The 56,925-nt window shown below is 45.4% G+C and carries 62 protein-coding genes (1 of these 62 only partly in view); 15 read left to right on the top strand and 47 right to left on the bottom strand.

Translation table 11 applies throughout. The features are described 5' to 3' along the window. From D1841_RS06430 to D1841_RS06410, 5 genes are all read left to right on the top strand, one after another. On the top strand, positions 1–75 hold the 3' portion of the coding sequence (locus D1841_RS06430) for a response regulator transcription factor (RefSeq protein ID WP_160641712.1). Its footprint begins 630 nt before the window's first position; the window shows 75 of its 705 coding nt (coding positions 631–705); the start codon falls outside the window, past its left edge; it ends in the stop codon at positions 73–75. Next, positions 65–1,492: a sensor histidine kinase KdpD gene (locus D1841_RS06425; protein WP_160641711.1), complete on the top strand. Its 1,428-nt coding sequence runs from the start codon at positions 65–67 to the stop codon at positions 1,490–1,492. The genes D1841_RS06430 and D1841_RS06425 overlap by 11 nt, the downstream gene beginning before the upstream one ends. A gap of 156 nt (positions 1,493–1,648) precedes the next feature. Then, positions 1,649–2,545, top strand: coding sequence for an ABC transporter ATP-binding protein (locus D1841_RS06420; RefSeq protein WP_160641710.1), 897 nt, complete (start codon positions 1,649–1,651; stop codon positions 2,543–2,545). Continuing rightward, positions 2,535–3,761 (top strand): ABC transporter permease subunit, encoded by a 1,227-nt coding sequence (locus D1841_RS06415; RefSeq protein WP_237076160.1) that lies wholly within the window; start codon positions 2,535–2,537, stop codon positions 3,759–3,761. The genes D1841_RS06420 and D1841_RS06415 overlap by 11 nt, the downstream gene beginning before the upstream one ends. A 9-nt stretch (positions 3,762–3,770) precedes the next feature. Next, the gene (locus tag D1841_RS06410) at positions 3,771–4,145 is read left to right on the top strand and encodes a hypothetical protein (RefSeq protein WP_160641708.1); all 375 of its coding nucleotides are present in this window, start codon (positions 3,771–3,773) and stop codon (positions 4,143–4,145) included. 160 nt (positions 4,146–4,305) lie between these two features. Here D1841_RS06410 and srtB read toward each other — a convergent pair whose 3' ends face one another. Both srtB and D1841_RS06400 read right to left on the bottom strand, forming a co-directional pair. Next, complete coding sequence (gene srtB / locus D1841_RS06405; RefSeq protein WP_160641707.1) at positions 4,306–5,082, bottom strand: class B sortase; 777 nt, start codon at positions 5,080–5,082, stop codon at positions 4,306–4,308. 6 nt (positions 5,083–5,088) lie between these two features. Continuing rightward, complete coding sequence (locus tag D1841_RS06400) at positions 5,089–5,919, bottom strand: tyrosine-type recombinase/integrase (protein WP_160641706.1); 831 nt, start codon at positions 5,917–5,919, stop codon at positions 5,089–5,091. 336 nt (positions 5,920–6,255) lie between these two features. Between D1841_RS06400 and D1841_RS06395 the strand changes: the two genes are divergently transcribed. From D1841_RS06395 to D1841_RS06385, 3 genes are all read left to right on the top strand, one after another. After that, complete coding sequence (locus D1841_RS06395) at positions 6,256–7,233, top strand: helix-turn-helix domain-containing protein (protein WP_160641705.1); 978 nt, start codon at positions 6,256–6,258, stop codon at positions 7,231–7,233. Positions 7,234–7,247: 14 nt separating this feature from the next. Continuing rightward, entirely contained in the window at positions 7,248–8,009 is a 762-nt protein-coding gene (locus tag D1841_RS06390) for a hypothetical protein (RefSeq protein ID WP_160641704.1), read from the top strand. A gap of 137 nt (positions 8,010–8,146) precedes the next feature. Continuing rightward, complete coding sequence (locus D1841_RS06385; protein ID WP_160641703.1) at positions 8,147–8,755, top strand: helix-turn-helix domain-containing protein; 609 nt, start codon at positions 8,147–8,149, stop codon at positions 8,753–8,755. 366 nt (positions 8,756–9,121) lie between these two features. Here D1841_RS06385 and D1841_RS06380 read toward each other — a convergent pair whose 3' ends face one another. The 29 genes from D1841_RS06380 to D1841_RS06245 all read right to left on the bottom strand — a co-directional run bounded on the left by D1841_RS06380 (position 9,122) and on the right by D1841_RS06245 (position 38,942). Next, positions 9,122–11,446 (bottom strand): FtsX-like permease family protein, encoded by a 2,325-nt coding sequence (locus tag D1841_RS06380; protein ID WP_160641702.1) that lies wholly within the window; start codon positions 11,444–11,446, stop codon positions 9,122–9,124. Next, positions 11,443–12,126: an ABC transporter ATP-binding protein gene (locus D1841_RS06375; RefSeq protein WP_160641701.1), complete on the bottom strand. Its 684-nt coding sequence runs from the start codon at positions 12,124–12,126 to the stop codon at positions 11,443–11,445. The genes D1841_RS06380 and D1841_RS06375 overlap by 4 nt, the downstream gene beginning before the upstream one ends. 64 nt (positions 12,127–12,190) lie before the next feature. Further along, on the bottom strand, positions 12,191–13,417 hold the full coding sequence (locus D1841_RS06370) for a sensor histidine kinase KdpD (protein ID WP_237077160.1): 1,227 nt from the start codon (positions 13,415–13,417) through the stop codon (positions 12,191–12,193). Positions 13,418–13,432: 15 nt separating this feature from the next. Next, positions 13,433–14,125, bottom strand: a complete 693-nt coding sequence (locus tag D1841_RS06365) for a response regulator transcription factor (protein WP_160641699.1) — start codon at positions 14,123–14,125, stop codon at positions 13,433–13,435. A 10-nt stretch (positions 14,126–14,135) separates the two neighbouring features. Beyond that, complete coding sequence (locus tag D1841_RS06360) at positions 14,136–15,356, bottom strand: hypothetical protein (RefSeq protein WP_160641698.1); 1,221 nt, start codon at positions 15,354–15,356, stop codon at positions 14,136–14,138. Beyond that, on the bottom strand, positions 15,337–16,044 hold the full coding sequence (locus tag D1841_RS06355) for an ABC transporter ATP-binding protein (RefSeq protein ID WP_160641697.1): 708 nt from the start codon (positions 16,042–16,044) through the stop codon (positions 15,337–15,339). The genes D1841_RS06360 and D1841_RS06355 overlap by 20 nt, the downstream gene beginning before the upstream one ends. A 1-nt stretch (position 16,045) precedes the next feature. Continuing rightward, complete coding sequence (locus D1841_RS06350; protein WP_166554235.1) at positions 16,046–16,222, bottom strand: hypothetical protein; 177 nt, start codon at positions 16,220–16,222, stop codon at positions 16,046–16,048. A 21-nt stretch (positions 16,223–16,243) separates the two neighbouring features. Then, a complete protein-coding gene (locus D1841_RS06345) occupies positions 16,244–17,020 on the bottom strand; it encodes a DUF5301 domain-containing protein (RefSeq protein ID WP_160641696.1) in 777 nt (258 codons plus the stop codon). Between the two features lie 40 nt (positions 17,021–17,060). Next, entirely contained in the window at positions 17,061–17,603 is a 543-nt protein-coding gene (locus D1841_RS06340; RefSeq protein ID WP_160641695.1) for a GrpB family protein, read from the bottom strand. Between the two features lie 50 nt (positions 17,604–17,653). Further along, the gene (locus D1841_RS19040; protein WP_347563958.1) at positions 17,654–17,941 is read right to left on the bottom strand and encodes a GNAT family N-acetyltransferase; all 288 of its coding nucleotides are present in this window, start codon (positions 17,939–17,941) and stop codon (positions 17,654–17,656) included. 9 nt (positions 17,942–17,950) lie between these two features. After that, entirely contained in the window at positions 17,951–18,172 is a 222-nt protein-coding gene (locus tag D1841_RS19035; protein ID WP_237076159.1) for a hypothetical protein, read from the bottom strand. Between the two features lie 3 nt (positions 18,173–18,175). Continuing rightward, on the bottom strand, positions 18,176–18,931 hold the full coding sequence (locus D1841_RS06330; protein ID WP_160641694.1) for an N-acetyltransferase: 756 nt from the start codon (positions 18,929–18,931) through the stop codon (positions 18,176–18,178). Between the two features lie 85 nt (positions 18,932–19,016). Next, positions 19,017–19,475 carry a GNAT family N-acetyltransferase gene (locus D1841_RS06325; protein ID WP_160641693.1) on the bottom strand — a complete coding sequence of 153 codons (459 nt, stop codon included), beginning with the start codon at positions 19,473–19,475 and terminating at the stop codon, positions 19,017–19,019. A gap of 209 nt (positions 19,476–19,684) precedes the next feature. Further along, entirely contained in the window at positions 19,685–20,437 is a 753-nt protein-coding gene (locus tag D1841_RS06320) for a CPBP family intramembrane glutamic endopeptidase (protein WP_237076158.1), read from the bottom strand. A gap of 89 nt (positions 20,438–20,526) precedes the next feature. Beyond that, positions 20,527–21,501: a phosphotransferase gene (locus D1841_RS06315; protein WP_160641692.1), complete on the bottom strand. Its 975-nt coding sequence runs from the start codon at positions 21,499–21,501 to the stop codon at positions 20,527–20,529. A 71-nt stretch (positions 21,502–21,572) separates the two neighbouring features. After that, complete coding sequence (locus D1841_RS06310; protein WP_160641691.1) at positions 21,573–22,421, bottom strand: CPBP family intramembrane glutamic endopeptidase; 849 nt, start codon at positions 22,419–22,421, stop codon at positions 21,573–21,575. 36 nt (positions 22,422–22,457) lie between these two features. Next, positions 22,458–22,718 (bottom strand): DUF6019 family protein, encoded by a 261-nt coding sequence (locus D1841_RS06305; protein WP_237076157.1) that lies wholly within the window; start codon positions 22,716–22,718, stop codon positions 22,458–22,460. A 31-nt stretch (positions 22,719–22,749) separates the two neighbouring features. Further along, on the bottom strand, positions 22,750–23,691 hold the full coding sequence (locus tag D1841_RS06300) for an adenosine deaminase (protein ID WP_160641690.1): 942 nt from the start codon (positions 23,689–23,691) through the stop codon (positions 22,750–22,752). 17 nt (positions 23,692–23,708) lie between these two features. Continuing rightward, positions 23,709–24,194 carry a GNAT family N-acetyltransferase gene (locus tag D1841_RS06295; protein WP_160641689.1) on the bottom strand — a complete coding sequence of 162 codons (486 nt, stop codon included), beginning with the start codon at positions 24,192–24,194 and terminating at the stop codon, positions 23,709–23,711. Between the two features lie 453 nt (positions 24,195–24,647). After that, entirely contained in the window at positions 24,648–25,208 is a 561-nt protein-coding gene (locus tag D1841_RS06290) for a hypothetical protein (RefSeq protein WP_160641688.1), read from the bottom strand. Between the two features lie 90 nt (positions 25,209–25,298). Next, positions 25,299–26,627, bottom strand: coding sequence for a GHKL domain-containing protein (locus tag D1841_RS06285; RefSeq protein WP_160641687.1), 1,329 nt, complete (start codon positions 26,625–26,627; stop codon positions 25,299–25,301). Positions 26,628–26,653: 26 nt separating this feature from the next. Next, on the bottom strand, positions 26,654–27,358 hold the full coding sequence (locus D1841_RS06280) for a LytTR family DNA-binding domain-containing protein (protein ID WP_160641686.1): 705 nt from the start codon (positions 27,356–27,358) through the stop codon (positions 26,654–26,656). 229 nt (positions 27,359–27,587) lie between these two features. Continuing rightward, positions 27,588–29,960, bottom strand: coding sequence for an ABC transporter permease (locus tag D1841_RS06275; RefSeq protein WP_160641685.1), 2,373 nt, complete (start codon positions 29,958–29,960; stop codon positions 27,588–27,590). 12 nt (positions 29,961–29,972) lie between these two features. After that, positions 29,973–32,360, bottom strand: a complete 2,388-nt coding sequence (locus D1841_RS06270; RefSeq protein ID WP_160641684.1) for an ABC transporter permease — start codon at positions 32,358–32,360, stop codon at positions 29,973–29,975. 19 nt (positions 32,361–32,379) lie between these two features. Then, the gene (locus tag D1841_RS06265) at positions 32,380–34,773 is read right to left on the bottom strand and encodes an ABC transporter permease (protein WP_160641683.1); all 2,394 of its coding nucleotides are present in this window, start codon (positions 34,771–34,773) and stop codon (positions 32,380–32,382) included. Between the two features lie 14 nt (positions 34,774–34,787). Further along, positions 34,788–35,453, bottom strand: a complete 666-nt coding sequence (locus D1841_RS06260; protein ID WP_160641682.1) for an ABC transporter ATP-binding protein — start codon at positions 35,451–35,453, stop codon at positions 34,788–34,790. 200 nt (positions 35,454–35,653) lie between these two features. Continuing rightward, positions 35,654–36,685 (bottom strand): sensor histidine kinase KdpD, encoded by a 1,032-nt coding sequence (locus tag D1841_RS06255; RefSeq protein WP_160641681.1) that lies wholly within the window; start codon positions 36,683–36,685, stop codon positions 35,654–35,656. Continuing rightward, positions 36,682–37,371 carry a response regulator transcription factor gene (locus D1841_RS06250; protein WP_160641680.1) on the bottom strand — a complete coding sequence of 230 codons (690 nt, stop codon included), beginning with the start codon at positions 37,369–37,371 and terminating at the stop codon, positions 36,682–36,684. The genes D1841_RS06255 and D1841_RS06250 overlap by 4 nt, the downstream gene beginning before the upstream one ends. A 239-nt stretch (positions 37,372–37,610) precedes the next feature. Beyond that, a complete protein-coding gene (locus D1841_RS06245) occupies positions 37,611–38,942 on the bottom strand; it encodes an MATE family efflux transporter (protein WP_160641679.1) in 1,332 nt (443 codons plus the stop codon). A gap of 150 nt (positions 38,943–39,092) precedes the next feature. Here D1841_RS06245 and D1841_RS06240 point away from each other — a divergent pair, with 150 nt between their 5' ends. Beyond that, positions 39,093–39,917, top strand: a complete 825-nt coding sequence (locus tag D1841_RS06240; RefSeq protein WP_160641678.1) for a MerR family transcriptional regulator — start codon at positions 39,093–39,095, stop codon at positions 39,915–39,917. A gap of 216 nt (positions 39,918–40,133) precedes the next feature. Here the strand turns inward: D1841_RS06240 and D1841_RS06235 are convergent, their stop codons facing one another. Genes D1841_RS06235 through D1841_RS06225 form a run of 3 tightly spaced genes read right to left on the bottom strand, consistent with a single transcriptional unit; the run spans position 40,134 to position 41,991 of the window. After that, positions 40,134–40,763 carry an ABC-2 transporter permease gene (locus D1841_RS06235; protein ID WP_160641677.1) on the bottom strand — a complete coding sequence of 210 codons (630 nt, stop codon included), beginning with the start codon at positions 40,761–40,763 and terminating at the stop codon, positions 40,134–40,136. Further along, positions 40,763–41,614, bottom strand: coding sequence for an ABC transporter ATP-binding protein (locus D1841_RS06230; RefSeq protein ID WP_160641676.1), 852 nt, complete (start codon positions 41,612–41,614; stop codon positions 40,763–40,765). Before D1841_RS06230 ends, D1841_RS06235 begins: the two co-directional genes overlap by 1 nt. A 2-nt stretch (positions 41,615–41,616) precedes the next feature. Continuing rightward, the gene (locus D1841_RS06225; protein ID WP_160641675.1) at positions 41,617–41,991 is read right to left on the bottom strand and encodes a GntR family transcriptional regulator; all 375 of its coding nucleotides are present in this window, start codon (positions 41,989–41,991) and stop codon (positions 41,617–41,619) included. A gap of 394 nt (positions 41,992–42,385) precedes the next feature. On the opposite strand from D1841_RS06225, the gene D1841_RS06220 reads away from it, so the two are divergent. Next, entirely contained in the window at positions 42,386–43,450 is a 1,065-nt protein-coding gene (locus D1841_RS06220; RefSeq protein ID WP_160641674.1) for a helix-turn-helix domain-containing protein, read from the top strand. 147 nt (positions 43,451–43,597) lie between these two features. On the opposite strand, the gene lepB is transcribed toward D1841_RS06220, so the two are convergent. The 12 genes from lepB to D1841_RS06160 form a co-directional block, all read right to left on the bottom strand. Then, positions 43,598–43,990, bottom strand: a complete 393-nt coding sequence (lepB, locus tag D1841_RS06215) for a signal peptidase I (RefSeq protein WP_160641673.1) — start codon at positions 43,988–43,990, stop codon at positions 43,598–43,600. Positions 43,991–44,058: 68 nt separating this feature from the next. Next, positions 44,059–45,975, bottom strand: coding sequence for a sigma-70 family RNA polymerase sigma factor (locus D1841_RS19760; protein WP_160641672.1), 1,917 nt, complete (start codon positions 45,973–45,975; stop codon positions 44,059–44,061). Further along, entirely contained in the window at positions 45,972–46,244 is a 273-nt protein-coding gene (locus tag D1841_RS06205; protein ID WP_160641671.1) for a DUF6462 family protein, read from the bottom strand. The genes D1841_RS19760 and D1841_RS06205 overlap by 4 nt, the downstream gene beginning before the upstream one ends. A gap of 503 nt (positions 46,245–46,747) precedes the next feature. After that, entirely contained in the window at positions 46,748–48,148 is a 1,401-nt protein-coding gene (locus tag D1841_RS06200; RefSeq protein ID WP_160641670.1) for a zinc-ribbon domain-containing protein, read from the bottom strand. A 102-nt stretch (positions 48,149–48,250) separates the two neighbouring features. Then, positions 48,251–49,513 (bottom strand): site-specific integrase, encoded by a 1,263-nt coding sequence (locus D1841_RS06195; protein WP_160641669.1) that lies wholly within the window; start codon positions 49,511–49,513, stop codon positions 48,251–48,253. A gap of 13 nt (positions 49,514–49,526) precedes the next feature. Then, positions 49,527–49,739, bottom strand: coding sequence for an excisionase (locus D1841_RS06190; protein ID WP_160641668.1), 213 nt, complete (start codon positions 49,737–49,739; stop codon positions 49,527–49,529). A gap of 95 nt (positions 49,740–49,834) precedes the next feature. Further along, positions 49,835–50,047 (bottom strand): excisionase, encoded by a 213-nt coding sequence (locus D1841_RS06185; RefSeq protein WP_160641667.1) that lies wholly within the window; start codon positions 50,045–50,047, stop codon positions 49,835–49,837. Continuing rightward, the gene (locus D1841_RS06180; protein WP_201751189.1) at positions 50,037–50,429 is read right to left on the bottom strand and encodes a type II toxin-antitoxin system PemK/MazF family toxin; all 393 of its coding nucleotides are present in this window, start codon (positions 50,427–50,429) and stop codon (positions 50,037–50,039) included. Before D1841_RS06180 ends, D1841_RS06185 begins: the two co-directional genes overlap by 11 nt. Positions 50,430–50,496: 67 nt before the next feature. Then, the gene (locus D1841_RS06175; RefSeq protein ID WP_160641666.1) at positions 50,497–51,063 is read right to left on the bottom strand and encodes a hypothetical protein; all 567 of its coding nucleotides are present in this window, start codon (positions 51,061–51,063) and stop codon (positions 50,497–50,499) included. A 196-nt stretch (positions 51,064–51,259) separates the two neighbouring features. Continuing rightward, positions 51,260–51,496: a hypothetical protein gene (locus D1841_RS06170; protein ID WP_160641665.1), complete on the bottom strand. Its 237-nt coding sequence runs from the start codon at positions 51,494–51,496 to the stop codon at positions 51,260–51,262. Between the two features lies 1 nt (position 51,497). Further along, on the bottom strand, positions 51,498–52,217 hold the full coding sequence (locus tag D1841_RS06165; protein ID WP_160641664.1) for an ImmA/IrrE family metallo-endopeptidase: 720 nt from the start codon (positions 52,215–52,217) through the stop codon (positions 51,498–51,500). 11 nt (positions 52,218–52,228) lie between these two features. Continuing rightward, on the bottom strand, positions 52,229–52,453 hold the full coding sequence (locus D1841_RS06160; RefSeq protein ID WP_237076165.1) for a hypothetical protein: 225 nt from the start codon (positions 52,451–52,453) through the stop codon (positions 52,229–52,231). A gap of 209 nt (positions 52,454–52,662) precedes the next feature. On the opposite strand from D1841_RS06160, the gene D1841_RS06155 reads away from it, so the two are divergent. Genes D1841_RS06155 through D1841_RS06135 form a run of 5 tightly spaced genes read left to right on the top strand, consistent with a single transcriptional unit; the run spans position 52,663 to position 55,827 of the window. After that, positions 52,663–53,070, top strand: coding sequence for a helix-turn-helix domain-containing protein (locus D1841_RS06155; RefSeq protein WP_160641663.1), 408 nt, complete (start codon positions 52,663–52,665; stop codon positions 53,068–53,070). Between the two features lie 59 nt (positions 53,071–53,129). Further along, the gene (locus tag D1841_RS06150; protein ID WP_160641662.1) at positions 53,130–53,654 is read left to right on the top strand and encodes an ImmA/IrrE family metallo-endopeptidase; all 525 of its coding nucleotides are present in this window, start codon (positions 53,130–53,132) and stop codon (positions 53,652–53,654) included. A gap of 12 nt (positions 53,655–53,666) precedes the next feature. After that, the gene (locus D1841_RS06145; RefSeq protein WP_161879927.1) at positions 53,667–53,825 is read left to right on the top strand and encodes a hypothetical protein; all 159 of its coding nucleotides are present in this window, start codon (positions 53,667–53,669) and stop codon (positions 53,823–53,825) included. Positions 53,826–53,855: 30 nt separating this feature from the next. Next, positions 53,856–55,382 carry a DNA methylase gene (locus D1841_RS06140; RefSeq protein WP_160641661.1) on the top strand — a complete coding sequence of 509 codons (1,527 nt, stop codon included), beginning with the start codon at positions 53,856–53,858 and terminating at the stop codon, positions 55,380–55,382. Between the two features lie 4 nt (positions 55,383–55,386). After that, on the top strand, positions 55,387–55,827 hold the full coding sequence (locus D1841_RS06135) for a hypothetical protein (RefSeq protein WP_237076156.1): 441 nt from the start codon (positions 55,387–55,389) through the stop codon (positions 55,825–55,827). Between the two features lie 30 nt (positions 55,828–55,857). Here the strand turns inward: D1841_RS06135 and D1841_RS06130 are convergent, their stop codons facing one another. Further along, complete coding sequence (locus D1841_RS06130; protein ID WP_160641660.1) at positions 55,858–56,805, bottom strand: site-specific integrase; 948 nt, start codon at positions 56,803–56,805, stop codon at positions 55,858–55,860. Between the last annotated feature and the right edge of the window lie 120 nt (positions 56,806–56,925).

Raw genomic sequence — 56,925 nt, 5'->3', positions numbered from 1 at the left:
GACCCTACCACACCGCAATATCTTATCACAATGAAAGGCTTAGGCTATAAGCTGGTAAATCCTTATGAAAAATAAAAAGAATTTCAACCCGTTCTTCCGGATGGTCCTGCTCCTGTCAATGACATTATTGATTGGTGTTATCACGGCAATCGGCCTGTTCTATTATATGTTCTCGATCCCGGAACCGGAAGGGATGAGCCTCGCCCATTGGCCGCAGACTTTTACAGACAATTTTTCTTCCTGGACAAGCTATGAGGGCGGAGAACTCTCCATAGAACAGATCGGACTTGACCGTCTGGACGAATATGGTTTATGGATCCAGTTTGTGGATGAATCCGGGCAGGAAATTTTCTCCCATAACAAACCTGCCGGGTATCCTTTAAAATATTCTGCTTCCGAACTGCTGGCTCTTAGCTCCAGCGACTATCAAAACGGATATACGGTATTTGTAAACAGTCTGGAGGGCTCCGATGAAGTCTGTAGCTATATCATAGGATTTCCTTATGATATAGGAAAGTATATGCTACATTACAACGGCGGCAGAGTTGCAAGGCTCTCCCCCATAGCAAGAATAATTATTCTTGCTGCTTTAAGCTCCCTTATTATTGTCGTGCTTGTTTACGGTTTTTGGCTCTCACGGAAATTGTCAGGCATTACAAAGGGCATCAAAAATATCTCCCTCCGTACCTACCAGCCATTAAAAGAAAACGGAATGTTCAGCGAAATCTACGGTGCCCTGAACAAAATGGACAGGGACATACACCGCGCCGACCAAATAAGCGAAGAAACAGAAACAACGCGCCGGGAATGGATTGCAAATATCACCCATGACCTGAAAACACCCCTGTCCCCGATCAAAGGCTATGCAGAATTGCTGGCCAACGATTCCGATAAGGAGAAACAGGCAATACAGGAATATGCCTCTGTTATCCTAAAGAACATCAACCATACCGAAAACCTGATTAATGATTTAAAACTGACTTATCAGTTGGATTCCGGCTATATACCGTACAATCCTCAAAAAATTCGTATTACGCGCTGTGTCAAAGAATGGGTAATTGATATTATCAATGATCCTGCTTTTTCAGACCGGGATATTGCGTTTGAAAGTAATGTACCGGAATTGTATGCCGATATTGATTCTGCCCTATTTCGGCGCGCCGTTACGAATCTGATTTTGAACGCTCTCACCCATAACCCTGCTGAAACAAAAGTAAGCGTTACACTTGACACGGATAAAAACGGCAGTATTCTGCTATCTGTCCGTGATAACGGAAATGGGCTGAGCGAATCAGAACAATCAAAGCTGTTTGAGCGATATTACCGTGGGACAAATACAAAAGAAAAGCCAGAAGGAAGCGGACTGGGGCTTGCCATAGCGGAGCAAATTGTAACACTTCATGGTGGTGAGATTACAGTCAAAAGCCAGCTGGGTATTGGAACAGAATTTATCATCCATGTTCCATGTAAAAATAGAGTAGCTGCAAATTAAGGTTTCCTTATTCATGTCCATGCTTTTTGGACATAGAGGTATCTTAAGATTAAATTAAGATAGGGAAAAGTCCAGACTAAGATGGGTGGTTTATGCTATTAAGCATAGGCCGCCTTATTTTTATGCCTATGTAAAATATATCAGGAGGATTATTGTATGCAGTTACAATTAAAAAACTTATGTAAGCAGTACGGAACAAAGTGTGCTGTGAATCATGTAAATGCAAGCCTTTCACCCGGAGTATACGGACTGCTGGGAGCAAACGGCGCCGGTAAAACAACACTTATGAGAATGATATGCGGTGTTTTAAAGCCCTCTTCCGGCAGCATCCGCCTAAACGGCAAAAGCATTGAAGAATTAGGCGAAAGGTACTATTCCCATTTAGGGTACATGCCACAGGATTTCGGCTTTTATCCCGATTTTACAGCCCGTGAATTTATGCTGTATATGGCGGCGGTAAAAGGGCTTGACGCCAAAACGGCAAAACAACGGACAGAGCATCTGCTTCATATGGTAAACCTGCAGGATGTGGCAAACAAAAAAGTCAAATCCTATTCCGGCGGAATGAAGCAGCGTTTGGGCATCGCCCAGGCGGAGCTGAACCATCCCTCGATTTTGATACTGGATGAACCCACTGCCGGGCTTGATCCCAAGGAGCGGGTACGTTTCCGCAACCTCATATCCGATTTTGCAAAAGAGAAAATTGTTATCCTGTCCACGCACATCGTATCGGATGTTTCCTATATCGCCGACTACATTTTGATGATGAAAAGCGGACAATTCTTGCTTGGAGAACCCATGGAAACAGTTACAGACCATATCAAAGGGAAGGTCTGGGAAATCTTGATTGACAATCGGGAAGTCCCAAAATACAGCCGGAATTTTTCTGTTGTAAACCTACACCACGAAAACAATATGGTCCGGCTGCGTATTGTGAGCGATACCGCACCGGCGGCAGATGCAGTTACTGTAGAGCCAAGCTTAGAGGATCTGTTCCTTTATCATTTCGGAGAAGACGCACAGAGCGAAAGGAGCGATGATTATGTTGATTAAATATGAATTCTTAAAAATCCTGCGAAAAAAATCCACCATTATCGTCATGGCGGTCAGCCTGTTATTAACGGCATTCCTGTTCGGGCTGCCCATCCTGCAGTACCAGACCTATAACCAGGATGGTGTAATCAAAGGGTCTGAGGGCATTGCTTATACAAAAAGCCAGTATCAGGATATATCCGTACCGATTACTGACGAATATGTAGAAAAAACAATCACAGAATATCAAAAGCTCTTTGAGAATCCCGACAATGTAGGTTATGACGGCAGCGAAAAATTCCTGATTGGCGACGCATACTGGAATTTTGTGGCTCCCAGGGAAAAACAGCTTAGCATAATCGCCTCTGCATATGATTCCCCCGGTGAAAATTCCGGTTTTAATAAACTGCCCGAACTGGATCTGGCAAACGGGGCTAATTTTTATCAGGCAAGGGATGAAAAAGTAGAATCGCTCCTGAACACACCATCCAGGGATCTTTCAACGGAGCAAAAAGAATACTGGAGCAATATGAGCAGCAAGGTGGAGACGCCCCTGCAATATGGATATCACGAAGGCTGGGAAATCATCATGAGCAGCTTTGAACTGCTGATGTTCGCCCTGCTGGCTGTCTGCATTGTGATAGCGCCTGTCTTTTCCGGTGAATATCAGGCTGGCACAGATGCCGTCATCCTGTCCGGCAAATATGGCAAGACCAAACTGGTAACAGCAAAAATTATATCGTCTATACTGTTTGGCGTCCTTGCATTCACGCTGCATGTTATCGTCGCTTTCGGTCTGCCCCTTGCGGCTTTCGGGGCAGATGGATGGAACCTGCCTTTACAGGTTGCAGGACTCACAATCCCATACCCATTTACCTTCCTGCAGGCGACCCTGATCAACTTGGGCGTTATTTATCTGGTACTGCTTGCCATGATCGGACTGACGCTGCTGCTGTCTGCCAAAATGAAAAGCCCTTACCTTGTGCTGGTCGTACTCGTGCCCGTGCTTTTTATCCCGCTGTTCCTCACCCCAAGCGGGGCAACCGGGGCATACAACCTGACTTTGTTCCTGCTGCCTTATCGTTCCGTCATGCCGGAAATTGGTAAATATATTTCCTATCAGATTGGCGGGCTGGTTCTTGACGCCCTTTCCATGAGGGCCATCCTGTATGCCGTCCTGACGGCAATTATGCTGCCACTTGCAAAGCTGGGCTTCAAGAAGCACCAGGTTGCGTGAGGTGCAGATATGAAGAGAAAAAAGACTATCATTTTCGGCGGCATTTTGCTTATAATCGCTGCCTGCGCAATTGGTTTGTTTACGCAGTCTCCAAAATGGTCGCAAAGATCCTTTGAGGCGGTTGTAAAAGAAACCGTCACACAGTCTAACGGTGAAATCCGCCTCATCGTCGAACGTACCACGGAGATTTACGGCGATCCCATCAATTCACTTGGCATCGGCAAGGATACAAAGTTACTTGATTCAGACGGAAAAAGCATCTCCACAAAAGATATTCCTTCTGGCAGTTCTGTCAAAGTCACAGTGGAAGATGCATTTAATGAGGAAAAACCATTTTACTATCCTGTTGTGTATGAAATCAGACTGATTCATTCAGACAAATAGGATTCTAAATGGAAAGAGGCGATAGCAAGAAAAAAGAAATAACTCCTTACAAAATATTTGAACATAAAATTGAATATTTGGCATCCTATTCAGAAAGCATGAATAATGAAAGCCCTGATACTCCACAATTGAATGCGGATATCAGGGCTTTATCTATTTCCTATTCTGTAATTCTTCCAACCAATACAAACCTCGCATTATCGAATTCATAGCTGCAGGTGGATAGCGTCACAATGCGGTCTGTGACTGCGAAAGTAACTTCGCTTTCAAAATACGAGCGTTCTTCTGCTGCCTCCAGCCAGTCTCCAAATTCTTTATCCGAGCCGAGAGCAATTTCCCAAGCTTTGTCACTGACACTCGCCACATAACCGGCAAAGATTTCAATCCGGATGTTCTTTTCCGGCGTCAGGAGCAATACGATCGGGTGTGCATCATAAAACTCCTGCTTCTTATATTCCGTCAGTCCAGAAAACATGGTACCATTTTTCATATGATGCCCATAGATAATGCTGTGTCGGTCTGAGAAATCCGATGTATTCCGGCTGTCCAGAAAGATACATCCGGAGCTGTTCCATTTTCCATTGAATAAATGCTTCAAGTAATATTGGTTATCCGATCCCTGCACAACCGGATAATTGATTTCTGTGCCCTCAATATAAATCCACGCAACAATATCCGGATTGATTCCGGATAGAGCAGTAAAATCTACGGCCGGCCAGCTGACATCAGACTCACTTTCTCCAGACTGACTTTCATTCTCCTGGCCATTGCTATCGTCTTCAGGTTCCTCCTCTATCGAAACATACTGCTCTATATCAGTATAGGAAGAGTCGCCCTCTTCATACTCGCTAAGCTGCCGATAAACCTGGAAGGCGCCTAAAGCAAAAATTCCTGTAAAAAATAAAATGAGTATGGCATATAATCTTTTCTTTTTCATAGTCCTTCACAGCCGGTTGGCTTTATCTTTCATCTCCTTTGCGGTAGGATTACTGTAAATTAAAGTTGTCTGGACATTACTATGTCCTGCCTGGTTGGCAATCTCATGGATGGAATAACCACTCTCCAGCGCGTTGGAACAAAAATAATGCCGCAGCGTCTTTGGCGTAATCACATCCGAATACTGGTTAAATATCTGGTTGATCCGTGAGGGATTCAGTTTCCCGCTCTGGCGGCTGACAAACAGATAGGGACTGTCTGAGTCCCGCACCTTCAGGTATTCCCGGATAGCGTGAACAGTTTTATCATTGAGATAGACTAACCGATGTTTATCGCCCTTGCCGACGATACAAATCTCCTTTGCCGTCAGATCAATCTGGCTTAATTTCAGATTCACACATTCGCTGCGACGGATTCCGGAGTAAGCATAAAGCGTGACTATGCAAAAATCCCGTTTACTGCCACTCTCCAGAAGTCGCTGGCGGAATGCCTCCACATCCTTTTTCTCCACCGTGCAGGGACTGGCATACTGAATCTGGATTTTCATAAAATCACTGTCCAGTACCGCAGTTTCCGTTTGCCTGCCGTTCGTAATCAAATACTCATTCAAACTCCGCAAGGAAGACAGATGATGGTTCACGGTCTTCGGATGATATCCTCTCACATTACGCATATAAGAAATATATTCCAAAACATTAGCCCTGTGCAGCAGCTTAGGCTCATCCCCAAAACTGTCCCTGCACCAAGCCATGAACAATTTTGCGTCCCGCAAATATGCTGTCGCTGTATTTTCTGATTTTCCCAGATCCAATAAATAATCTTTGAACCCATTCAACATAAGCATCGCCTCCTACTTACATTACACGGATGAGAATCTTATATTACAACCCGATTTGATTGTGTTGAACTTAATTTTCATAGACTTGGCACCGATTGTGTTGAACTCAGAACTGATTTTTGGCCAACCACAAACGCTCAGTTAAACATAATTGCTATTATATTTAACTGATAATTTTACTCATTTCCGTGCATACTATGCAGGATGCCTTTGAAAGAAATACTGGTAAAGTCTGTCTTAACTGTTTCATCAATACTTGACAAGTTTCATATATGGTGATATACTTAAAATCGAATGAAACAATCCGTGACCAACGCTTCAGAGAGGAGAACAAATATGCTGGATTTTTTGAAAACAGTATTTGGAGACTGCATTGGCGTTTCCGAATATTCCTTCCCGGATAAAACCCCGGTATATATCAGGGACGGGTACAAACTGCAGCAGCTGATATGGAACAACAATCCATGCGTCCTGTTATCTCCCAGAACTGCATCCTGGCGTCTCCCGACTTTAAAAAAACAATTAAAGAACTTTCAGGAGATCTGCGAGTTTCCATGCGCCCTTTATCTTGAGGGAATGACCGCACCGCAGCGCCGCAACCTCATAGAAAACAACATACCCTTTGTATCTTCCTCCCAGCAGGTATATCTCCCGTTTTGGGGATGCTCTTTCTTTGAAAAGTTTAAAGTAGATGCTCCCGTTGCGGATAAAATGGCGCCGGGAACCCAGCTGGTTTTCCTATATCTTTATTACTTGGAAAACACCGGGAAGGTCAACCTTACGCAAATTGCAAATGACCTTCAGCTTTCCAAAGCAACCTGTAACCGTGCCATCAATGATCTGGCAGCATGTGGGCTGATAGAACAGCACGCGGAAGGCAGGATTAAATGGATTACCCCCGCCTATGAAAAGCCCGAATATCTCAAAAAGGGATTTGCACGCCTGAAATCTCCGGTGGAGAGGTACATCTATATAAAAACCCCTGCAGAACCCGGCTGGCCCAAAAGCGGCTTGTTGGCGCTGGCCGATATATCAATGGTTGGCGCCGACGAGCACGACGGTGCGGCAGCAATATGCAAAAAGGACAGCGCAGGCATTCCGACCAATGCCATTATCTCCAAGCGTGAGTTTGAGGATTTTGGCGGATATGTAACCGAAGTATGGAGCTATGATCCGACACTGTTCGCCGATGGCGGCCGTGTAGATGATATTTCACTACTGCTGAGTCTCAATAACAGCAGTAATGAGCGCATTCAGATGGGGCTTGACGAAATAAGGGAAAAGCATCAATTACCCATCAAAGACGAAGAATAGGGAGTAAGGGATATATGGTAAACGGTATCGACATTTTCAAAAATCATTTCAGCGAATACAAAGAGCAGTATACAGTAATCGGCGGTTTTGCCTGCGACCTGCTTATGTCTGATGCAGGTCTTGACTTCAGACAGACCGTAGATATTGATATGGTACTGATTGTTGAGGCTCTTACAACCGATTTTGCAAAAGCATTCTGGGAATTCATTGATGCCGGTGGATATCAGGCAAGACAGCGCAGCAACGGCATACCTGAGTTTTATCGCTTTGTAGAGCCTGCCAACCCATCTTATCCTAAGATGATCGAATTATTCTCCAGGCCGCAAAGCAATGTGAAGCTGCATGCTGATACCCATCTTATGCCGTTACATATAGATGATGAAGTATCCAGCCTGTCGGCTATCCTGCTTAATGATGATTATTATAATTTCCTGCTGGCCGGCAGAGCCGAGGCAAATGGCGTTTCTATCCTGGATGCCGAGCATATCATTCCTCTGAAAATGAAAGCCTGGCTGGATCTCAAAGATAAAAAAGCGCAGGGAATGCATGTCAATTCCCGTGACATCAGAAAGCATCGCCTGGATGTCTTCCGGTTATTCCCGCTTGTGAGAGAAGATATTAAAATCACTGTTCCTGCTGCCGTTGGCGAAGATATACAATCATTTATTGAGCAAATGAGTGAAACGGAAATGCGTTTAGAAGACATCGGCATTTCCCGCAGCAAAGATTCAATCCTTGATATTTATAGAAATATGTATACAGCAGAGAATGTTTAAACCATGACAGGGTGGCTGAGAAAGTGATTGAGAGGGTGACTGAGAACCGAACCGCAATTTCTCATGCCATTTCTAATGTCCTCAATCAACAAAAACTGCTGTCTCAATTTGCATACTTCTGAATAGGAGGCAAACGAATGCCAAAGCAATTTAAAACAGCAAGACAAATTAACAAATTAAAAATCACAGAGGCCGCTGAAAAGCTTAATATTTCCCAGCCGACCCTTAGTGCCTGGGAAGGCGAACGGAAATCTCCCTCCATAGATAAGCTTGAGAATATGGCTGACCTTTACGGTGTCACAACCGATTTCCTGTTGGGACGCTCCGAAACCCAGAACCAGGACCCCAAACAGCCAATTTCACCAAAGGCCTTGCCGGCTTTTCATGGCAGGCCGGTATGGTCCGCTGCATACGGATGGCTGCTGGTAAATGCTGCAGACCGGTTGCTGACTTTCCCGGATGGCCACAGTCTGCCATTTTCAGATATTATCGGGGAGTTATTCATCTCCTCCCCTCCGTTTTCTGAATCTGACCTGCCAAAAGAGCCGCCACTCTCCCACTCTGAAGTTCACAGGCAAAAAGAAATCTGGGTGGAGCCAATCTCTCCAGACTCAGTTCTAAGAAAGGAATTGCAGGGATGGTACCAGGTAAAAGGCCGCTTTGTTGAAAATGAGTATGGCAACCGGTTTTATATGGATACTTATGGTTCCAAGTGGCTGGCATTCCTTTCTGTAACCGAATCATAAAAACAACTCCGACGCTCAGTATGATACCGGGCGCCGGAGTTGTTGATTATTCATGTTTTCTGAACAGGCTGCCAATTATTCAGTTGTAGGGAACTGCATATTGGTGAATGTCCAGATATGCAATAAGGAGAAGAAGATTTCTAATTTCCCTCTATACGCATCCCTCCATCTTATACATGAGGGCTTTTCTTAGCACTCTATTGCCAGATGGTTATGCCTCAAATCCTCATGCCATTCTTTATGGTAAGGACATTGTAAAACGCAAATGTCACAGAAATGTCCGAGCCTTTCATCCTATCAGCTTAAAAAAGGCCTGAATTGTTACAAAGCTCGGACATTTCCAAATTTTTAGTCAGTATCCATGTGTCACTGCTGTAGTTTTATGGTATCCACAATGGACAGTTTTCCGATTTTTTTGATTGGCCGTCTGATCGCCAGCGCCGCAGAGCCGAAACATAAAACGACGATCAGCAGCAGGGATACAGCCGGAAGCTGCCAGCTGGTCCCCCATTTACCGGCAATCAGGAACTGGAACATCATTTTATTTAATGGAAGCCCCAGGACACATCCGGTGACACATCCCAATACCGCATAGGTGACTGCTTCTGCAGCAATCATCTTATAGAGCTGCCCGGCTCCCATACCAATAGAACGCATCACGCCATACTGCCGTGTTCTTGCCGCCACACTGGCATTCATACTGTTAAAGATATTGAACACGGTGATCAGCGCAATGATGAGCAGGAACCCGTAAATGAACACTGCTCCTGTATAATAGGAACTCTGGGATTCCGAATTTGACAGACGTTTATCTGCAATGGAGCTATCTGGTGGAAAGAGGTTTCGTATCGCTGATACTGTCTCGTCACTGCCGCTGCCTGCAAGCTGTATATCCACAGCTGTATAGCCTGCCATACCAATGCTCTCTGTAAACAGCTGTTCTGAGCATATGATGTATCCAAGGCTTCCGGCCTCACTTGACGCATTTGTGGACGAAAGGATTCCCGCAATCCTCACCTGTCTCTCCCCCAAAGGTGTTTGGAGCGTCACAGTGTCCCCGGCTTTCCATTGCATGCCGTCCCGGTAGGTGACTAAGATATCCCCGGCCCCTCCCTGCACAGACTCGGTATTCCCCTCGTTCAGTTCCTCTTCTGCCCATTTGAACTGGTTTTCTTCATAAGAAACCAGCGTGGCCGTTCCGCTCTCGGTATCGGAAGAAACGGATAGCCCGCTGTATTCCATTCTCCCGAAAGCACGTTTCACACCTTCCATTCCCGCGATTTCTTTTATTACAGAAGGCTCCAGTCCTGCAGCAGCTGTCACAGATACATCTCCTGCCCAGGGAGCTAACGCAGGCATGCCCTGATCCAGAAAGACAACCATTACCTGGAAAGACAGGAAAAGCATGATGCTGATGGCAAAGGAACAGGTCATCAGGAATAAATTCTTTTTCCCGGACAAAGCATGGAACACGCCCATGCCTGTCTCCACATGAAACAGCTTCGTATTCGCCGCACGTTTATTCTCTGTCAGCTGGGAGCTTCCGCTGATTGCCGTGACAGGCGAAACCCTGGAGGCCTTTTTCGCCGGGGAAAGGGAAGCAAGGAGGACGATCAGAAAGCCCACCACGACCCCTGCCAGTATGCCGACGATACTGAATTCAAATAGCGGGACCTCTGAAAAACGGTCCCCGCTGATGGACCTCAGCAGCAGACAGGCAGCCCATGTCACAATCTGGCCTGCCAGCAGACCGATGGGGACCCCCTTCGCGCTCTGTCTTAGCCCCTGCAGGATTACAAAATGCTTTACCTGTTTCCTGGATGCCCCAAGGCAGCGCAGCAGCCCATAAAACTGTGTCCTCTCCAATACATTGGTGTTAAAGCTTGCAGAGATCATCACCGTCCCCGCAATCAGGACAAGGAAAACAAGGATTGCCGCAATCAGATAGAGAGCCTGCATGATATTGCTCTCGCTTTGTCCCATCAGGCCTAATAAAGCGGTATTTTCTGAAATCTGGCCGTCAGAAAGGCCAAACTGAGCCTTGATTTCCTTTATGGCCTCCTGGATATGGGCGCCATCCTTAAACTGGATACGGTAGGTGGTTCCGTCTGCTGCATTTTCATCTGCAATGGCAAGGAAGCCATCCTCACTCAGCGCCATCCCGCAGATATCCGCTTTCAGTATGGAACCCATATCCGCAAGGGTCCCGGTAATCCGGTATTGTTTTTGTGAGCCGTCCGGAACCGTGACCGTCATGTTATCGCCAATTGACAGGCCCAACTGCTCCATGGCGCTTTCATTCAGCAATGCCTCGTCCGGCAGGGAAGGGTATACCCCGTCCGTCATATCCATTTCAGTCAGGGATTCCATTGTTTTTTCATCTGCCCCTACAAAGCTGACGGTCTTGCCGGATAACATCCCCGTGCTGCCCTGGTAGACCCATCCTGATAAAGCCACGTCAACCCTTGCCGATACCAGTTGTGCCGTCTCCTCATCCACATCACGGAGCGCTGCATGGTATTCGCCATTGGTCTTGATAAAATAATTTTTCTGGGAGCGCATCGCCATATCCGCCATACTGAAAATCGCCATCACAAGGCATACGGAAAGCATAATGCACAATATGGATATCCGGTTGTTTTTGCGGTGTACCCTTTCATACTGGGGTATCAGCCCAAGATAACTTTTCATCTCGCTGCCACCCCCAAATCCCTTAGCCTGCCGTCCGTCATGCGCAGCACCCGGTCTGTTGCATCCGCATGGTTCTCATTGTGGGTGATCATAAGGATTGTCTGTCTGTATTTCGCCGACATGGATTTTAAAAGGGTGATGACCTCCTGGCTGTTTTTAGAGTCCAGGTTTCCAGTTGGCTCGTCCGCCATGATGATTGCAGGGCGGGCAGCCAGCGCCCTCCCGATTGCCACCCTCTGCTGCTGGCCTCCGCTTAGCTCACTGGGCAGGTGCTTCCTGCGCTCCTTTAATCCCAGAATCTCCAGCAGCTCCTCCACATACTTCTGGTCCGGCTTCTGGTAGTCCAGAAGCAAAGGGAATGTAATGTTCTGCTCTACATTCAATTCCGGGATCAGGTTAAAGGACTGGAAGATAAACCCGATATTCTGGCGGCGGAACACCGTAAGCTTCTTTTCGGGCATGGAAAAAATGTCCTTCCCATCAATCAGCACTTTCCCGGAGGTCGGGTTATCCAAGGCTCCCACCACATTTAAAAGTGTGCTTTTTCCGGAACCGGATTCGCCTACGATTGCGATAAATTCCCCTTTGCCCACGGAGAAGGAAACATTGTCAAGTGCCCGGACTTCCGCTTCCCCTTTTCCATAGGTCTTGCATAGATTTTGTACTTCAAGAATATTCATATTCATTACCTGCCTTTCGGGCATTATCATACCCGATGGGTCTTACTTTCACATGAATTCCATCTTACTCTTTTGTAAGATGGAAAAAGCTTAAGATAAATCTGCTGCCTTTGCCGACCCTGCTGGTTACGGAAACCGTCCCCTGATGGGCTTCCACAATGGATTTTGCAAGCGGGAGCCCCAGGCCGATTCCATGGGTATCCTGGGAAAAACGGCTCCGGTAAAACCGTTTGAAGATATTATGGATATCCTCCTGGTGGATTCCTGTTCCGTTATCTTCCACCACAATATTTGTAAGAAGGGGCGTCCTCTCCCAGCTGATTACTACTTTCCCACCTCTGCCGGTATGCTCCAGCGCATTTTTTACCACATTCCCCAAAGCTTCCGACATCCAAAGGGCATCGCAGTAAAGGAAAACATCGCTGCTCCCGGATAACACAATTTCTTTCGCTTCCTGAGTGGCAAATGTCTCAAAGCGTTCCGTCACATCCTTAAGGAGCATTTCCATGTTTTCCTCCTCCTTTTCCATCCTGACCGTGCCTGCGTCCAGCCTGGCTATTTTTAAGAGCGTATAAACCACATCCTCCACCCGGCGTATTTCCCGCAGGGATTTCTGGCTGAATGCAAGGATGGCCTCCCTGTCCGTTCCCTCCTGCGCCATAATCTCATCATACATCTTTAGCGCTGCCAGGGGCGTCTTTAACTGGTGGGAAACATCTGAGATCATATCCTGCAGAAATTCGCGCGTCTGTTTTTCATGTTCTGCCTGGGCAGAGAGGATAGCGGCAAGCTCATTGATCCTGTGGAACAGGCTGTACCAGTCCCCGGTTTCCTCGCTGTCGATCCTCTGTCCCGTATCCCCTGAAAGGAACCGGGTGATTACAGCATCTGCCTTTGCTATTGCTTTGTTTTGTTTCCGGATGTAAATCCAGACTGTCAGAAAAACGGCCAAAAAAACGCAAAAAAACATACCTCCGAACCAGGCGGCAGTATGCTTTCGGTAAGCATATACGGCAGGAATCAGTCTGGGATCTGCATTTCCATGGTAGCCCGCTTCCTTAAGGATCCGCCTTCCGGCCTCCAGGTCAGAGTCCGTTTTCTCTTTCGTAAACACGGCTGCCACATTTGTGTCCGGATGGTTGACCAGATACCCTGCCGTCCCATAATCATGCTCCACCATTGTTTTCTGGTAATCATTCGTCATATAGGATAAAAGGACCGTGAAACCTGCTGCCGCAGCCAGCCAGATAGCAAGCAGGCAGCACAGCATCCTCCTTATTTCTTTTCCCATTGTTTTCATCTTCCATCACTCCCCGGCCCATTTATAGCCAAACCCAATTTCCGTCAGAAGCTTTGTGGGGGAATTCGGGTCATCTTCAATCTTCCTCCTCAGCCTGCGTATATAGACGGAAAGGGTATTGTCATCCACATAGCTGCCGTTCCCATCCCAAAGGCGGTCTAAGATCAGTTCCCTTGGCAGGATGCGGCCTGGATTCTTCAAAAACAGGCAGAGCAGCTTATATTCCACCAATGTTAAAGGGATCTCCGTTTCCCCTTTCCAGCAGATCCGCTCAGACAGGTCAATCTGGATCCCATCGGATTCCAGAATCGTATCACTCTTATGAAATTGCTGCCCCGAACGGCGCAGCAATGCGTTGATCCTTGAAAGGACCTCCCCCAATTTAAAGGGTTTGGTAATGTAATCATCCCCGCCCATGTCCAGCCCTTTTACAATGCTGATTTCTTCATCCGAAGCTGTCAGGAATATAATCGGGACAGCAGAGGTCTTTCTTACTTCCTTACAGATATCAAAGCCTGTCCCGTCCGGCAACGTGACATCCAGCAACAAAAGGTCATACCGGCCTGCCCGGAAGAATTGATATGCTTCCATTACAGTACGGGCATTATCTACCAGAAAACCATTTTTCTCAAGTGTATATTTCAGGCCTTCAATCAGGCTTAAATCATCTTCTACATATAATATCTTTTTTTCATTCATTTTTTATCCATCACTCAGGATGCCTCCGACATATAAAAAGTAAAATTGCAATTTCCACAGCCAACAGAGCCAGCAGGACATACAGCAGTACCGGCCAGGCCGAGGCAGCTCCTGCAAGCAGCAGCATTACCACCGGAACCACATATTTCCGGGGATGATGCCACAGGTCGCTTTCAATCTTCCAGCCACGGATGGGATAAAACCATTCCATGAGCACAGACGGCACTGCACTCTGCAGGGCAAAGAAAACAGCCCCGGCAATCATGGGAACAGTGACACCGCCGTTTTGTATCTGCCAGCTACAGAGGAATATCACATCTGCAGCCATATTACAGGAAAAGATAAACAGACAGTATGGGATGCAAAAGTGTCGTTTCTGTCCAGGCAGGAAACGGACTGCCTGCTCCAGGTCACGGTCGCAGGACAGCAGGATACAAATAGGGGTATTTAAGGATAGAATCGCAAACCCCACCGGGACAACAAACAGCCCAGCCATTTCTCTTAAAAAATACGGCATTACAATGGCTACGCACCACATCACAGCGGTATTGACCAGATAATTCCTGTGGCAGCTCAGATACCGGAAAAAGTACCGCCACAGGGAAGCTTTCCTCCTCTGCCGGATCGCATGGTGTTTCTCACTCTCCCCCTGATAAAAAGCGTAGACCTCTGCCTTCCATAAAATCAGAATAGCAATGAAACTATTCGCAAGCAGCAACAGTCCAAACCATGTCCTACTTCCGCAAAATATAATTACGGATACTATGGCAGCAGCCCAGAGCCCGCCCACATACCAGTATTTTCTCTGGGAATAGGCTGCGGCGGCCATAAGGACCGCATGAAGCATACTGATGACCATTCCTATCATCTCTATGGGTTTCCATGCAGAAACGGCCAACAGAACCGCCAGAAGCAGCCCTGTCTTTGTAAGAACCGTATAGCATCCCAACGCCGCCACATAGGGGAAGACAAACTTTTGGGGCTGATGCGGCAGCATCAGCATATGTTTCAGTTCCACAGCGTTATCTTTGGAAAAAAGGGCCTGCCACATTACGCCGGCTGTAAAGGCGCTTATCATCAGGATTCGTACAGATGCCGCAATCTGCACCTGAAAGCCTGCGATATACAGCCCCCAAAATATGATCACATCAATCAAAAGCGTCCGTGAGAGCCGTTCATATTTTGCCCCAAACAGTTTTTTGGCAAAGGCTTTACCTGTCATTTTCATCATGCAGTGCCTCCCGGATATCTGCGGCATTGATCTGCCCGCCTTCAAAAGTCTGCCGGATCTTACCATCTTCTAGGACAAAAACCCGGTCAGAGGTCAGCGTAATGCTCTCCAGGATATGGGAAGAAAACAGCACAGTCCCATACTCTTTATAGCCCAAAATCTGCTGGTACAGATATTCCGTGCTCTGGAAATCCAGACCGTTGACCGGCTCATCCAGGAAGAGCAGTCTGGGTTTCAGGGCAAAAGCCGTAATCAGAAATGCTTTTTTCCGGTTCCCGGTTGACAGCTCCCGTAACAGGGTATCTGTATATTCTTCAAAGTGAAAGCCCTGTACCAGCTCCGACACATCCGGAACCTCTTTCCCATAGACGGCACATACATAGGCCAGGTATTCCCGGAAAGTAAAATACGAAAAAGAATTGTCCTCGGCAAACACCGTATAGCGGCAAAGCTTAAAATCCTGCTTCCGGAAATCCACAGGAGCGCCGCCAAAGCAGATACCGTCTGAACGGAACGTAGGGAGCAGGCCGGAAATCACTTTCAGAAATGTGGTTTTCCCGGCCCCGTTCAGCCCGATCAGGCCTGCCACTTCATGCTCCGCCAGCGAAAAAGAAAACCCTGAAAGTATCCTTTTCTCTTCACTGTACCACGCACTTAAATTTTGAACCGTCAGGAGCGTTTCTCCCATCTTACCTCCCCCCTTTGCCATCCTTCTCTTTTTTCCATGTCGCATAGGCGGAGTACAGGAATACACCTGCCAATACCAGATAAATCACCATCATTGGGAAGTTGCCAGATACCCCGCATACAATGGCTGCAATCAGCCAGATTAAACCAATGATTCCACGAATATAAATATGCCGCATTGTTTTTCCCTCCTTCATTGCTTACGGTTCGTAATTTATATAGGAAATATATTTATCTATCAAATCATAATCCTCTTTTGAGATCGTATATACTCCATTGTTCGTCTGCTCAATAAAATATTTCCCCTCATCTTCATATAGAAATAGTCTGCCTATCATATTTCCTTCACTGGTAAAGTCTACATTGATAATGTTTTCCACATGGACGGGTGTACCTATTTCGCCGCTCTTTGTAGTAGGTTTTGTATCTTCTAAAATACCCAGAATCCCTGCCATATCATCTTTGCCGTTTATCACGATGGGCATGTCAGAATTTTTTTTGAGAGTGAGGCTGTCTACTGCCCCTGCGTCTGGCAACTCAAGTTCATATGTATTTAATTCTTTAGCCTCTATAAAATCGGGGATGACTGGTTTCCCTTTTCCCTCGAATTTCACATTATAAAACTTGTCTGTTTTTTCATCGTAAAGCAATGCATACTCAAAATTACAGATTGGCAGATCCTGTTCTTCTGCTGTTAATGTCTCATCCATTTGACCGGGCCGGACAGTATACGCATCGGAAGAAACCCCAAAAACCGTATATTCAGGCGCATATGTCGTCATCAGCATTTGTACGTCCGAAATTTTCAAAGAATATGCCTCATCATCTTTTATGTTCATATCCGTATAATGGGATACTGCTTCGTTTAAGCGATCCACAGGCATTTGCTCCGCAGGCTTATTTTTTGCCAAAAGCCAAATACATACGGTTCCAATCAATACGATACTTGTTATAATTAAGAACAATTTCTTTTTCATAAGCAGTTCTCCTTAAATTTATTGACATCTCTTTGCTTCTCTATATATACTGCCGCTGTCTCCATACATATGCTTCTTTCAGCAGGCATTCTATGCATTCCTGCTTGCCTTCCGTATAGCTTCTTCGGTCATCTGGAAATTGTAATGCCAGTTTTTTCTTACAGGCATCGTATTGCATGGCCTTATCAGGATGGAAATTCAGGTAATCCCGAAAATTGATATAGTTCTTCCATTCTGGCCCATTCCATTTGACTGCATGGATATGATGTGTGCGCGTATCTTTTTCAAAATCACCCATTACAAATAGTATTTGCCCGGCAACATCTTCTCCGCGAAAAACAAAACCGTGTTCTTCCAACAGTTTCCTATAAGGTGAAATATCATTCAGATTACGGAGGCCAATCACAATGTCAATAATTGGTTTTGCATAAATGGAAGCAATCGCAGTGCTTCCGACATGCTGGATATCAACAGCAGCATTTCCGAAAAGCTGCTTCAATTCCATAATTACGTTTTCAGCATTTTTACCCCATTCCTCTTGATGGGATAAAAGCTCCACGCTTCCTCTTTTTAATCCTATCATTCTTCCCCCAGGCAGCTTGCAGCTCTGCCGTATCCGTTGTACCAGTATGGCTATTCCGACAGGGCGATCCTGTAAATATCCGCCTGTTCTCCATCAATTTCAAAGCTGCGCTCATAGACTCCGCCATTCCGGATGATTGTTTTAACCGAAGGTTCATTCTTCCTTTCCACAGAAAGATACAGTTCGTTCATCCCCACCTTTTTGGCAACCTCTAATAATTGCCGCAGCATTTCCGTAGCAAAACCTTTTCGTCTCTCTGACGGACGGACACTGTAACCGCAATGGCCGAGGTCCTTTAGGAAATCGTTCAGTTCATGCCTCAAATCAATGATTCCCACAATTCTATCCTAGTCATCAATGGCAAAGAATGTGTCTGTTATGACCCAATTCGGATTCACCGTTTCCTCTTTCGTGTTTGCGTCTATGGATCTGCACCATTCTATATAATCCTCTGTTTTATCAAATAATTCACTTCCGTTAATGACGGATTCTCCATGCTCAAAAAATTCCTGTCTGAATTTGATTGCCTGTTCTTTCCGTTCTTCTGATGGTCTGACTAATTGAATCATTTTTCACACTCCTTTATCTGCTAAGATTTTATCAAATTTCTTTTCCGACAGGATTTCATGGGTCACAAGCTGCCCGTCATAGAAAAGGGAAAAGGTTGTAAAGGGCGAAGGGGCATTCTGCGCATCCTCTCTGGTCTGGATATGTACGGACCGAAACACTGCATTCCTGGCCTTTGCCATCTCCTCCAGTATCGGTACATACTTTGCCGTAAAAGGGCATTGGTTTGTGTAATACAGCACAAATCCCCCCGTCATATCTTCATGCCTGCCCACGCTGTCCCGGAAACGGGGAAGGGAAGAGTCCTCCTCAAAGGGCAGATACATCAGCCCAAAATAAGGCTCCGCCGTATCCGCTGTCTGAAATCCCTTATATTCCATATACTTTGGGTCAGAGAGGAATCCCATTTTCTTTTTGGAGGATAGGACCACAAGACCCTTTTTCCCTTTCGCCTTACTGTCGCGAGTACACGCATCCAGCAGGAGGTTCGAGTATCCATGCCCCTTGAACTGCCCGGATACCCACAGACAGTCAATGTACATGTAACCCTCCGCCTCGACGGGTGCCCATGCGTATTCCGCAGGGATATACTCAATGAAGCATTTCCCCCGGACATTACCTTTCAAGAATACAAGCCCTTCGTCCAGCCTGTCTTTCAACCAGTTCTTTTTGGACATGACCTGAATATCCTTGTTATTGGAGATCGCACAGCAGATGTGCTCCTGATCAATATTTTCATGTGTCAGTTTTACAAGTTCCATATTCTATTGCCTCCTTCTTAGCTTTATTAAATTTCCCAAAAAATCCTGATTTCTTTTTATATGTGACTTCTCGACAAATGAGAATTTAACGCACTCTCTCAGTATTTGTAATATTAAATCCGACTTTTTCGTATAGTTTTAAAGCTTTTTCATTCCATTTAGCAACATGTAACAAAATAGGCCCATTGCTAATTTGGCGAATATGGTTCATTCCCCATAATAAAAGCTGTTTTCCATATCCTTTATTTTGATATTTCTTATTAACTATCAAATCGTCTATCTCACTTCCATAACATGCGACAGAACCAATAATTTCTTCCCCGCTTACAAGTAAAAAAATATCTTTACTTTTTTCACGGACTTGTTCATAATCACTCAAAAAATTGTATGGCTTAATATCAAGTGATTTTCGCATTTCATAAAAGCATGCATTATATATTTTCATGTATTGTTGAAAGGACTTTTGCTCAAAAGGAATACACGAAATACTATTTTCCCCGATACCGTCTTTTACATATTTCATTTCATATACCATTATTTCCATACTGCAATCTTCCCCACAAATCCCGATTTCTCCACGAGTGCGTTTTATTTGCTATTTTTAACCCATGTGCCGACTTCCGATGATTTTATCATGCCAAGATGTTTGTAGAAATCCTGATCCAAAAGCACGATTGCCCTTTTTGCACCTTATACAGCCCTCCAATCAGCACCATTCTCTTTTTCATATGCAGCTCCCTGACAAGTAGGAAGTTACCAAGTGAAAAATTTTTCGCCTGATTTTTTATACAATAAAGTACCAACAAAAATTATGGTCGCTAATACAACAATGTTATATTGTATTGGCGCTAAATAACAGATATTAAAAGCTGCGTGCATAATGGCAATCAGCAATATATTTCTGCATTGATAATAGGTTATTCCCAAAACAACGGAAACAAGTAATGTCCATATACAAAAACAAACAATATGTTCCATGCCCAATGAATTTCTGATTATCCACATTGGTATATGCCACACTGCCCAAACGGCGCCAACAAAAAGAACACTTTTGATTTTCTTAAAAGGAAGTTGTTCCAGCAGAAATCCTCTCCATGCTATTTCTTCAACAAACGCTGTTATCAGCAGGTATATACAGCTTGTTAACAGGGATATTACTGTCGAATATGTATTTTTAAATACGTCAGTTTTCACGATGAACGAATAGCAATAAGAACCAAATATACCTACCGCCATACTTATAATCCCTGTTAAAATATATTTGATTGTTATTTTCCCTGAAAACATTTGCGTAAAGTACACCTTGATGTTCTTCTCGCAAATCAGCAGAAAAATAGCCGCCATAGCAGGAATACACACATATAAGTATTTTAAGTACAATAATCCATTGGGAATGATAATTCCGTTTTGTTCCAGCAATGTAGGTACATAGCATATAAACGATAAAACATATACGGCAGAAACCCATAACGTGAGTTTCAACTTATTTGTGTATCTCGCCATCATAATTTCTCCTTGCAGTGCGAAAATCTTGCAGAAATTCCAGTTTCTCGTTCTCGGCAAATTCTCCATAAACTGGAAGTTGTCTATCTTATTCAATCAGCATTTATATAGCAATGTTCAATTATCTGCTCCTTCATCTCTGAATAATAGATGATGTGTTGAATAGTTTCCTCCATCTGTTCTATTCCAATTTCTTTTTCATCATCTCCGCAATCCATACCTAACACACGCTTAATATTATATTCCAACCATTCCAATCTGCCGTTATTACAATCATATAGTGTTTCCCAATCTATGGGCAAATCTCCGCCTGCATTTTTATATCCCTGCAAAAAAGCCTGAAACAGTCTAAAATCAATTTGGCAATCCTCATATCCAGACCAACATAATGCCAGTTCTAACAATTCCATAAACGGATTGTTGTAAGATAAGCATTCCAAATCAATAATACGATAATCATTCCCATTCCAGAGAACATTTTTGCAATCCATATCGTTATGGCAGACAGATACAATTTGAGGCAGTTTCTTTCTTGCCAGATTGCCTTTATTTTGGCTATCTTTGATTACCAGCAAACTATCTTTCAGCATTGCAGACAACCTCACATTGACTTTTTCCATTTTGGCAAGATAGAATTCCCAATCAATGGACATTTCAGGAAAGTTTTTGCTCTCAAATTTCTTGTATATACTATGGATTTTAGCAAGTACCTTTCCTATTTCTCCGCAATGATATTCTGTTATCTCATTGCTTCTCAAAGATTTTCCTGGAAAATAATCAAAGAGGTAGAAATATTCGCCATCTATTTCCTGCATTTTTCTTCCGTCAAAAGATAATGCAGGAAGAATAGGAATATCCTGTTGCTCCAATAAAACTTCTATCTGCTCAGCCTTAGCATAATTTTCCATAGCCGTTTCTCTTTGCATAACAAATGGATTCAGCAGTTTAAGTGCATAAACGCCTTGCTCTGTGTCAACCTTATACATCTTGTGTATAAAACCGCCATTCAGACGGGTTGGTTCGCCTTTCAATTTCCAATTAAATTTTTTTGCTATCTTGATAAACATGGCAATTTCTCCAAATACCGATTTTTCTTTATATCTTTTCAGAAATTACTTTGTTGTCATGCTCCTCAAAATCACGTCTGGTCAGACTTCATTCGAATCACAGCGCCACAGACAAATAAATATCCGATAATTGAAATTATGGATGCTTCTACTCCAAATCCCGCCCCAGTCACCAACACATTATCAGAGGAAATAATAATCGAAAAAACAGGCTCTCCATAAACGCCTTGTACGGTTGTGATATGCATGATATCCGTTACCAAAATAAAATTCCATATTGCATGAAGCAAGCTGCTGTTACTTATGGAATTTCCTTTCCATGTAACAAGTGAAAACATGAGGCCTACCAGTGTTCCGCTGATCATAAGCAGCAGGATGCCTGCAACGCTGAATTCGTCCATGGAAGGAAGGTGCAACAGGCTGAACAGGAAGGACGGAACTAAAAACGCAACAGGCTTTCCCCACTTTGTCTCAAGCAGTTTCAGAATGTATCCACGAAACAGCATTTCTTCTAAAACGCCTGCTTTCAATGCCGCAATGATGGAGTATGTGACAGCTATCACGATTTCAGCTGGATTTGATGTTGTCACTATCGGACTACCAATAATCACATAACAGATCACGACAAAAGAAGGAAGAATTGCAGCATATAAAACAGCCCATTTCCTGATAGAGCAGGTAATTCTAAAATCCTTCATTTTGAGGTGAAGTATCTTTGTCGTATACAGCCAAAACAATACATACGTAACAATGAAGCATCCTAATATCCGTAAAATAGAATAAAGTCCCCTTATCGGTAATTCAATCATTGAAAATAGTAGATCAAACGCCAGACTGCTGAGCAGATCACCTGCAAAATACAGCAGAACATAGACAATAATATGTACTATTGTTTTCCCTTTTAAAAATTGCATTTCCATCTTGAGATTTCTCCGTACTCCAATTCCAATTTCTCTTTATATTTCTTCAGAAATCTTCCTGTTTTTATCTTCGTCCTCAACCTTTGAATCACTGGCCACTTTATCTGCTTTTAAATTATTCTGCATCCTTTTTTCTTCCATCTTCTTATAAGCTTCCATCATTCCATTTTTGACCGCCCATTTGATCACGAAGTATAAGGCAATCAAAACAACAATGGCCGTTCCAGCGCTGATCCCCAGCTCCTGCCACATCTCGGCAAGTCCCTCTCTCACTCCGAATTTTTCCCACAAATCCATTTCCCATTCCTTCCTTCCTCCTATCTTCCGATTATCTGACTGTCAGCCCGTTTTGACGGATACTGTCCAATTCTTCTGCCGATAAACATCCCGATTCATACAGCCGTAAATATTCTTTGGATACATCCGAGTCAAAAATCAGAATATCATCCGAATTGATTGTAACATCCACGCCGCTGCGGTAAAGCCTGCCGATTGGATGGTCTGACATACCAGGAATCCTGCCAAGCAATATGTTGCTGCTTGGGGTGATATTAAGACGGATATGATGATCAGCCAAAAAGCGCACAACACTTTCATCATGTATTGCGGAAATGCCATGCTGGACTTCATGTAGCTCCAATTCTTCTACCGCCCTTCTCACATCTTCCGCAGATCCCCACTCGCCGACATGTGCTTTTAAACGAAGCCCCTCTTTTTTTGCCCTGCGGTAAATTGACTTGAAATTTTCTATGGGCTGCACCAATTCATCTCCGTACAAATCAATGGAATAAAAAGCCCTGTTTCCCCAAAAATGTGAAAGACACTCTTCCAGATATCCAATAGGACAATGCCTTGACAGGCCAATCTGCAGCCGCAATTCCATATCCGGTGCAATTTCTCTCTGTGCCGTGGTAAACGCTTCAATCAATTCGTCAATATCATTATGAAAATATTCTGAAAGCCCCCAGACATCTTCTCCAATCTCCAGCACGGTAACGCCGTCTTCCCTGGCCTGATGGAGGGTGGCCCGAATCAGAAGCTTTCTCATTTCTGATGTCTCGAATCTTTTTCCAAGGTTTTCCCGGTTCCATGCATGCATTTCATCCATGGACAATATGGGAGTTTTCACAGGCTCTATCTTTATGCCTGTCATTTTGTGCAGATACTGCCGGCTTCCGCCCAGTATAAAATGGTTATGCAGGTCAGATTTGGGAAACGCCCTGATTTTCTCTAAATTCCCTTGTTTCAATGCATCGGTGAAACTTTCCATTATAAAGACAGCTCGTTTTATTCATCAATCTCAATCATCCGTTTATATACACCCGAAGATTTTTCACCAATCAGAATTGCGTTTACGCATTTTTTATAAAAATCAACAGCGGATTTTGTGGGCCATCCAATAATGGCATACGCATAGCCAAGCTCCCGCATGGATTCCAGCGCCTTTAACAGTAAGGCTTTCCCCACACCTTTTTTTCTTTCACTTTCCAGCACAGCCATAGGGCCGAAAAAATTCCTGGCTGTCGCCTCATAACATGCGAAACCGATGATTTCCTTTTCCCTTGTTGCAATATAACAGGTAATGGGATTATTAGAAAAAGCGGCCTTAACCTCATCTAAATAATCATCTTTTGCACATGTCCTGGAGAAAGCAATGATCCTGCTCCTGTCAGGCGCTAATGCTTTTTTGATTCTGATGCCACTTTTCAATAAATTTTTTTCTATATCATGTGAATGGGGTATATTATATAGTTTAACAAGCATATCCGCCATATGATTACCTCCTGATACTATTGCGCCATATACGCATAAAGTGTGATCCATTTATTCTCTTCGCCAACTTTTCCTGCTTTAAACGCTGGTACACTTTTTGATGCTGTTAATATGTTGCTCGCTCCATAACGGCTGTATCGCCTCTCCGCTCTGCGTCTTTATAGACGCGGAAGGGCGTATTCAGTAACTTCATATTCATACTTGCCCCTGCAAGGCCTTCCATTGTTTTCGTATGCATAATTGTCCCTCCTTTGCATTTTCCTGATATAATCCTTTTAAGAAACCCATACAATAGAATCTACGCTTCGCGAGTCTTCTACAATAAAATCTAAAAGAAGATTTTATTGTAATGTATTGTCATGAATGATGCTGCCATTTCAAAAATACCGGAAAACAGTGCGCATTTGCCACCATCTCCCGGTATTGATACCACACTAAAAATCCAAATCTCTTTTATTCTGATACAGAAGCATTCTGCCGCCTGTAGGTGTCATTGTCTTTCTGGCTTAACTCGTTTTCTATCTGCGCCAGCTTTTTCTCCAGTTCCCGGATTTTCTTTTCATCTCCGGAAGCTGACTGGATCTGCTGTTCCAACTGTTGCTTTTTCTCTTTCAGCTTCTTGATTTCCCTGTCAACCTTATCGGTATTCGTGACGCATTTCTCCGCCGGCTTTCCCTGATTGTCTCCGCTTACCTTCGGCCCTTTTCCATCTTCGCCTTCCCCGGAACGGTCATCCTTTCCATCTGCATGGTCAGCTTTCGGGTCATCAAAAAAGATTTTCCGGTTGCCGTTCTCGTCCTGGCCTACCCGGTACAGTCCCGTAGGCTTTTTTCCCGACTTTTCACTGCTGATGTATTCGTCCTGTGGTTCGGACAGCCTGCCGGATTTTTTCTCCTCTGTAGCCTTCTCGGCTTCCTTTGCTTCCTTCGCCCTCTCGGCGGCCTGTTTTTCCTTCACCCTTTCTGCGTAGTCGGTTCTGGAATGTTCATAGTTTCCATTCACCTGCATTGCCATAAGCATGTTCCTCCTTCAATTTGATATTGTCAGGCAGGCGCCCTTACAGACAGCTTCCTTTTTCTTTTTTCGGCTGTAGAAAGTAACGCGTTAATCCATTTGCTGCGGGATACCTTCTGGGTGCTGTGAAATGATCAGTAGCACATGGAGGACAAATTTATTCTCCTGTGTCTCTATACTCATGGCGCCGCCATATTTTTCAGCCACCTTCTTTACGTTTGACAGGCCTGTCCCTTTTTTGAACGCGCCTTTCCCATGGAAGCTGTTTTCAATTTCCATCATAAGGAAATCTCCCTGGATACGCCCGGACACATGGATATATTTTTCCATACCGGCATCCAACCTTTTTACTGCCTGAATCGCATTGTCCAGTGCATTTGACAGGATAATGCAGATATCAATGTCCTTAAGGCTGCAGGGATATGGCAGAAGGAGGGAACAGTCCACATCGATCCCCATGCTTTTGGCAATCCCCAGCTTGTTTCCCACCAAAATATCCACTACCGGGTTATTGGTACTGCAGGGGAATGACATTTTTTCCGCCATATCGTCCATATCTTCCATATAGCTTACCGCTTCTTCCAGTTTCCCGCTCTGCAGAAGATTTTTCACCACTGCGATGTGGTTCCTGATGTCATGGCGGAAGGACTTTGTTTCATCGTAACGTGTCTTCGCTTCCTCCACATACTGGTTCAGGGAATGTTCTTCCTGTTCCAGCAACGAAATTTCAGTGCTGAGGCGGAAATTTTGCTGCAGCTTCCTATAAAAAAACAGAATGCAGAACAGGCTTAAAAGTCCCAAAAGATGCATTACAAGCAGCTGCCAGTGACTGAACAGATACTCGAAAGATCCGTCCTCCTCTAATAATATATACTGGCAATCAAATGAAATCATATTAATGTACTCACTCATAATAAAGATCATCAGGATCGGAATGAAAACCAGAAACATTTGCTGCATTTCCGATGCGGTATAGTCGGAAAAATAGCGATACACCATATAATAGCAAACCCCTGTCAGCAAAAGTGACGCAGCCTCACTGGCCAGCATGGCCGCAATACCGGCCGTATCATAGAAAAAATTTGGCAGCCATGCGTATAACAGACCTATCAGAGATTTCACAATCCCATAGCAGAGCAGCATGATTTCAGTTGTCAGGGCCGCATACAGAAGGGAAGACTTAAAATCCGCATGGCAGACCAGGATCCCACATACCGTAAGAAGAAATACCATCGCCACGAAGCCGGTCACCGTGCCAACTGAAAGAAAGCGGGTGACAATCACCGCACATACTCCAAACAGGAAATAAAACGGGGGCAAAAGTTTCTTTTTCAGGATTTTTGCCAAAAAATAAAACTGAAAGGTCCCCTCAATGAGGCCTATCACATATATATTGAAAAAGTCTAAATACTCAGCCATGTTACCAGCCCCCATATCTAAAATTCTCAAATGTTCTTCATATACTGCAGAACAACGCCGGAGAACTCCTTGCTCCGCAGCCGTGATACGGGAATCTCTTTGCCATTATCCATACAGGCCGTCCCGTTTTTATAGCCTTTTAAATGTTTCAGATTGATCAGATAGCTCCTGTGGCACCGGTAAAAACGGTTATCCAGCTTTGTTTCCAGATTTTCAATCCGTTCATAATAATCAACAACCTCGCCGGAATCCAGGTTCAGATATATTTTCCGGTCTATGATCTCACAGAAGACAATCTCATCCTTTGGGATGATGCGCCCCTCATATCCCTTTTGCACCAGCAGGCTGTCTTCGCTGGCGTTCTGCATGGAAGCGTAGAGGCGGTCCATTGTCTTTTCAAACTGTTTTTTATCCACCGGCTTGACCAGATAATCGTAGGCCTGCACCTCAAAAGACTGGAATACCATCTCTTTCAGTACCGTAATAAAGACTAAAAAGCCCCGGAACTGATCCGCCCTGAGTCTCCTTGCTGTCTCCATGCCGTCCATATCCTTCATCTGGATATCCAGAAACAGGATGTCGATCTGCCCATTGTAGCTTAACAGCTCTTCGCCGCTGGAAAACATACGGAGGCTGATCTCCCGGTTCTTTTTACGAAAGAAATCAGAAACAAAAGACCTTATATGCTCAGACATATGTTTTTCATCATCACAGATTGCAATACGGATCAATGCACCACCTCCTCGTCATGATCAGCATTCGCCGTTCGTCAATCATGCAAGCATGTTGACTCACTTGCGCTCATGATATCGCCAGCGGCAAAAGATATACTTTTGCCGCTGCCATAGACAGACTTTTTATTATAGCCTGTCGGAAATGCCAAAACAATTTGATTGCTGTGAAATGTTTATCTGTTGCTGTGAAATGCTGAATAAAAACCGATCAATCCCTCCATCGGAATCACTCCATCGCCCGCATCTGCTCTACCAGGGATTGCTTTTTCTGCCTGCGAACCATCCAGACAGACAGGATCGCCTCCATGCCAAACAACACAAGGAGGAACAGCCCCATTTGCAGGAATGGGAACTGATATGGGACAACTGTACCGGCAAAGGATTTTTTACTTACTTCCGCACAGACTGCTACGGAAAGCGGCAGCCCCAGAATCAGGACTGTAAGCTCCGCAAAAAATGCATAGCACATCCCCTCAATGATATTCATCCGGCATAGCTGCTTCCCGGTCAGGCCAATGGAACGCAGAATACTGTTCTCCTTTTTTCTGGACATCTGGTTGGAAAGTGTCGTATTGATCAGATTGACGACACCAAACAGGAAGACCAGCCAGGAAAGAGCCTGCAGGCTGCCAAAAATAATGCTGCTCTGCATTTTCTCATATTCGATGTGCGCATCTATGGTATCCAGTCCAAGATTGCTGCGGCCCGATACCAGCTCCTGCAAGCTGCTTTCCACAGACGCTGCTTTTTGGGGATCATTCACAATGCTCCAGGAGTAGTCAAAGCTTTCGATTTCAGGATGTATCTCATGAAATAACTCCTCCGGTGCGAACAAGGCTGCGGAATCCATGGCAAGCGCGCCATGTCCGTTTGTCGTCTTCGATGCATCGAACAGTCCGGATATGGTAACTTTCACAGTTTCCTGACCCAGAATCAACTCAATAGTGGCCCCAACATCCATATCAGTATGGCGCTTCTGATAAGCCGTACTCAGCAGGATGCTGTGGGTATCTGCCGGCATGGTGCCGGATACCAGCGCGGCTTCTATATCCATGTGGTTTGAGTCCGTCAGCATGTCGCACATACCGGCTTCGGCACTTTCGGAAGCCCTGAATTTTGCGTGCAGAGACCGGCGGGTGGCCAGCACATCCGTCACCCCGTCCACAGAAAGGATCTCCTGCCTTAAGTTTTCATCCAGCGGATTGCCTGCAGCCATAATCTCTTCCTCCGGCTGCTCTGAGGACAGATAGATCTTATAATCCCCGTCCGGGAAAAACAGCCTTGCAGCCTGCTCCGGTGACCGGGTCAGAACCATGGAAGACACCACCAGAAGAAGGATCCCGCCCAGGCTTAGGGACACTGCAATACTCACTGACTTTTTGCGGTCACGCCCAAAATTTGCAAATCCCATGGATACGGGACTAAGTTTCCGGTGTTTCTTTCTGTTGTGTACCTTTTCCTGACCTGTGAAAAAACGCATTGCCTCCAACGGTGAAATATTGGCAGCTATTTTGACCGGTCTGTGAACTGATATTGATACCATGACCCAGCAGACCACCACGGTCAGAAGCACAGCTATTCCATAATACCCTCCATGGAAGCCTTTTGGGAACAGGAGCAGGCCGCCGCCCACGCCCAGCAGGATGCCGATCAGGATCCCAATGCCGCCCAGCCGACCGCTCTCCTTTTTCACGATGCGCCGGATCTGTCTGGGTGTTGCGCCGATGGTACGGAGTTGTCCATAGCTTTGTATTTTGTCGTTCACAGAGATACGGAAAATACTCTGGATGACTACATAGCCGCCGGCAAGCACAAGGGCTGCTATACCGAAAACAGTCACAAAGTCAATAGACTTTGAGTTAGAAGCAAAATAATTGCTGTTCATCCCTACATGCGCAGAACCAAACTGTGCGGCAATCTCCCGGCAGTGGGCAGCCATGGTTTCCTGGCTAAACTGCCTGTCATTTTTGAAATGCACATAGGCACGGTATCCTGCAGGGTCAAATCCGGCCCACTGCGTCAAGGCCGCTTTGGAAACGGCAATGGCACATAGATTCGCTTCCTTTTCCCCAACATTAGACAGGATTCCGGTCACGGTATAGTCGCCATGAAAGCTCTCGGTATCCAACCGAACCGTCTCACCGATTTTGGCATTGGAACCGTAAGCGGAGAGAAAATATTCACTGACAGCGACTTCATTCGCCTGTGTCGGGAGTTCTCCTTTTATAAGCTCCATCTGGCTACGGGCAATATACATCATGTCACTGTCGCAGTACACATAGGAGGCGTTGTATCCCTGCATGGAATGCTCCTGCCCCAGCAGATAGTATTCGCCCACGCGGGCAAACTCCGGCAGGTCTTTCAGCACTGCCACATGGTCCGCCTCCACGCCGGTAAAGACCGCCTCATAGGTGTCGGCCACCTGATTACGCTGGATCTGTGCAATGGAAACGGATATAACCGCTGCAAAGCATATCAGAAACGCTGCCAGGGCGACGGCGACCACCACCATCAGGTTCCGGCGTTTCTCGCTGGCAAGGCTCCGCTTCGCCAGTTTCTTCACAATGGCGCCGGTGTCATTTTCAAAAGGCCATGTCATGTCCTCCACCTCCTATTCCGTCACACGGAGCTGCTCCACCACACTATCTTTTCTACAATACAGGCCAGCCCATTTTGTAAGTGCTAATTGAAGCATAAAAACCAATAAAACATATAAGAGAACCGGTACAGCAGGGAAAGTGTAATTTACAAAGCTAAATCCGGGCACGTTCCCCACAGCAGAGCAAATTGCTTTTCCAATTCCCAGACCGCAGATAAGGGAGGCGGCAAAACTGCCAAGTGTTTGAAATGCATTTTCAAAGCCTATCATATGATACAGCTGTCTGCTGCCTAAACCAACTGCCCGGAACAATCCCATTTCCTTCCTTCTGGAAATGATATTTGTCATACTGGTATTGACCAGGTTGATGATACTGAACATAACAATAACCGCTAAGAGTGCATATGCCGCAATGGAAATTGTGCTGAAAACACTTTTATATTGCATTGTCATATCTTTTAATGTCTTCAGGCGCAAAGTATCGCTTGCCAAAACCATTGAATGTAATTCGCTCTCAATTTCAGCATGACTGTCTGTCTTTGTCCGAATCACAAACGCACTGTTTGCATTATAGGGGACCATCCGTTTCATTTCACCCGCCGGAAGGATAAAGCTGGCAGCTCTGTCTCTGTCAAAAATAACAGCAGATACTGTATAAGTAAGGCTGCTTTGCGGAATATCTCCTGTCTGTGAAAAAGTGACGGTATCGCCCACATCATAGTTCTTATGCAGATATTCCAATTCTGGGCTTCCCATGTTAATGATAAGGGAGTTTTCCCCTGTGTGGTCACAATCCGGCAGCTCCCCTGCCATTACTCTGTCCTTTAATTCTTTATAATCTTCTCTGTTCATACTCCGGATTGCTGTTTCCATTCCATCTATCCTGACACATATTTCCTGCTGGCGGATGATTTCATCTACCCCTTCAATCGACAAAATATGACTTTCCAATTCATCTGTCAGAAGATTGTCTTCCTGCAGCTGCGTAAGGGAAAACGTAGGCGTGACCAGCGCCCGGTTCAGTTCTACCACATAGCTTCCCTCATAAGGAAAGCTCTGCTTTGCCCTTTGTTCAGGATCAAGGGAAGTCAGCAGGGAAGAAATGCCTACAAACAGCATTCCGCTCAAGACCAGCGAAGCAAAGGTCAATATGCTTTTCTTCCTGTTACGGGACAGGTTCATTGCTGCAAGTGAAAACGGTGTAAGGCGCTTCCCGCTCTTCTTCCTCTTTTTTGTCCCACTATAACCGCTATAACGGAATGCTTCCACAGGCGAAACTGACATGGCAATCCTCGCCGGTTTCAAAATAGACAGCCTTACACAGACAAATACAACGATTCCCGACAAAAACGAAGTTATAATATCAGGAAACAGCAAAAAAGCGCTCCGGTCTATCAGAAAGGACAGCATTCCACCTGCAATACACCCAAATGGAATAAAATGAAGTGCAAGATAATTTCCCTCCCTTGAAATAATCTGTTTGATCTGCTTCTTTGTAGTGCCAATTGTGCGCAGTTGTCCAAAGGAAGTTACATTATTTATCACGGAAATATAAAATATATTGTAGACGACCAGGGAACATACACCGATTAAGACCAGCCCAACGAGCAAAACCGTCAGTACCGTCTCTTTTGACATGTTATTACTGTCGATGTATAAATTATTTACCTGAATATTGTCTGCAGATATTCCGCAGTCCAGACCAATCGTCCGTACCAGGTCTTTCAGTTCCTGATTTGTATATTTGGCAGTATCACGGACAGAAATCATTGCTGCTGCAGGTCCGGCAGAAAGGGCAGGGTTTTCCCGCACAAAATCCTGTGAGACAATCGCGTTATACGCAACCCTGTCTCTGTCATTCTCAGCGGTTGTCTGAATAAAACCTGTAATCCGAAAATCGTTTGTTTCTAACTGGCGGCTTTCCTGATTGCGGTAATGAAGGGATATTGTGTCACCAATCCCCGCTTTCAGGTTCAAGGTTTCTATATATCCCCTTTCCACAAGCAGTTCATCCGCCGCCTGGGGCATACATCCTTCCACCAGTGTGATGTTGGAGAGCTGCATAGTTGTTTCATCAGAACATACCATACCCATTGTGATGCCGTTCTTCTGCTCTGTCATACCGACAGACTGGTATATGCCCATATTTTGGATACGGGAATCTTCTTTCAGCAAAGAGATATTCTCCTTTGAAAGGTTCTGGAAAATCCCCTGATATGCAGTCGATGCCGCATATTCATTTGTAATGTTAAAAGCATAAGAAGAAACAAATGCCATAATGGCCGCAGCCATAAAGATAATGATCCCAATCAGACGGTTCCTGAAACGGTTCTGTCCAATACGGGCATTTGATAACCTGCGGGTAACGGCACTGGTGTCATTTTCAAAAGGCCATGTCATGGTCTGCCACCTCCTTCTATTATCGCAGAGCTTCCATCATGGATGACTTGCTTTGCTGCTTTAAGGCCCCTGTTGTAATCAGCACACTACATAAAATAATAATCGCACAATTCAGGATTGTAATACCAAATGGAAATTGATAATTCAAATAGTTCATTAGGCTGTTTTTCAAAAATGAGCAAAGAACATATCCAATTCCTCCACCAATTATCACAGATAATACAAGTCCCATGCCGACTACGATCAGTCCCTCTTTATGGACCATCACGGATAATTGTTTTTGAGACATTCCCACGGAACGCATGAGAGAAAATTCCCTGCGCCTTACGATAATTCCCGTCAAAGTTGTATTCAACAGATTCATCACAGAAAAACAGCCAATTAAGACAATGGCTATCGCAAGGGCTAACTGTGTCCCCTGCAGGAAGTTTTCATTCTGGGCAATCGCAGCAGAAAGTGAATCCACACTCAGCCGCGGATTATCTGATACAATCTGGTCTATTTCATTTTCTGCCTGCTGTTCAAAAGAATCCTCTACACGAATCACATACTGATATGTTAGATTGCTGTGTGCGATTTTTTGCATGGAATCAACCGGCAATAACAGCATATCTATTTTATCACCATTATTTCCAATTTTACTTTCGTCAAGGACTGCCGCAATCTCAAATTCCAGGTTCTCCGTATGCTGCCCATCAAAAATCTTCAGCGTTACAGACGAGCCGACTTTCGGATGAATGCCAAAATACTTCTCAAAGTCACCCGGCCTGCCAATCACCATCTGATCCTCAGATGCCATTTGCCCATAATCTGATAGGTTTCCATTTAAGAGACAGCTTTGCAGCAAATCCATATCTGCTTTCTCAAATCCTACAATTTCAGCATCTGATTCCAGGGCCTGCAGATCATAGGAAACCGGGAGATGCTGATCGTTCATGATCTTTTGCACACCTGATAATTGCGAGAGTTCTTTTTCCACTTCCTCCGTAAAAGGGCTTGAACCCTGCAAAATCTCCAAAGGATTTTCCATCAGCTCCTGATTCGAGATCTTTAAAACGAACTGTCCTCTTGCAAATCCGGATAAAGACATATCTTCTGCATTGATAGAAGAAAGGACAGAGGATAAACCTAACAGCAGGACGCCTGTCAGGACAAGGGAGGCGGCTGTCAGTATATTCTTTTTCTTATAACGCAAAACCTGGTTGACTGCCAAAGACCCCGGCGTCAGCTTGTGCTGCCTGTGTTTACCTTTCGGTTGATTATTTTGTTCATAGCGGGAAGCCTCTATAGGTGAAACGGCCGCGGCTATCTTAGCAGGCTTTTTGATGGACAGGCGTACAGTGGCATAGGTCAACGCAACAACAACCGGGCATATCCATAGCACATTCCATAACCCAAATCCATGTGGAATTAAAAGATAAGCCACTGCAATTCCCGCAATCAGCCCAATAGGAATTGCAGGCAGCATCAGCAAAGTCCCCTCCCTGAGAACAAGCCTTTGAATCTGTTTTGCTGTCATACCTATTGTGCGGAGCTGTCCATATTGTTTAATGGAATTGATAATGGAAATATAAAAAATGTTGTATATAACCAAAACACCAGCGATCACGATAACAACCAGCCCGGCAACAGCCGCCAGAACCATCAATGCCGAAGGCTGGCTAAGGTTCAGATACGCTTCATTATAAGAAGGAGCCGCCTTACAGCCTGCATCAGCCGCTATCTCTGATATTAAGTTTTTTACATCCCCAGAGTCCGTCTTTGCATCTAAATTTGCACGGAGCATTACTGCCGGTGAAAAGTTATCCCATCCATCCATTTCTAAGAAGTATTCTTCAGAAACCATAGCCGCATATAAGGAACGGTCAGTGCCTTTCGCCCCTGTTTTCAAGTATCCTGTTATAAGAAAGGATTTTTCTTCGCCGTTGTTTGGGTCTGGCAATCGAATGGTATCTCCAATTTTAGCATTTATCTTCTGCCGGATTAAGTATTCCTGTTCAATCAGGATCTCATTTGCTTTCTCTGGCATTGTCCCCTGGTCAACAGACAGCCCATTTAATGTAAGTGCATCATTGTTGGAATACGAAATATTAAGGCGGTCATTTCCAGATTTTACACTGCCAATGGAAGCTATCAATCCGCATAAATCCACCCGCACATCATCAGCCAATTTCTGATATTGTTCTTTTTCTATGCCGGAAATAAGCGCATGATAAGACCCCGTTATATTATTGCCTCCATTTTGGTTCACTGTAATAATCCCAGAAACCAGGAGCAATACGGACGCCATCAAAAATGTTGCCAATGAAATTGCAGTAACCGTAAAAATTTTTTTCAAACGCTCTTTCTTTAATTGAGCAGACGCTAATTTTTTAATGATAGCGCTGGTATCATTCTCAAAAGGCCATGTCATAGTCTGCCACCTCCTTACTCCACGATCCTGCCGTCCTCAATCCTTACGATCCGGTCAGCAAGCTGGGCAATCTCGTTATTGTGGGTAATCATAACAATGGTCTGGTTAAACTCCATGCTGGTACGCTTTAAAAGCCCCAGTACATCGGCGCTGGTCTTGGAATCCAGATTTCCGGTGGGCTCATCGGCCAGGATGATGGCCGGTTTGGTAATCAGGGCGCGGGCGATGGCAACACGCTGCTGCTGTCCGCCGGAAAGGTTATTCGGCATATTCTGCAGTTTATCTTCCAACGCCAGCATCCCCACAATGTCGTCCATGAACTTCTTGTCTGCCACATCTCCGTCCAGCTCCACAGGCAGGACAATGTTCTCATACACATTCAGGATCGGGACAAGGTTATAGTTCTGGAAGATAAAGCCGATGTTGCGGCGGCGGAAGATGGTCAGCTCCTCGTCATTCTTTCTTGCCAGCTCATCCCCACGGACAATCACATTGCCGGACGTGGGCGTATCCAGCCCGCCCATCATGTTAAGCAGGGTGGATTTACCGCTGCCGGACGTTCCGACGATTGCCACAAATTCACCCTGTTCTACTGACAGGCTGACGCCATCCAGGGCACGGGTGATGTTGGGTTCACTGCCATAATACTTTTTCAGGTCGATTGTTTGTAATACATTCATAATCAAATGCTCCTTTTCTTAATTGATAAGGACATTATAAAATCCAAATGTCACAGAAATGTCCGAAGCGGCATAAAAAATACGGCTGAAATGTTACAAGACTCGGACATTTCAGCCGAAAACCTGCCACTGGCAGCTTTGTCGGCACACTACTGCGAAAAAATTATGTCAGACAGCCAGAAATGGCCGTCCGACATGTGTTATCTTGTAGGGAGCATAATGGAAAATTCCGAACCCTTGCCCGGCTCCGAAACCACTTTGATATAGCCGCCCTGCCGCGTTACGATCTCGCGGGTCAGATACAGGCCAATACCCACGCCCTGCTGTTCGTGTACTTCTTCCTCACGATAGAAGCGCCGGAAAATAGCGGCCTGATTGCTCTCGGAAATACCCTTGCCAGTATCAGACACACTCAGTTTTACATACATTTCCCATTGTTCTACAAAGACCCGGATAGCGCCTCCAGCCGGAGTATATTTCACCGCATTGTCCAGCAGATTGAACACGGCTTCCGCCGTCCATTTGCTGTCGTGGGAAAGGCAAAGATTCTCCGGGCAGTCCACTGTAACGGAAATATTCTTTTTCTCCGCCGCATATACAATACCGCTTAAGGCCATCGCCAGCGTATCAATCAGAGGAGCATCTTTCTTTTCCAGCCGGATTGCCCCGGTTTCCAACCGGGAGGTCTTCACAAGAGCCTGGAAAAGAAATTCCAGCTTGTCCGTCTGGTTCCGGATGCCCTGCAGGAACTCCCGCCGCTCTTCTTCTGTGACAGACTTTGAAAGCAGCGTGTCTGTCACCATTTTCAGGTTGCTTACCGGCGTCTTCACCTGATGGGAAACGTCCGATACCAGCATCTGCAGCTCCTGCCGTTCCTCATCCACCTTCCGCCGGTTCTCCTGCATGATGCCGTACAGCCGTGACAGACGGTAGCTGATACGGGCAAAAAGCGTTTCACTGTCCACGGCACGCGCAGGCTCTCCGCTTCCGCTTATCATCTGATCCATTGCCTGGCACAACTCCCTGGTAAATATGGAAAGCCGTTTACTGAAAACAACTGTCAGAAGGAACATCCAGGCAAGAGCACAGAGCATCAGCAGCCCGCCGGTGGTAAGCACCCAGATCTCGCCTGTCATCCATAAAAGAACGGCACAAATGGCCAGCATGGAAGCCGCCATACCGCCACATGTCAGCAGGAATATCTTTTTTACAGAGATACGCCCCAGACTCATTTTCTCTCGCCTCCCATCCATTGGTATCCAATCCCGTAAATCGTTTTGATGTAAGTGTCACCTTCTGCCTCAATCTTGCCCCGGATCCGGCTGATGGAGGTAGTCAGGGTGTGTTCGTCCACATAGTTTTCATCCGCATCCCACAGCCGTTCCAAAAGGCGCTGCCTGGTCAGGACCTGTTTCGGATTTTTACAGAACAGGTACAGCATCTTATACTCCATAGGGGAAAGGGTAAGGGATTTACCATTCAGCGAGGCGGACTGTTCTGAAAAGTCCAAAAACAGCCTGCCGTCATCATAGAAATCTTTTGCCAGCCCCCGGTGTTCCAGCATGGCGAACATGGCCCGTATTTTCCGCAGCAGCGCACCAATGGAAAAGGGCTTGGTGATATAATCTACCGCCCCGACTTCATACCCCCGGATCTGGTCGCTCTCCTGGTCATTGGCCGTCAGGAAAATCACCAGCGTGTCAGGATTCTCCGGTTTTATGAGCCTGCACAGGTCATAGCCGCTGCCGTCCGGCAGGTTGATATCCAAAAGTACCAGGTCATATTCCGTCTGCGTCAGCAACTCTGCAGCTGTGCCTGCATTCAGGGCTGATACGGTATCGTAACCCTCAGAAATCAGGTTGTAGGTCAGCGTTTTATTTAAAAGGGCATCGTCCTCTACCAGTAAAATCTTTTTCATGCACATACTCCTTTTCCATCTTTATATGATAAGTTCAGCCAAAACACAGTCGGACCGACAAATCAAGCCCACTCAAATTGGTCTGTCAGGCTATGTTCTGAGGGAGCGCCCGTATCTGGGCAAAGTTATCTTCAGCAACGGGAAAGCGCCGGAGACGTCTTTGCGAACGGGCACAGCTGAATTTTTTGTATAGTATAACAGGCAAATGTCCGCGAAATGTTACAGAGAATTATTTTTCCCTAATATCCATATTTCTTTCTATATTTCAAAAACATAAAGGCAGACAGGGCAAGCGCCATCAGTTCCGCCACAGGCGTTGCCAGCCAGATACCGTTCACACCAAAAACCAGGGGAAGTATCATCATGGTAACCAGCATAAACACAAAGGACCTGGAAAATGCAAGGACGGCCGAAACAATCCCATTAGACAATGCAGTAAACATCCCGCTGGCAAAAATATTAAATCCAATAAAAAACAATGCTGCCGTGCATATCCTGTTTCCTGTTACTGCCAGATCATACACCGGATTATCCGGCCGGGCGAAGACAGATACCAGCGGCCTTGTCAACAGAAAGGAAGCTGCAACCGTAAGCACAGAGATTCCTGCAATCACTTTCATGCTGATCCCAACCAGCTTTTTCAGTTTTCCATGGTTCTGTTCCCCATGATAAAAACTCAGCATGGGCGCAACCCCATAGGAATATCCTGTATACAGAGAGCTTGCAAACATCAGCACATACATGATGATGGTAACTGCCGCCACACCGTCCTCCCCGACATAATGAAGCATCGTCCAGTTAAACATCATAGTAATGATCCCGGTGACAAGCGCCGTCGCCATCTCGGAACACCCATTTGTGGCAGCATTTGCAAGGACTTTAAAGCGGAATACTGGTTTTCTGAAATGCAGCAGACTCTTTTTTCGGCTGAAAACAAACAGGCCCACAACCGCTGTCACAGAATATCCAAGTCCTGTTGCAATCGCCGCACCGCTGATTCCCATATCAAATACAGCAATCAATACATAATCAAGTGCCATATTTAAAACACCGCCCGCCACAGAACAGACCAGGGATAAGGCTGCTTTCTCACTGGCTATCATATACAGGATAAAGTTATTCATTAACAGAATGGGGATCGTAAACAGCAGATAACGGCTTAAATATTCCACACAATACCTTTCCACATCCGCCGAGAGATTCATCCCCGCGAATATCCGGCCTATTGCCATATACCCGGCCACGCACATGAACGCCCCAACCAGCACATTCACCAGAATCAGAAAGGTAAAGTCCTCCTTCGCCTCCCCACGCTTTCCTTCCCCCATCTTTTTCATAATAACAGCGCTTCCTCCCGTGGCAAGCATGGTAGAAATGGCTGTGACAAGCTGTATGACCGGCGCAGTCAGATTGATGGCTGAAAGGGCATTGGTGCCAATCAGGTTCGACACGAACAGACCGTCAACCATAGTATAAAAAGACATGAACACCGTCATGGCAATGGTGGGTACGGCAAACTTCAGGATATTTCCTAATGTTACAGGCTTTTCATATACGTTTTGTTTTTCCATAGCTTTCCTCCTGTTAAAAGCGCTGCAGACGGCAAGAAAGAACAGAATCCCGCTTTCTGTCTTGCATCCAATTGATTTATACAGTATAATAAACCGTACAGTAACAGTACAGTCAATAGGGAATCGCAAATTATTTTCGGGAGAAAAAATATGGATAAAAAAAACAAATTACTTACCATCGGGCAATTCGCAGCGCTTCACGGCATAAACAAAAAAACTCTGATGTGGTATGATGAGATCGGTCTCTTCAAACCTGCTGCCATCCATCCGGAAAATGGATACCGCTGCTATAATTATCACCAAAGCTCCATACTGGAAACCATCCTCCTGCTCCGGGAGCTGGACGTATCCATCCCGGAGATTCAGGACTTCATGAAAAACCGTTCTGCCCAAAACATGAAATGCCTTTTGGATGAAAAAATCGCAGAACTGGACTTACAGCTTCTGCATCTGCAGGCGGTCAAAAAAACCTTATCCAGCCACCGGCAGGACATGGATACCCTTCTGACTATGGATTTATCTGAAATCTGTATTGTGGAAAAAGAAGAACGGTGCCTGGTAACAGTAGATATCGACAAAGATGTTACATTTGAAAGAGAAGTAGAATTGATCACCGCTGAAACAGCCAGATATGGACTGGGCCGGCTTCATGACGCCTCCTACGGCTCCATGATCCCTGTCGCCAGCCTACTTAAGGGAAATTTCGATGACTACACCAATCTTTTCATTGAAATTCCCCGGCTGGAGCAGAGAAGCGGCCTGCATATACAGCCAAAAGGAAAATACCTGCGTGCTTTCCACAAAGGGGATTTTAGCCAGCTCCCACTGCAGTATCAGGAAATCCTTGCATTTGCCCATGGCAGGGGGCTGGCGTTGTCGGGCTACTCCTATGAAAAAGGGATCAATGAAACCGTCATAGACCGGATCGAAGACTATATCGTGCAGATTGAAATCCCAATTCTCGGTACTGTTTGAGCATCTAAGAATATGTGCAATCTTTATTTCAAAATATTTTTCAGCATTTTGAGAAGTTGGGTATTATCATCAGTAATCAATATCTTATAAGCCATTTTGCGCCCTTTCCCTGATACGGCTGTCTTCCGGGGATATACTAACGCCATGATATTTTGCCGTTATATATAAAACTGTCAGCAACAGGCTGTTCCTTAACACACTCTTTTTGTATACCCATCAACTAATATCCCGCTTCCGGTATACCTTTACCGCAATCTGGTATGAGATAAAAAACCAGATAACAGAAATGATAAGCACAATGCCAAACGCCAGAAGGATATTTTCCTTTACGGATAAAACTAAATTTATAAGAAGTACAAGCCCCGTAATAATCCCTGTTGATGCCATAAATGACATCATAAAGACAATCTGCGATTTTTCCGGGTCAAATAAGTATGCGCACGGCAGACTGATACCGCCTGCCAACAGGGTAGCGCTTATCCCGATAGAGCCGTACAGACATAAAGAATGCAGCGTTATATCCATACCGAAACACGCAAGGACAACACAGGGAATCAGTGCAGTAAGCAATCCCAGTGCGGCAAGCAGGATATAAAACAAAAATTTCTCGCCGATGATCTGGTTCCTTGATACCGGCATGGTAATAACATTTTTATTCCATTTGGAAGCTGCGTCACTGGTAATACTGATAAAGGCGGCTGTTGTGGCGGCAACCGGGGCTAAAACCAGAAGTGCGCTGGTTTCCAGCAAAAAGGATAACCCAAAGCCCAAGACAACCAGGCTGACGATAGTTACGAGGATATTGCTCCTGGCAATATAGAGATCTTTCACCAAAACACCTTTCATCACTTTTCCCCCTTTACATAAAGCAGCATAATTTCATCAATTGTTGCCGGGACGACCAGAGCCTTCGGATACTTTTTCTGCATTCTCTCCCGGTCTGAAACCAGTATCTGCCATTCATAGTCCATTTTGCGGTACGAAATGATATCGGATTTATCCAGCGCGTCAAACTGCGCCGCACCGCACTTGATGATGCCATACCGCTCGGTCAGCTCATCTTTGGTTTTCTCAAAAACTACTTTCCCTTCATGGATAAATACGATATAATCGGCAATCTTCTCCAGGTCACTGGTAATGTGGGAGGATACCAGTATGGAATGCTCCTCGTCCTGCACGAAATCCAGCAACATATCCAGAATATCATCCCTGACACCCGGATCTAAGCCGCTGGTGGCTTCGTCCAGGATTAACAGCCTGGAATGATGGGAAAATGCAGCAGAAATAGCCAGCTTCATCTTCATTCCTTTTGAAAACTGTTTGATCTGCTTGTCGCACGGCAGGGAAAACTGTTTCAGCAGGTCAAAATATACCCGTTCGTCCCACGTCCTGTAAATGTTTTTCATAACCCGGTTCAATTTCCGTGGAGAAAGGATTTCCGGATAATTGCTGCCATCGAACACGACACCGATCTGTTCTTTGATATCCCCATCCAGTTCCTCCTTGTCTAAAATGGAAACAACGCCGTCCTCCTTTTGAATCAGTCCTAAAGCCGCATTGATTGTCGTGCTTTTTCCTGCACCGTTTTCTCCAATCAGTCCGACAATGGAGCCACTGGGAACGGTGAACGAAACATGATCCAAAACAAAATCCTTATAAGTTTTGGTAAGTCCTGATACCATGAACGCATTTGCCATCGCTAATCCTCCTCATACAATAATGTTAATAAGCTGACTAATTTATCAAGCGGTATTCCGCTCATACGGGCTATTTCTATTGCGTCACCCAAACAGCCCTCTATCTTTTTTTGCTGTTCTTCCAAATAGAAGTCCTGATTTTGGACAGATACATAGCAGCCTTTCCCGGCCGTCGTCTCAATAAAGCCATCTTCCTGCAGAATGTCATATGCCTTCTGCACGGTCAGAACACTGATCTGCAGCGATTTTGCCAGGGAGCGGATAGAGGGAAGCGCTTCACCCGCTTTCAGTTCGCCACTCATAATCTGCGTTTTTATCTGCGACACAATCTGCTCATACAGAGGACGACTTGCCTTATTACTTACAACAATCTCCAAACCGTCACCGCCTCTCCGTCTTATACTGTATTGTACAAACAAATACAGTATAAGACATTGCAAGGCGGTTATCAAGGTAATCGTCTAATATTTAAAAAATTAATTTAGCCATCACATCCGTACTATCAACAAATGGATTTACCAAATACCGCGAATCATAGGAGTTGTCCGCATTATTTTTCTCTAAGAACATAATGCTGAACTGAGTTACGCATAAGGCCAACTGTAACACTGAATTAGGAGCCATGGCTCAAACGCCTTTCCTCAAATATTAACTTATAGTTAAAAAATTTATTTCTCAGTTAACAACTGCTCAATTGTTATTTAGGAAATACACAAGTATAATAAAGTCAGCAAAAGCTTTTGTGTCATTCTCAATAAGGAGGCTTCTATTATGCCTATGAACTTAGTTATACAAGAAAAAAGAAAAGAATTAGGACTCACGCAGGAACAAGTTGCAGAATATCTCAATGTGTCTATTCCGGCAGTCAGTAAATGGGAAAAAGGGACAACCAGTCCAGATATTTCTCTTTTGGCTCCGTTAGCCCGATTGTTAAAAATTGACTTAAACACACTTTTTTGTTTTCACGAAGATATAACACAGCAAGAAATTGATTTGTTCTGCAAGGAGATCGGAAAGATTGTTGGAGATAAAGGACTCGAAGAAGGGTTTACAGCAGCAGGACAAAAGATCCACGAATATCCTCACAATGAAAGGCTCATGCATGTCCTTACACTCCAACTGGATGGACTTCTTTCCATGTCAGACTTGACTGCAGATGAAATGCGCCCCTATGAGGAGCAGATCCTTGAATGGTATCATCGACTTGTTAGAAGCACAGACATAAAAATAAGCAACAGTGCAAATTTTATGTTGGCAAGCAGATATCTTCGCAATGGACAATATGAAAAAGCCCAGGGGACATTAGACTTAATGCCTGACAGAAACGACATTATCGGCAGCATGGCTGATAAGTTTTGGTTGCAAGTTGAAATTGATAAACATCAAGGCAAATCAGAGAAAGCAGCGGAGGATTTACAGAGAGAATTGCATTTGACTCTCAACAAGGTTCAACTGCTACTCTACAAAATGATGAGTATTGAGTTAGAGTGCGGCGATCTTCTCACTGCAAAAAAGATAGCAGATAAATCGGCCCAGATGGTTACACTTTTTGAAATGTGGAAGTATAGCGCATTCACTGCACCATTAGAAATCGCCTTTGCGGAAAAGGATGCCGATAAATGTATTTCCATTTTGAGAGAAATGCTTGCAGCAATGCGCAATCCATGGAATATGGATAAAACCCTATTATTTAATCGCATACCTGCGCAAGCGACTCAACCAGAGCAAATGATTCCTGTAATCCTTTCTGCAATGGAAAAAGAACCTCTATTGCAAAACTCCTCAGAGTTTCAAGAACTAATCACAGAGTATGAGCGATTCAAAGACAGGAAATAGATTGTATGATAATGAAGGGTGAAAAGTCGAAACAATAAACTTTTCACCCTTGCTTCATATATAACAGTTATAGAGTATGTGAATACGACCAAGCAAAAATACTATCCCTACAAAACCGAAGGCATCTATATTGAAAAAAATCAGTTCTTAGAGTAATTTTGCCACTACATCCGCACCATTAACGAATGGATTTATCCAATACCGAGAATCATAAGAACTATCCGCATTATCACCAAGGACATAGTAACAGCCTTCCGGCACTGTCATACTGACTCCGTTTCTCTCTACCATATCACCTTCCATCGCTGCGATTCGTTTCACAAGCAGTTTCCCATCATGCCGGAATATGATAATATCTCCTGTCTCCAGATTGGAATATATCCGGCATCCGATGATATAACTGCCCCTTTCCAACGTTGGTTCCATAGACTCAGTCGGCACATAGCCGATTAAAAACACGCACTTCAAGAGAATAAAAGTAAGAAGCATCGCAATAGCAGGGAATATCCACTTTCCCGATTTTTTCAATAAATTCCTCATATTTGTCCTCCAAAACAAAAAAATCGGGATGCTGGGAACCATCTTGATCCCAGCATCCCTTCATCCATTTAAGAACCGTATCCGGCAATCGTTTCCATTTCCGGATGCGCCTTTAGGAACTTCCTTGCCTTTGAAACCCATGCGCATACCAGTTTAGCAGAAGCGCCCATGCGCTCTCCGATCTCGCCGCTGGTATATCCCTGGGACATTAAAATCATGGCGTCAATACCTTTGGCAGTAGATGGGGGAGCATCTTTCCTTGCAGCGCCAAGCGCTTGGGAAAGGTCCATGCGAAGCCCGCTCAGGAATTCCCCGTTCTCAGACTCGGCGCTTATGTAGGGTGTTACATCAGCCACCACCTCATCTGCATACCGTTTGGTTGACTGAACCAATGCATCGCATAGCTCATGCCATATCAGGCGGTACGCATAAGTAGAAAAGGTTCCGCCTTTATCCGTTGCTGAAGCTTTGCACAGACCGATACAGCCAATCTGAAATAAATCGTCATAAGTATAAAAACCCCATTGTCCGTATCCGTGAACCTTATCCTTGATTACCTGATGGACCAGGCCCACATTTTCCTCAGCCTTTCTTTCCTGATCCCCATAAGCGAATGTCACAGAATACTTGGTACCGCTTAAAATATAATGGGCATCCGTGCTGTGTTCCTTCAGGTAATAGCTGCCCAATGGCAGGTCAGTCTGGGCAATGCCTTTGCCGTCTGCATCCAAGCTTACGATCTCCAGCAATCCATCTGTCGGAATAACAGAACCGTCAGCTGCAGTAAGGTCTTCGGCCGCATACAATCCAAAGGTGATATTGGCAAGCTCATTGTTTGTGCCGATACCGAATTCTTCGCTCAGTTCCAGCGTTTTCTCCAGACTCAGTTCCACCTTCTGGCGTTCGTTATATACGCCGGCGGCTGTTTCTGTCAGGTCTACCTCCTGACCCGCATAAACCAGTTCTACCTGCTGCGGGTTTGGATTCAGCACCATGCCGTAGGGCGCCTTTGTCTCAACAACCTCATACTTACCCAGATACAGTTCCTTGCTGGAAACAGCTCCACCGGAACCGGTAGTAACGGTATCTACTACATCGCCTTTTGCAGCACGCAAGGTACCGTCTGGTGTATAAATATCTTCTGCTGCGCGAATTTCATAGGTTGCGCCTTCCATGCCGCGGATTTCATAAACCGGCTGGTAAAGAAGATCCGCTCCATCCTTATCTGCACCATCTGATGTCGTGACGGAAGCAAATACTTCACCAGTCTTGGCAACAACAATCTTGCCCTTCTGCGGCATATTGTGTTTTTCCACCACAACCACGTCCTGTGTCCCGTCTACCGTGAATGGAACCGGATTACTGTCCAGCACATAGCCATAACAGGTCTCCACCTCAATCAGCTCATACTGGCCGTAGGAAAGCTCATAAGGAAGCATCAGCCAGCCTTCCTCATTGGTAAAGAAAGTGTCAATGGTAACAGGTGTCGGATAATAAATAGTTTCTGCAATCAGGTCGCCTGTAGACAGATCGCGTACCTGGAATCCAACACCGGCTGCAGGAATGATTTTCCCTGTTTCAGCATCGTGCTTTTCTACACGGATAAAGCTGGACTGGGTTGTATTGTCCAAAATATAGGAATAGGTCTGGTCATCTGTACGGATGTAAACGATAAAGTCCGGGATAAATGCCTGGCCTTCCATGCCCTCAGTCTGATGTACGACATAACGGCCATAAGGGAGATCCTTGGAAACAGCAAATCCGTCTGCATCCGTAGTCAGAATATCGCGTTCGTCTTCTCTTGCCGCATCATAGCTGCCTGCACTGGCAAGATAAATCTGGAATTTGGCGCCTTCCTCCGGCTGCTCAATAACCCCTTCCTTCCCAGAAGCTTCGATATCTTCCGGCGGAACCGGAACAGGTACATGAGTGTCCGCATCCGGCTCTGTTTCCGGAACGCTCTCCGCATCCGTATTCCCGCTCATTTTTCTTCCTCCTGCGGCGCTAATGTACTCGGCTCATGGAATCGCTCCAGATATTCGTCAAAAATATCCCTGTTTATCAGAACCGTCCCATCCATTCGATAAATAGCTCCTGCTTCACTTGCCAGTTCGAGCAGCTTCTTATGCTGGAGGCTGTAAACAATTTCCGCATCCTTATAACGAAGGAATTGCCTGCGCAGTCTCTTGGCGCTTTCCTGCACTTCATTTCTTTTTTTCAGATCATAATACGATTTTGTTTTTTCGCTGATCATAAGCTTCAAACCTTTCTTTATTGATTTGACAACATAACAGAAATCGCGCCTAACGAAAAAAGAACACCTTCTGAAATTTCTTTCAAAAAGTGTTCTCTCAACAGCAAGTGCTGCACTGCGTATTTGCTTTTCAACTATTCATCCTGCGTCGTAATTCTTCGTATTTATACGAAAAATTGTTGTCAATTTGTTGTCAACTCGGATTTGAAGTGCCGCAAACCCGCATAAATACTGGGTTTATTTGTCTAAGGTTTTCATTGTGGGGATTTCGGCAGCACATCTTACGCTATCTAACTTCTGCTCACGCTTGCTCATACTGCCATCCCCCTTCGTATGTTTGCCTCTTACCTGCTCTTAACCGTTCTTACCGCCACAAGGGGCTTTGTCGTAAGCTGTGGCGTATGGCGTATATTAGGAAATGTCCAAAAGGTTTTTGCGTTCTTGAACACTCAGACAGAGGCAATCAGGAGCTTGGGTAATTATAGCATACACATTTCTGCTTTTCAAGTAATTTCAGTCCTTCGCCTCCAATCATCAAACAGACGCCGCAGTAATTCTACATCTTGCTCCTCGTCTGAGGGAAAATAGACATGAACCTTTTGAAGTGCCAATTTCATTCTCTGGGCATACTCTGACAGACTATCCTTTCTTCTCAGCGGAACCCATACATAGCGAATCCCTCGCTTCTCACAGATATACCCTTTCACTTTTACCTCTTCCTTTTCTCTCTCTGCGGTCTCGATGGCGATCCTCAAGTCCGGTATGTAATTCTCCAATGGTAAGCCGGTCAGTTCCTCCCCGTCGTTTATCGCCTGAACTCCCAGCCTTCTTGCATACAGAGAGAGCAGCAGTCGTGGAAATGCAATTCTAAACTCTTCCTCACATATTCTGCACCCTGCTCTCTCCACACTCCTGTTGAACACCCTGTCACGCCATTCATGCCCGTAGGCATCTTTCCACCAGACATAGCGTAGCGAGTTTCTTGAGATATGGCATGGCAAAAGTCCTTTGTTTCTCTCGGTGTTCCACTCTGCTGCTATATCTGGGTCAGTAGTTGCAAGGTCATTATACCCCTCTTTAACCGCACGATCAGCGCAGACAGGACAGACCGTTCCTTTGATACGGCTCTTGACAAGAGACTGCCACTCGAATCCACAGACAGGGCATTCCCACCAGACTTTTTTTCTTGACTTCTCATTCACCATGTCCGGTGTCAACGGAAGGTTCCTATCAGACCATTCTTTCGCAAGCTCCGGTTGTCGAGTAGCAAAGTCATTGAACCCTCTGAGCAGCTTTATCCCGCTGCAATACGGACACTTACTTCCTCCAGATCTGGTGGAAATCAGCGTGTTCCATTCATGCCCCCTGCTGCACCTCCACCACACCTTTCTGTTTGCAAATGCCGTTACCATCGTTGGCAGTAGTGGAAGGTTTCTCTCAGACCACTCAGCGGCTACTTCTGGAAAGCGTGAGGCAAGGTCATTGAATCCCTCCAGTAGCTTGTTGTGAGAGCAGTAGGGGCAACCGGTTCCTCGTACCCTTGCTCTAACTTCGGTTCTCCACTCATGCCCCAGCTTGTCCCTCCACCACACTATCTTATGCGAACCAGCACCCACCATCGTGGGCTTGAGCGGCAAGTTCTGAGGCGACCATTCATCGGCAATCATGGGGTGTGTAGTGGCAAGGTCATTGATACCCTCCACGATTCTTCTTCCATCACAGATAGGGCATCTTTCACCGCTGGATCGTGCTTTTACGCTTGTTTCCCACTCATGCCCACACTTACCTTTCCACCAAACGACCTTATTGGAGCCGTATGAAACTGTTTCGGGAGTCAGCGGATAATTCTTCTCTGACCACTCTGATACAAGCTCAGGGTGTACCTCTTTCAAACTGTTCTTCATGGCGTTTCCTCCTCTCTGGATACATTTATATAATAGTATAAGCAAAGAGTTTTGAGAAACCTGCGAAAAGGCTCTGCGATGCGCTATCGCAGAGCCTTTCTCCTATGCTGACGCTGATGTTTGATTCTCTCCCTCAAGATACGAGGCAAAAGCCGCAATCTCTCGCTTCTTCAAATCCTTTGTCACATCAACATAGATATTCATTGTCGTGTCGATGTCGGCGTGTCCAAGCACATCTTGAATCACCTTGATGTTAATGCCAGATTCGCATAATCTCGTGGCATAAGTGTGTCTTAGCGTGTGACAGCTAAAGTCTGGCAGCAGCACCGGATCAGAGTCGATGTCGTGTGTTTCAAGGACTTCATCGTTGCAATCACGAATGATTCTCCTGATTGCCTTATTCAAGGTGCCATAGTGCTGCACATTTCCGTCTTTGTTGACGAAGATGAAGTCATGGTATCCATCGACATTCCCAACGCACTTTATATCAGCTTCCTCCTGATAGGCTTTCTCCATCAAGAACGCCTCTTTCACGCCTTTTGTCATAGGGATTACACGCCGTCCAGCTTTTGTCTTTGGAGTGTTGATGCTGAAATAGCACCCTTTTTCATCTCGATGGTTATAGTACACCAAAGTGTGGTTGACATTGATTTCCTCGTTCTCAAGATCAATGTCATTCCATCGCAGTCCCGTTACTTCGCCCACTCGCATTCCGGTATTGAGCATGATATAGAATACCGGATACCAATGCTGATACTGTGGACGCCTTTCAAGGAAGCTCAAAAAGAGCTTTTGCTGTTCAACCGTAAGCGCTTTCCGTTTTTCGCTGTCGTTGCCATAGGAGATTCTAAGCTCCTTCATCATCTTGCTTGTCGGGTTGGCTCGGATCATATCATCATCAGCGGCAAACTGAAACACCTGATAAAGAACATTGTGGACATTATCAATGGTGGAAATCTTCATGCCTCTGTCCTCTTTCAGTCGATTGTAGAAACGCTTAACATCAGAACGCTTTACTGCCGTAATCCTCTTCTTCCCAAAGGTCGGCTTAACAAAGGTCTCATACATATAGATGTAGTTCTTGAAGGTGCTGTCCTTGATACCTCGCTTTAGCTCCGCCCACAGTTCATAGACATCATTCACCGTCTTACTGGTGATGTCATTTCGGATACCGTCATGCTCATCTATGATGATTTGCGTTTCCTTTTCCCGAAGCTGCTCCAATGTTGGAGCATAAATGGAATGGCGTTTACCGTCTCTGGTTGTCCAGCGGAACTCATAGCTTCCGTTACTCCGTTGACCCTCGCCCTTCTTTAACCTGACCCTCTTCGCATCGAGCCTGACACCTTTCTTCATGTTCGCCATTTTTCAATCCCCCTTATATTGAAAATACCTTTTCCAAATACTCGTCCAGCTTCCTGCGCTTCAGCAAACGCTTACTGCCAATCCAGATTACGAAGTCGCAAGAATCGGCATCTGACAGTTCTCTCAGTTTGTTCATACCTATTCCTGTGTAAGCAGCCGCTTCTTCAAGCGTCAGGTTGCTCTTTTTCCAGATTGGCACAAGTTGCTGTTGCCTTTCTTTATTCATCTGCGTCACTCCTTTGGATTTGTTGTGTCCATAGGATACTTTTTTTCAGATGATAGCTCAAAGGTGCGATTGCGAAAATCGCACCTTTGACACATTCATATAGAAAATGCGTTTTCGAGGAACTCCTCAAGTTTTTTTCTTTTCAAGAGTCGTTTCCTCCCTATCCAAAGTACGAAATCGCAGGCGTCGCTATCCGAAAGTTCCCTTAGCTTGTTCATTCCAATACCGGTATAAGCCGCTGCTTCCTCGACCGTCAGGTTTGCTTTAAGCCAGATAGGAATATCAAGTTCCTTTTCGTCATTTGCCATAGCAAGCCCTCCCCGTCAGGTCAGCTTGCCCTAAGCTAATAGCCAAAGCCTTTTCTACGCTTTGCATTGTCTTGTCATCAATGCTCCCCACATATCTACCCAGCCGGCTCTTATCGAGAGTCCTGATCTGCTCAAGCATTACAATAGAAGACTCTCTCAGTCCAAACTTAACGCTGAGATTCACATGAGTTGGCAGATCTGAACGCTTTTCCTTGCTGGTGATTGCTGCTGCAATCACTGTGGGGCTATATTTGTTTCCGGTATCGTTCTGGATAATCAGGACAGGACGAATCCCATCTTGTTCTGAGCCGATTCCGCCAGACAGATCAGCGTAGAAAATGCTCCCCCGGCTAATCTCAATGTATCCTTTTGCCCTTTTCATTGCTTTCCTCCGCTATTTGGATTGAAGGTTGCCCTCACCCCACAACAGCAACGAAAAGAGCCATTTTTTAACCCCCTATACCAAAAAAATTTTTGATGAATTGTTCCAGAGCCTTTTTCCTGTTGTGCATTGTAACGGCAGATATTCCCTCTCTTTCTCCAAGAATCTTGGCACATCTCTTTTTATCACCTGATAGATAATAGTCCAAAAGCTCGTTAGCCCAAGGTCTCCATTCATCAAGCGCCTTCCTCAGCTCCTTATACATCATTCCAGTCAGGACTATCGACTCTATGTCAATATCATTTGAAAGCGTATCCATTAAGGACTCTCCATCACTTCCTTTTATCTGACAATCCATAGATAAAAGACGGTATTCCTTCTTTGCGTTCATATTTTTTCCTTTCAGGACATCTTCTCTATGCCACTCTGTGTATGCGTCATAGGAAACTTCAATAAACATACGGTCTATCACTCCGCAGTCCTCAAAGCTGTCCTCTATGAAGCATCTGCGCTCACACATGGGCAGTCCCTTATTTGATTTCAGGATAGCGCTCCATTCCTCTTGTGTTGCCTCTTTCAGTCCTTTTTTCGGGTCGGTAGAATCCTTGTAAACGAGAATTGTTGTCCGTTTCATCGGGTTCCTTTCCCGAAGCCGATGAAACGAAAACACAAAAAGCCACTTGACCCGTTGACTGATGCCACGCTGACAGACTACACCCTTGGGTGTAAGTCATAGTCAAGTGGCATTTGGAAGTCAACGCATCAAGCGGCTCCGTAGCACAAATCTTGCTTTAGATTATTTTGTTGTCGGTCTTGCTGAACTGTTGGTCTTAGCTGGTCTTTCTAAAGGATACTGGCGGGAACACCACCTCCTCACCGCAGTTTGAGCATTTCGCAAATGTATAGCCATGCTCGCCTCTTACGACATTTTCAACCCTGTGGTCGCAATATGGGCAGAGCCTAACCATCTTCATCATTCCGCTGCATTGTCTCCTCAGAGAGTCTTGTGCAGCCTTTACCTGAGCATATCGCTCTGGGTTCACCTGTTGAATATTCACCTTTGGCATTCTAATATTCCTCCACATCTAACAGCCTGTACGGGTTATCGAGGTATTCCTTTTCGATATAACCGAGCTGCTTCATGCGGATTGCCAATGCAGTTTTAGAACACCCCAATAACTCTGTCATTCCAACAAACCGGTCATATTCTTCCCTTGCGAAAACCTTATTGAGCGTCCGTATTCCCCCCTGAACATCAAACAGGCACATAGCTTGTTCAACAAGTCCTTTCGGAAGGAGCAGAACGGAGGCAAGAGCGTTGCTCTGCCATTCCTCCCAATCCTCAATAGGTTTTCTTCGAGCTGTGTTCGCTCTGCAAAAATGAACCGGCTTTTCATGCGGCTTCACGCCGTAGTCCTTCGGGAAAAGTAATTTCAGGATCTGATGACCCAACTCGTGCATGATCGTGAAGTTTCTCCGTCCTCCCTGCTCTACGCTTTCCCGCAGGTCGCTTTCTATCAAAACAGTCTTTCCATCGAGGAAGTAAACTTCCCCGCTATCATCACAGCCCGGCAACTCAAGCCCAATCCCTTCAAAGGAAGTCAGCCCAAGGATAGAGCCATCAACGGAAAGGTGCTGATAGTCTATTTTCAGACCCAGCAGTTTCTCGGCAAGTATTTCGGGGTATATCCGATAAATCGGACGATCTGCTACCTCCGGCAGTTTCATGTACGCTCTGATAACCCGATCTGCAATAGCTTCAAGGTCATTTCGGGATAATCTTTTCAACTTATCCTCCTTTAGCCAAACTTCGCCTCAACAAACCAGCGCCCGTTCTGCTCATCAAAAAGATGGGTCTCACTACGACCAATTCTTATGGTGTAGCGAATGCCACGACCGCCAACATCTGAAGCCGCTTTACGAACTTGCAGCACCTTGTCGATCTCAAACTCTTCCTCGTCCGCCATTCGTATGGTTTTCGGTAAACATGAACCGTCTGGCTTGTGTTCGGCATTTACAGTCACATAGACCTTCCTTCGTGTCATTTTCTCACCAGATTTCAAAAATTTTTTGAAAATCCCTTGACGAATACAAATTCGCATAGTAAGATATGATTGTGAACTCAAGTTCGCCTTGGTGAGCCTATTATAGCGTGAACTTAAGTTCGTGTCAATAGGTTTTTGAGAAATTAAGTTCGCCTTTCAATTTACACTATAGTCGGAGGAGAATGGATATGACATTCAGCGAGCGTCTAAAGAAAGTTAGAGAGAATAAAGAAATGACACAAGAACAGCTTGCACAACGCTCCGGCATCTCCCGTCGTATGATCCAGAAATACGAAAGTGGAATTGCCCGCCCTCGTTATGATGCCGCTGAGAAACTGGCATCTGCTCTTGAACTGCCTGTCTCGGAGCTGCTCGGTGAGAGTGGTACGCTTATTGCCCAAGCCGCCGAGAAATACGGCGCAAGAGGCGCTAAGCAGGCTGATGAGCTTATGAGCGAAGTCACCGGTCTCTTTGCTGGCGGTGAGCTGGCGGAAGAGGACATGGATGTGATGATGAAGGCAATCACAGAGGCTTACTGGATTGCAAAAGAGAAAAACAAGAAGTTCACGCCCAACCGCTACAAGTCGCAGGGCTGAGTCCCCTTTAACGGACTCCACTCTTGATAGAATAATCCACGAGGAAGGGGTGAGGGTCATTGTACGCCTCTACATCTGAGATCGTTCAAAAAGCAAATCACATTGTCCGGCTGTGTGGGACTCGTGATCCCCACAGAATAGCCGATGAACTCGGAATAGAAATCATGTACTGTCCTTTCAAATCCCAGCGGGGCGCATATAAGGTCATAATGCGAAATCGCTTCATGTTCGTTAAGGAAGATCTGCACCCTGTGATGGAGAACATTGTACTGCTCCATGAGCTTGGACATGACAGCTTACATAGAGACGAAGCCACCAAAGTTGGCGGCTTCAAAGAGTTCAATATCTTTGATATTCGGGACAGCCGAATGGAGTACGAGGCAAATATCTTTGCCACGCAGATAGCCCTTCCTGATGATGACTTCTTGGAGCTTGCGGAGCAGGGCTACGATGTGCAGCAGATCGCCAGAACCATGCACTCCGATGTAAACCTTGTCGCTCTCAAGGCAGACACGCTCATATCGCAAGGATATCGGCTCCGTCCACAGGAACACAGGAACGACTTTTTGAAATATAACCGTTAGGAGTGAATGAGTATGCCGGTTTATCATTGTACGAACTGCCATTTTACATTCAAGCGTGAGGGCAAAGTCGATAGTTGCCCTGATTGCGGTAAGCCTGATGTTCGACCCGCTACCGAAGCAGAAATTGAGGAGTTTCAGCGTTATGTTGCCGAAAGCTGGGACGATAAATAAAGCCTGTCTCCCTTGCCTTTGGAGGAAAACATGAAAGAGAAAACCTATATTGCCATAGATCTCAAGAGCTTCTATGCTTCCGTCGAGTGTGCCGAGCGTGGGCTTGATCCGCTGGACGCAAATCTTGTAGTTGCTGACGAGAGCAGGACAGATAAAACCATCTGCCTTGCAGTCTCCCCCGCTCTGAAAGCGCATGGCATATCCGGTCGAGCAAGGTTGTTCGAGGCAAAGCAGCGTATAAAGGATGTCAATAGGGAGAGAAAAAGAAAAGCCCCCGAACATCAGTTCAGGGGTAAATCCATCTTTGGCTCCGAGCTGGCAAGTGATCCTTCGTTGGAACTTGACCTTGTGATTGCCCCTCCGAGAATGGCTTATTACATGGATTACAGCAAGAGTATAGTTGAAATCTATATGCGCTATGTCTCATTTGATGATATTTTGGTCTACTCAATCGACGAGGTTTTCATTGACGCCACCCCTTACCTTTCCACCTACAATAAGACCGCCCGTGACTTTGCAATGATGCTGATACAGGAAGTTTTGAAGGAAACCCGTATCACCGCAACAGCAGGTATTGGCTCGAATATGTACCTTGCAAAGATTGCAATGGACATTGTTGCAAAGCATATCCCCGCTGACAAAGACGGTGTGCGTATTGCCGAGCTGGATGAGATGAGCTATCGGGACAAGCTGTGGACGCACAAGCCTTTAACTGACTTCTGGCGTGTTGGCAACGGTATTGCTCGAAAGCTGGAGCAAAACGGATTATATACGATGGGCGATATAGCCCGCTGCTCAGAAGGCAAAGACACCGATTACTACAACGAAGATCTGCTTTACAAGCTATTCGGGGTCAATGCCGAGCTGCTCATAGATCACGCTTGGGGCTGGGAACCTACCGTAATTTCCGATTGCAAGGCGTACAAGCCAGAGTCAAAAAGTCTCAATCAGGGGCAAGTTCTATCCTGTCCCTACTCTGCCGATCAGGGCAAAACGGTGGTTATGGAAATGGCAGACCAGCTCTCGATTGACCTTGTTCGGGCTGGCTTATTCACCAATCAGGTGGTACTCGATGTAGGTTATGATATAGAGAACCTCACCGATTCCAAGCGAGCTGCCAAGTATAAGGGTGCCATCGTATCAGATCACTATGGGCGACAAGTCCCCAAGGCAGTACATGGATCAAGAAACTTGGGCAGGTTCTCTTCTTCTACCAGCAGGATTGTGGAGGCAGCAGCAGCTATTTATGATAGCATTGTAGACAAGAATCTCTTAGTCCGGCGATTTACGGTTGCCGTTACCCACTTGGTCTTGGAGAGTGAAGCAGAACCCGCCACCCCAGAAATAGAACAGCTTGACCTCTTTACTGACTATGAAGCCGTAGATAAGCAACGGCAGGCTGAGGAAGAAGATTTGGAAAGAGAACTAAAAATCCAAAAAGCCCTTATCAACATACGGGACAGATACGGTAAAAACGCCATTGTCAAAGGTTTGAATATGAAAAAGGAGTCCACCGCCATGGAGCGCAACAAGCAGATCGGCGGTCATAAGGCGTGAGGTGATGGAAATGTCAAGTGGAAAAGAAGAATATAGTGACATCTTTGAGCGCCCTCACCATGTTTCCTGTAAGCGCCCTCAAATGTCTCGGCTCAATCGTGCAGCGCAGTTCTCTCCCTTCGCTGCGCTAACCGGCTATGATGATCTGGTGGCTGAGTCTGCAAGGGTGACGGACGAAAAGCATGAACTCGGTGAATACGAGCTGGAACAGCTCAATAGCCGAATCCAATACTTGAGAGATCATCTTTCCGAGGAACCGGAAGTGAGCATTACCTACTTTCAGGCAGATGAGCGCAAAGCTGGCGGTTCCTACATCGTTTTCACCGGAGCAGTCAAAAAGATCGACGAGTACAGTAAATCCCTTCTCCTTAGTAATGGCAAGGCTATCTTATTTGAAGATATATGCTCCATAGAAGCACCTTGTTTTGTGGAAGAAATAGTGTAAGACCGCCGTTTATGAAACGGCGGTCTTTGCTTAGAGAAGATCATTCAGCAGATTCATACATAGCGCTTTTTGCCTTAAGTTGGCACTTCCATAAACATTCAAAGTAAACGAAACATTTTTGTGTCCCAAGATTTCGGAGAGCGACTTAATATCAAACTCCGGTATCTCAATGGCTCGAACAGCAAAAGTGTGGCGTATTTCATGGAACTTCACCTTGGGTAAGTCATTTCTTTTCAGGAAGCGTGCAAAGAACTGGCGGTAGGTTCTTGGCTCGGTTGGCGAGGACTTCCCTGTGAGGAAATAATGGTTCGGTTTGTCTGTCAGGAACTTCTTGATGATGTTTCCCAGCAGCGACGGGATAGGAATGGTGCGAGCAGAACTTTTTGTTTTCGGTGCGCCGATGTTGATATACGATGAGCCTTTTCGCTTATCATATATCCTCTGAACAGTTCGACTTACGGTAATCGTGTTGTCTGCCAGAGAGATGTCTCCCATTTGCAGACCGCACAGCTCACCAATCCTCAGTCCTGTCATAAGAGCGATAAGTATCCCAGCCGTTTTCCGGTTTAGATGCAGGTATATACATTGGATGAGCTGCTGCTCTTCCTCTTTCGACAGGGATACAACCCGATGAATGCCAAGTTCCTTCGGATACTCTATCAAATCCCAATTCAGCATGGGAATAGCCTTTTCCTTATAACCGTAGGTTAAAGAGAGCCTCAGCACAAGAATAATATCCCGAATCGTCTTGACCGTCAGACCGCCCTTCTTATCCAACCTCCCCTCTTTGCTGAGGTACATGATGTACCCCTGAATGTCGGACTCTGTTATTGTCCCGATCTTCCTTCGTCCAAATTGCGGAATAAGATGATTTTCCGCAATGAGGACAAAGTTAGCGTGCGTTGACACTGTAATCATGGCTTGCTTTGAATTAAGCCATGTGTTCAGCAGCGTCTTGTAATGGGTATTTTCAGTCATATAGACCACCTCCCGAAACCAATTATGGAGGTGTTGGACTAACCCTCAAGTAATAGTCAAGGGGTTCATGTACCAAAGCTGAGATTTAGGGACGATAGCGGTAAGGTATTTCCTCCGTAT

The organism is Neglectibacter sp. X4, from assembly GCF_009917365.1.
GTDB lineage: Bacteria > Bacillota > Clostridia > Oscillospirales > Acutalibacteraceae > Acutalibacter.
Note: the sequence above shows the minus strand (reverse complement) of the source record. Positions and strands in the feature narration are given on the sequence as shown.

What these genes read in the sequence shown, in the direction of transcription:
- D1841_RS06425 (WP_160641711.1), top strand. Translation starts at nt 65, where the DNA reads ATGAAAAATAAAAAGAATTTCAACCCGTTCTTCCGGATGGTCCTGCTC.
- D1841_RS06420 (WP_160641710.1), top strand. Translation starts at nt 1,649, where the DNA reads ATGCAGTTACAATTAAAAAACTTATGTAAGCAGTACGGAACAAAGTGT.
- D1841_RS06415 (WP_237076160.1), top strand. Translation starts at nt 2,535, where the DNA reads ATGTTGATTAAATATGAATTCTTAAAAATCCTGCGAAAAAAATCCACC.
- D1841_RS06410 (WP_160641708.1), top strand. Translation starts at nt 3,771, where the DNA reads ATGAAGAGAAAAAAGACTATCATTTTCGGCGGCATTTTGCTTATAATC.
- srtB (WP_160641707.1), bottom strand. Translation starts at nt 5,082, where the DNA reads ATGAAAAAGAAAAGATTATATGCCATACTCATTTTATTTTTTACAGGA.
- D1841_RS06400 (WP_160641706.1), bottom strand. Translation starts at nt 5,919, where the DNA reads ATGTTGAATGGGTTCAAAGATTATTTATTGGATCTGGGAAAATCAGAA.
- D1841_RS06395 (WP_160641705.1), top strand. Translation starts at nt 6,256, where the DNA reads ATGCTGGATTTTTTGAAAACAGTATTTGGAGACTGCATTGGCGTTTCC.
- D1841_RS06390 (WP_160641704.1), top strand. Translation starts at nt 7,248, where the DNA reads ATGGTAAACGGTATCGACATTTTCAAAAATCATTTCAGCGAATACAAA.
- D1841_RS06385 (WP_160641703.1), top strand. Translation starts at nt 8,147, where the DNA reads ATGCCAAAGCAATTTAAAACAGCAAGACAAATTAACAAATTAAAAATC.
- D1841_RS06380 (WP_160641702.1), bottom strand. Translation starts at nt 11,446, where the DNA reads ATGAAAAGTTATCTTGGGCTGATACCCCAGTATGAAAGGGTACACCGC.
- D1841_RS06375 (WP_160641701.1), bottom strand. Translation starts at nt 12,126, where the DNA reads ATGAATATTCTTGAAGTACAAAATCTATGCAAGACCTATGGAAAAGGG.
- D1841_RS06370 (WP_237077160.1), bottom strand. Translation starts at nt 13,417, where the DNA reads ATGGGAAAAGAAATAAGGAGGATGCTGTGCTGCCTGCTTGCTATCTGG.
- D1841_RS06365 (WP_160641699.1), bottom strand. Translation starts at nt 14,125, where the DNA reads ATGAATGAAAAAAAGATATTATATGTAGAAGATGATTTAAGCCTGATT.
- D1841_RS06360 (WP_160641698.1), bottom strand. Translation starts at nt 15,356, where the DNA reads ATGATGAAAATGACAGGTAAAGCCTTTGCCAAAAAACTGTTTGGGGCA.
- D1841_RS06355 (WP_160641697.1), bottom strand. Translation starts at nt 16,044, where the DNA reads ATGGGAGAAACGCTCCTGACGGTTCAAAATTTAAGTGCGTGGTACAGT.
- D1841_RS06350 (WP_166554235.1), bottom strand. Translation starts at nt 16,222, where the DNA reads ATGCGGCATATTTATATTCGTGGAATCATTGGTTTAATCTGGCTGATT.
- D1841_RS06345 (WP_160641696.1), bottom strand. Translation starts at nt 17,020, where the DNA reads ATGAAAAAGAAATTGTTCTTAATTATAACAAGTATCGTATTGATTGGA.
- D1841_RS06340 (WP_160641695.1), bottom strand. Translation starts at nt 17,603, where the DNA reads ATGATAGGATTAAAAAGAGGAAGCGTGGAGCTTTTATCCCATCAAGAG.
- D1841_RS19035 (WP_237076159.1), bottom strand. Translation starts at nt 18,172, where the DNA reads ATGATTCAATTAGTCAGACCATCAGAAGAACGGAAAGAACAGGCAATC.
- D1841_RS06330 (WP_160641694.1), bottom strand. Translation starts at nt 18,931, where the DNA reads ATGGAACTTGTAAAACTGACACATGAAAATATTGATCAGGAGCACATC.
- D1841_RS06325 (WP_160641693.1), bottom strand. Translation starts at nt 19,475, where the DNA reads ATGGAAATAATGGTATATGAAATGAAATATGTAAAAGACGGTATCGGG.
- D1841_RS06320 (WP_237076158.1), bottom strand. Translation starts at nt 20,437, where the DNA reads ATGATGGCGAGATACACAAATAAGTTGAAACTCACGTTATGGGTTTCT.
- D1841_RS06315 (WP_160641692.1), bottom strand. Translation starts at nt 21,501, where the DNA reads ATGTTTATCAAGATAGCAAAAAAATTTAATTGGAAATTGAAAGGCGAA.
- D1841_RS06310 (WP_160641691.1), bottom strand. Translation starts at nt 22,421, where the DNA reads ATGGAAATGCAATTTTTAAAAGGGAAAACAATAGTACATATTATTGTC.
- D1841_RS06305 (WP_237076157.1), bottom strand. Translation starts at nt 22,718, where the DNA reads ATGGATTTGTGGGAAAAATTCGGAGTGAGAGAGGGACTTGCCGAGATG.
- D1841_RS06300 (WP_160641690.1), bottom strand. Translation starts at nt 23,691, where the DNA reads ATGGAAAGTTTCACCGATGCATTGAAACAAGGGAATTTAGAGAAAATC.
- D1841_RS06295 (WP_160641689.1), bottom strand. Translation starts at nt 24,194, where the DNA reads ATGGCGGATATGCTTGTTAAACTATATAATATACCCCATTCACATGAT.
- D1841_RS06290 (WP_160641688.1), bottom strand. Translation starts at nt 25,208, where the DNA reads ATGGCAATGCAGGTGAATGGAAACTATGAACATTCCAGAACCGACTAC.
- D1841_RS06285 (WP_160641687.1), bottom strand. Translation starts at nt 26,627, where the DNA reads ATGGCTGAGTATTTAGACTTTTTCAATATATATGTGATAGGCCTCATT.
- D1841_RS06275 (WP_160641685.1), bottom strand. Translation starts at nt 29,960, where the DNA reads ATGACATGGCCTTTTGAAAATGACACCGGCGCCATTGTGAAGAAACTG.
- D1841_RS06270 (WP_160641684.1), bottom strand. Translation starts at nt 32,360, where the DNA reads ATGACATGGCCTTTTGAAAATGACACCAGTGCCGTTACCCGCAGGTTA.
- D1841_RS06265 (WP_160641683.1), bottom strand. Translation starts at nt 34,773, where the DNA reads ATGACATGGCCTTTTGAGAATGATACCAGCGCTATCATTAAAAAATTA.
- D1841_RS06260 (WP_160641682.1), bottom strand. Translation starts at nt 35,453, where the DNA reads ATGAATGTATTACAAACAATCGACCTGAAAAAGTATTATGGCAGTGAA.
- D1841_RS06255 (WP_160641681.1), bottom strand. Translation starts at nt 36,685, where the DNA reads ATGAGTCTGGGGCGTATCTCTGTAAAAAAGATATTCCTGCTGACATGT.
- D1841_RS06250 (WP_160641680.1), bottom strand. Translation starts at nt 37,371, where the DNA reads ATGAAAAAGATTTTACTGGTAGAGGACGATGCCCTTTTAAATAAAACG.
- D1841_RS06245 (WP_160641679.1), bottom strand. Translation starts at nt 38,942, where the DNA reads ATGGAAAAACAAAACGTATATGAAAAGCCTGTAACATTAGGAAATATC.
- D1841_RS06240 (WP_160641678.1), top strand. Translation starts at nt 39,093, where the DNA reads ATGGATAAAAAAAACAAATTACTTACCATCGGGCAATTCGCAGCGCTT.
- D1841_RS06235 (WP_160641677.1), bottom strand. Translation starts at nt 40,763, where the DNA reads ATGAAAGGTGTTTTGGTGAAAGATCTCTATATTGCCAGGAGCAATATC.
- D1841_RS06230 (WP_160641676.1), bottom strand. Translation starts at nt 41,614, where the DNA reads ATGGCAAATGCGTTCATGGTATCAGGACTTACCAAAACTTATAAGGAT.
- D1841_RS06220 (WP_160641674.1), top strand. Translation starts at nt 42,386, where the DNA reads ATGCCTATGAACTTAGTTATACAAGAAAAAAGAAAAGAATTAGGACTC.
- lepB (WP_160641673.1), bottom strand. Translation starts at nt 43,990, where the DNA reads ATGAGGAATTTATTGAAAAAATCGGGAAAGTGGATATTCCCTGCTATT.
- D1841_RS19760 (WP_160641672.1), bottom strand. Translation starts at nt 45,975, where the DNA reads ATGAGCGGGAATACGGATGCGGAGAGCGTTCCGGAAACAGAGCCGGAT.
- D1841_RS06205 (WP_160641671.1), bottom strand. Translation starts at nt 46,244, where the DNA reads ATGATCAGCGAAAAAACAAAATCGTATTATGATCTGAAAAAAAGAAAT.
- D1841_RS06200 (WP_160641670.1), bottom strand. Translation starts at nt 48,148, where the DNA reads ATGAAGAACAGTTTGAAAGAGGTACACCCTGAGCTTGTATCAGAGTGG.
- D1841_RS06195 (WP_160641669.1), bottom strand. Translation starts at nt 49,513, where the DNA reads ATGGCGAACATGAAGAAAGGTGTCAGGCTCGATGCGAAGAGGGTCAGG.
- D1841_RS06190 (WP_160641668.1), bottom strand. Translation starts at nt 49,739, where the DNA reads ATGAATAAAGAAAGGCAACAGCAACTTGTGCCAATCTGGAAAAAGAGC.
- D1841_RS06185 (WP_160641667.1), bottom strand. Translation starts at nt 50,047, where the DNA reads ATGGCAAATGACGAAAAGGAACTTGATATTCCTATCTGGCTTAAAGCA.
- D1841_RS06180 (WP_201751189.1), bottom strand. Translation starts at nt 50,429, where the DNA reads ATGAAAAGGGCAAAAGGATACATTGAGATTAGCCGGGGGAGCATTTTC.
- D1841_RS06175 (WP_160641666.1), bottom strand. Translation starts at nt 51,063, where the DNA reads ATGAAACGGACAACAATTCTCGTTTACAAGGATTCTACCGACCCGAAA.
- D1841_RS06170 (WP_160641665.1), bottom strand. Translation starts at nt 51,496, where the DNA reads ATGCCAAAGGTGAATATTCAACAGGTGAACCCAGAGCGATATGCTCAG.
- D1841_RS06155 (WP_160641663.1), top strand. Translation starts at nt 52,663, where the DNA reads ATGACATTCAGCGAGCGTCTAAAGAAAGTTAGAGAGAATAAAGAAATG.
- D1841_RS06145 (WP_161879927.1), top strand. Translation starts at nt 53,667, where the DNA reads ATGCCGGTTTATCATTGTACGAACTGCCATTTTACATTCAAGCGTGAG.
- D1841_RS06140 (WP_160641661.1), top strand. Translation starts at nt 53,856, where the DNA reads ATGAAAGAGAAAACCTATATTGCCATAGATCTCAAGAGCTTCTATGCT.
- D1841_RS06135 (WP_237076156.1), top strand. Translation starts at nt 55,387, where the DNA reads ATGGAAATGTCAAGTGGAAAAGAAGAATATAGTGACATCTTTGAGCGC.
- D1841_RS06130 (WP_160641660.1), bottom strand. Translation starts at nt 56,805, where the DNA reads ATGACTGAAAATACCCATTACAAGACGCTGCTGAACACATGGCTTAAT.